This window comes from Parendozoicomonas sp. Alg238-R29, assembly GCF_947331445.1.
GTDB lineage: Bacteria > Pseudomonadota > Gammaproteobacteria > Pseudomonadales > Endozoicomonadaceae > Sansalvadorimonas.
Genome location: NZ_CAMZOG010000030.1, coordinates 1 through 48078 on the forward strand (window position 1 = coordinate 1; position 48078 = coordinate 48078).

The window sequence follows — 48078 nt, forward strand, 5'->3', positions numbered from 1 at the left end:
TCCTTGGGCGCAGTGAAAATGCTGTAAAAATACAGGTGCTCACAGCAATGATTGCCTACCTCCTGCTGCGCCTGGCTCAGATCACAACACCCTGCAAATTGTCGTTACAGCAAATAGCCCGAAGAGTCAGTCTTAATCTGACCCGCCGTTGCTCTTTGTTGGAATTATTCAGTGATCCGCCGGATAGCATGGAAGTCAATTCACTCCAGAATCAGGGGAGTCTGGAACTGGTTTATGCTTAACCGGACAGTAGTGATCTAATTTAACTTTTACAGTTTAATAAGCCAGAAGAAGAAACCTGGCCCAACCCCAATAAATTTAAAATATGACGCATTATTGATTTGCACCACAACACAACAACCGCCGGATAGGCAACATAATCGCTCTCTTATACCAGGTGACGTAACTTAATCTCATGGACATTCCCCAGATAGAAACAGATCGCTTAATCCTTAGAGGTCTTCGTGAAGAGGACTTCCCGGCTTACGCCCAATGGTGCACCAACCCGAAATTCATGAAACATATTGGCCCTCAAAAACCAATCAGCAGAGAAGATGCCTGGCGCAGTATGGCGATGGTTGTTGGCCATTGGCCGTTAAGAGGTTTTGGTTTTTGGGCTCTCGAAGAAAAAGCTACCGGAGAACTGGTTGGCCGAGCAGGGCTTTTTGAGCCTGAAGGCTGGCCTGGCACAGAAGTGGGCTGGGGACTCGACCCAAACCACTGGGGCAAGGGTTACGCGACAGAAGCCGCAAAAGCAGCCGTAAAATGGGGTTTCGAGAATACTGATAACGATGAACTTATCAGCCTTATTTCCCCGGACAATCACCCTTCAATAAAAGTGTCGGAAAGGATTGGGCAAACATTTTCCAGAAACTTTAACTTTCACGGTAATGAAATAAGTATCTACAGCCTTTCCCGTTCTGCTTTAAAATAAGCACCCATCGTCTAATAAGCCGATATACACCAATAAGAAGAGGCTTGCTTTATCATGGTAGAACAACAGGTAATCACGTGCTCAGATAACTACCCACTGTCAATTAATTTTTATCCGTCACCAAACCCCAAAGGTACTGTGATCATCGCCAGTGCCATTGGGGTATCTCAAACTTACTACCAGCGTTTTGCTGACTTTTTGGTAGAAAGTGGTTTGCACGCAATCACATTTGATTACCGCTATACCGGGCAAAACAGCACCTCAGCAAAATCTACATCACTGAGTCTTTCTGATTGGGGTTCGCAGGATATCGAAACCGTTATCCAGTTTGCACTCACTAAAAATCTTCCCGCTTACTTTATTGGACACAGTATTGGCGGACAGCTGCTTGGTCTGGCTCCCTCTGCAAAAGAGCTGAAGAAAATGGTGTTCGTTGCCTCATCGGCTCCCTACTGGAAACGGTGGCCTGCGCCGGAGAACCTGAAAATCCTGTTGGCCGCCAAAGTTCTGTTTCCACTTATTGCCGGTTTCACCAAACAGTTTCCAACCAAGTCTCTGGGGTTGGGAAACCAGCCTATTCCTTCGCCTTACATCAGTCAGTGGTCTCGGTGGATGACTGAACAGGATTACCTGTTTCAGGATACCTTTCATCTCGATACCAGCCATTATCCAAATATTAAGGGCAATATCCTTTCCCTCGGTTTTACCGATGACAATCTTGCTCCCGAAATCAATATTGAATACCTGTTGCGCTTCTTCCCCGGTGCACCTTCCTCCTTAAAAATACTCAATCCAAAAAATCTTGGGGTGAAGGCTATAGCCCATACTGGGTTCTTCAGGGACACCCTGAAAGAAAACTTATGGAAAAGTGTACTGACCTGGATTGAAAGCGGGGAGTTTCAGGAATAATGTGCACAGGGATACAGAACAATGAGATCCCGATGAACTCTGCTAAACGCCCGGTGAATTGCCATAAGGCTTATCACGCTCATGTTTACTTTGATAGGCAGACTTTGGAGTTTGCAGAAAAGCTTTGCCTTGAAGCAGGCGACCTTTTCGGTTTAAAAGTCGGGCGTGTTCACCAAAAACTGGTCGGCCCCCATCCCCGCTGGAGTTGCCAGATCATATTCTCACATAAGAGCTTTGATGAACTGGTTCCCTGGCTGGATAAGAACCGGGGAAATCTCAGCATTCTGATTCATGCCCTGACCGGTGATGACCTGAAGGATCATACTGAGTTTGCCTATTGGCTGGGAGACTGTGTTGCTCTTGATTTCAGCATGTTCGCCCCACAGACATAACGTTTATGACTATTACTGAATCCGAAAGAGATGCTCTCTATAAAACTATTTTTTCACGACGAGACGTTCGGGGAGAGTTTCTCAACAAACCTGTTCCGGAAGATATTTTAAAACGCATTCTCAAGGCCGCACACCACGCTCCCAGCGTGGGCTTCATGCAGCCATGGGACTTTATTGTTGTTCAGTGTCCGTCAACCAAGCAGGCGATCAAGGAGGGCTTCCAGAAGGCCCACGCGGAATCAGCTGAAATGTTTGATAGTGAACGCAAGCAACAATACAGCGCCCTCAAACTGGAAGGTATTCTCGAGGCACCACTGGGTATTTGTGTAACCTGTGACCGTTCCAGAAATGGTCCCGTTGTATTAGGTCGTACGATCAAGCCAGAGATGGATTTATACAGTTCTGTTTGCGCCATACAAAACCTGTGGCTTGCTGCCCGGGCAGAAAACCTTGGCGTTGGCTGGGTCAGTATTATTCATGACCATGTACTTCGTACAGCTCTGAATATTCCCGACAGCATCGATATTATCGCTTACCTGTGCGTAGGTTATGTTAGCCAGTTCCATGAAAAGCCAGAGCTGGAAAAACGGGGCTGGTTGTCACGCCGAAGCCTCGAAGCAGCTATTCACTATGAGTCCTGGCCTGAAGACTAGGGGGCGTTCTCAATTAAGCATACGACTCAGTGGCGCCTACCCATAGAGGCTCTCGGCAATGCTGGGTTCGCTGCCCTGTTTCTTAAAGAGCAGCTTACGACCCGAAAAATAGTTTCTATTACATTGGAGTTTATCGGTGTGCTGATTATCGTCAAACCCGGCATTGAGGCCAACACTGATCATGCTGGCTTCAGCGTTGTTTTACGCAATGGTTCATTCATCCACAAAGGCTCTTGCCTCAACAGAAAGCATTTCCAGAGTAGTATTATTTATGTGCGTTGTTCAGCCTCCTATAGGGTTGATCTTTTCTCTTTCCGGTTGGACATGGCCAGCTTTGGCCCAACTTTCATGGATCTCATGGATCGTTATTATAGGCATTTCCGCACTTTCAGCTCATTACTGTATGACCAAAGCTATGCAATGTGCAGAAGTAACAACCGTTTTGACTCTGGATTTTCTGCACCTGCCAACTATGTCTGTAGTGGGAGCGTGGCTGTATAGCGAAGATATGAATATTTCTTTATTAATTGGAGGGGGTGTCATGTTGCTGGGCAATTCGCTGAATAGCTATCTCCCAACAACATGAAAGGAGAAGCAAGAGTTCAAAAGCTAGGGATATACATGCATAGCTTGCCCCTCTGTATTCTACCAAAACGCTATCTCCCGAACATATGCTGAGTTGATAGTATCTTTTCTGTTTGGAATCACCATTCCGTTCACGGAGTAATATTCGCAGGCTTCTTTCTGGTAATCCGATGCCAGCGAGATCAGTTCGGTGAATTTGGCACGGGCGGAATAAATGGGGTACTGGATCATGGCGACAATGGCTAGAATACCGATTATCGTCGCTGCTACCCTTAAATCGATTAGGGTGAACCCTTTCTATTTTTCTCCCAGCCCTGAGAGTTACCCATCCAATTTATGGCAGTACAACCTCAGGTCTCACACTTACTCTTTGAATATCATAAAGTTATCACTCTCTACGTTTCTCTACATAAGCCCTCTTAATTATCATCGGCCTTCGCTATAATCCTTTCTTGTTTTATTGCCTGTACACCAACGAGTTCCTTATGTCTCAACCCACCGAAACCGGTATCAGCCAATCCACCCGCGAAGCTGTAGTGAATAAAATCACCGATAGTCTGAAGGTACTCTACCCTCTCGCTCAAAGCGCAGACGAACAGCTGGAGATGCTGAAAAAACAGAATAAGGGCAAGTTCTCAGCCATTTTCCAGAAGGGCTCCCCTTTTACAGCGAACTCTGACCGTTTTCTGCCCTACATGGTTGAAACCGCTAATGAGCTGACCGAACTACTAAAGGTGGATGACACCGCATACGTGATGTCTTTAAAACAGCTGATGCATAAGGTTCAGCTGCTTCATGAAGTGCTTACTCGCTTCCATGCTATTAAAGACGAAAAGAGTGAACAGACTGAACAAAAAGAACAAAAAGAACAAAAAGAACAGTCCGTTCATTAATGAGTATTGAATATGGAGAGTTTAATTCTCTCCATTCAAGCAAGCTTTCCACTCTTCCGGAGTATTGGTATTGGAAAAGCAGTCCTGGTGGTTATCAGGCTTAGGCAGAGAAACCCCTCCCAACTTCTCGAACAGCCGCCATAGAGCATAATCACGGCGATTGTCACTGGTAATAGCCACCTCAACAGCTTGCAGGACTTCCTTATTAACCGGCAATAACAGTGGCAACGAATAGTTCTGGTATTGCACTGGTCGGCACCCATCAAACTCACAGACCAGCTTGGTCAAATGCTCTGGCCGAAGTAAAGGCATATCCACAGGGATGATAATAAGTGCTGGAGTTTGACACACTTTTAACACCGCATGAATGCCGGAAAGCGGCCCGCGGCCAGGGTATATATCAACAATCGAGTTGCTCGACAAACCTGGACGATTCACAAGAACATTATCAGCCCCAGCAGCCTTCAAGGTCTCCCCCATATGTTGATAGAGCGGTTTTTCTCCCCACAGCAACATGGCTTTATCTTCCCCCATGCGGGAAGACTGACCGCTGGCAAGAACAACGCCCGTCCAGGCCCATGAAGAAGTACTTTGTGATGTCAACACGGTCATAGAGTCACAAATTAATTAGAAACCTGTGAGATGTTAAGGCTCCCGTCTACGGATGCAAATTTATTGAGAAATAAGGCCATTGTTCACGATTGACCATCGGTTCATAGAGCACTGCTTCTACCTTCAGAGAATGGAAGAAGTTTTCCACACAGGCGTTCCAACAATCGCCCGCTTTACGGCCTCAGCCTTAAGCTCAGGAGAATTCAGCCTTGAGCTCAGGAGAATGGAGTTTACGCTTTTTCTTGGTTGTCATTGGTCACCTCGCAGAGTGATTTTACCCTCTTAGGGAGGTGTCCATAACTACTGCTTCAGATCAGGGGAAGCCTGTGATGGTATCACGTTCCTTCATCAGCGGTTTTAACAGGAGGTGTTGCCCTCTCACGGTAGACTTCAAAACCCTGTTCAAGTGATGAGAGCAATTCATCCAACGACTTTTTATGTTGTGAGATGCCTTCGAGTGCATCCTTGTAGGAATAAGGCTGTTTACTCCCTGATGGGTTTGATGTTTGAAGTCCTTGTAGGCACTTTTTTCTGAGTTTACATATCTTTGGTAATTCAGAGGCTGTTTGGTTCACCTCCCGAATATAACGACAGCACTCTTCTCTTATCCACTGAAAGCCTTGCTGTAACTCTTCGTTATTGAAACATTTGGAGTCGTTCAAAAGTATCACTTTATCCAGATCCCTTCGGAAGCCTTCCATCAATCCAACATGGGTTGAGAATTCCTGAAAGTGTGCTCTGAACTCTTCAACCATGGGCTGGAACTTCTGCCCATCTTGCGGAGGTGGCACCTGAAAGCCCCTCAAATATTCAGAATACCTTTTGATAAAGGACATGGATTTTTGGCAGGACTCATAAACCTCTTTAGCTTGTAAGTGGGCCCATTCAACAAGACCGTAGTACGCCAGTACCTTCTGCTCAGGTGTAGAGTTTTTCGCACTGCTGTTGGTAACCTGTCGATAAGCCCTGAAGCGCTCAGTGACATTGTCGGTTTTAATATTATCTGTAGCTTCTTTCAGTGTTTCCCAGTTGCTTTTTATAGCTATCTCCGAAAGAGACGGGCTAGCTATAGTAGCTTTCTGATTTTCAAGTGGAGAAGCTTCAAGTAGAGGAGCTTCACCCTCACAAAGTTTGTCTACAAGGGTACCTGCTGAATAGGCTTTCGGTGTTTTAGGAGTAGGCTTCGCCTTTTCCATTGCATCCAGTACTTTAATAGCTCTTTCAATGGTCTTGTTTGATTCGTTTTGTATTTGGGTGAGAAGCGCATCCAAGTTGTTATAGCGCTTTTTAGGTGGTGACTTTTCTTTAGGGTGAGGATAAAAGCTTGACCAGCAGGTTTTCAGGTCAGTCAGCAACTTTATAGCCCTCCATCTCATTCTCTGAATTTCCATAACACTATCTCCCTGTTCAGAGAGCTGAGCCGCTATTAGAAGGCTCACGTCCAGGACTGCCGCAGGAAAGTTTAGCGATTTATCCTCATACTCTGATAATCCCTCTTCGAGCATTTTATTGTCGGTACAAAATCGAGCCATATCCTGCATAGATGTTTCTGTTATCTCTAAATATCCCGATACTGCTCCCATTAAAATGCGAGAGCAGAAGAGATCTATAGCGACCTTTGGTTCGCGCTTATCATTTAGAGATACTGCAAAATGTTTATCCGCCTCCAACAGAACTTTCTGTACCGCGAGAGCTTTCTGTGTCGCGAGAGCTTTCTGTGTCGTGGGAGCTTTCTGTGCCGTGGGAGCGTTAAATCCTTCAAATATGATCTGGAGTAACTTGAGTGTTTCGGCGCAAGCATCTCCTGGAAAAGTTTTTTTGAGTGAGACTTCGTCTTTTTTAACTTGGGCAATCGAGCCATAACAGGCTATATAGATAAGCGCTATCTTTCTGTAAAACAAGGGCATAAGGTTGGCTATATTGATCTTGAGCCTATTAATCTCGCTCCTATCAAAATCGGTGTCTTTTGACTGTAATTCCAGACACTGTGTGAAGTGAGAAAGTCCTGTGATGAATTGTGTTGCCACCTGATTAAATAGTGCACCCAGTTGCTGCCGGTCGTTACCAGTACCTAAAAATTTACGGCTAATAGAAGAGCAGGCTGTTATTAGCAAGGTGCTAGCCATGCTCTCTGCTCCTACACAGTCATGACTGCCGAGAAAGGCTAACACTCTTGCTCTGGCTTTATCGTAGGCATTCCTAAGAGAGGGGTTGCATCGAACGTTTGCAATGCCTTGGGCTAAAGGCGCATTTGGGTTTTCGCAGTTATAGAGAGCAAGACATTTTCTCCAAGTGGGCTCTAACTGGCTTGCAAGCCCTTCTGGTGCCCAGAATTGTATTTCTTTGCCTGGGGAGTTTTGGCATGACTGTTGAAACTCTAATAATTTATGAGTTGCACCACTAGCCTCTTGCCCTAGTGCATTTGCATCGCGGACTTTCCTGATCCTGAGTTTTACTTCGGTTGCGACTCTTCCTGCTTTTGTTTGTAACGCATCAAATGGCATTTTCTCCAACATGGCCACACTGGCTTCTTGAGAAGGAGGAATGCTGGTGACTTTATGTCCTGTTGCTATAGCTGCATGTGGCTTCGACACAGGTTCAGGCGTTGGCGTTCTGGATTGCGCAGGAGATTGGGGTACCGAATGTTGAGATTCAGCGGGGGTCATCATGGCACCTATTTTAGTTGCTAGAGTAGCGACTTGATTCCTGTTTGATTCTTTTTTCCTTGAAAGTTCCTGATAGTGATGGGGTGAATAACTATTTTGTTAGAAAGTACAGCTTTGTTAGAAAGTACAGCAGCAAATTTAATGTTGTTAGGGCAGCTTGCCGAAGTGTTAAATGCTGCTGGATCACCGGGCTAAGAAGCACTTGAGTCGCTAAATGAGCTCATACTTGCAATCAACAGTGAACATTGGCCCTGGCGCAATACTGATGCCATTGATCAACGCCTGTCGGGATAACTCTTTAGCATCCACGCCTTCAGGTAACTCTATCCATAACAGAATGCCTCCTTTCGGGCAGGTCGCTCGAGTTCCTTCAGGAATTTCCAATGCTTTTAGATGCAAAGCTTCAAGAGCCTGAATGATGGCGTAATAGGTTGGAGAATTTATCGCAACAATATCCCCCGGTTTGGTAACTGCCTGCAAAGCGCAGGTAATAGCTTCTGGCAACCTGTGGTAATCAGCACATTCTGGGGTTTTATTCGGCAACCAGCTCCTACCATTCAGCGGGCAACCTGCACTCGAAGTTCATCAACACCTTGCAATGCGCCATATCCTAAACCGACAGAGTTGGCAGCACGGGTCATATCCGCCAGATAACGCTTCACAGGGGTGATAGAAGTTAAAGTCAGGTCTGGTGACGCGCGTCCAAACTGAAGAGGAATATCACCAGGATTATGACTGGTAGAGTTCAGTGCCAGACGCCACTGGGAAACATTACAGGGCACCAGCCTTGAGCGGGTTAACCGCGGAGGTTCGTCCTGATCGGGTAAAAGATCACAGACATAATACCCCGAGCGAGGGCGGGCTTCTACCCAGCCCCTGCGCTCCAGCAGTTTGTCTGCCGCAGCTTCATAGAGTTTGGATCGCCCCATAAACATGACAGATTTGACCGTCAGAAAGCATGACAGATCAAACCCAACCCCTTCTGTACTGTTTATTTTTCTAGTTATCTGAATCTGTCTCGAACGGTGTGCCAGCTTTAATCTTGACTCTCCACTGACAAGAGAGAAAAACAATGAACGGGAGTGAAGAGAATCAGGTTAAAAACAGTGTTGCCCGCCGGATTGTACGGCGTTACAACATCTGGAGAAGCCGTTCTGGCGCCCTTGAGTATTAGTGCCAGCTATTATGGCGATAATAAAAACGTGGTAGCTCCCACTCTCTTACTATCGCTGCATAGCGGAAGGAAAAACCTAAAACAATTGTGATCACAACACTGATCCAGCTGGGCAGATCAGTTTGCAACAAACCGATGTACAGCCAGGCTGCCGCAAAAGCGATACTGGCATACAGTTCTGCCCGAAACACCAGCGGCACCCGGTTACACATAACATCGCGGATAATCCCGCCAAACACCCCGGTAAAAACTCCCATTAACGCGGCAATAAACCAGCTGTGGCCAAGAGCCAGCGTTTTTTGTACACCAATAACCGTAAAGGTCATCAAACCTATGCCATCCAGAATAAGAAATGCTCTTCTGAGGTAACGCATCCAGCGGCTGATATAAATGGTGAGCATGGCAGCTGTGATAATTATGATCAGGAACAGCGGGTTCGCGACCCAAACCAGAGGGTAGTTGCCTATCAACACATCACGGACAGAACCGCCTCCAATAGCGGTACAGCAGGCAATAAAAATCACACCAACAGGATCCATATTCCTTCGACCAGCCGCCAGCGCACCAGACATACCTTCAACGGTTATCGCCAGAATATAGAGAGCACCAAGCATGCCTGTCCCCGAGCACAATGTTGTAATGATTGTATTTAGTCTAGGGTATGTTCACGATTAAACATCGAACTCAGCATTACCACAATTTTCCAGGGTTGGGCGCCGCTCCACCGGAATACTGGTTGCCTTTCAAAGAGTGGCAACGCAGCCATAGAGACTTTTGGGAATGCTCTTCGGGTGGCCACTGAGTCGTATGTTTAATCGTGAACATACCCTAAAAAGGACGGGCTAAACGTTGGCCGAGACCACGAAAAAATTCTGAGAGTTGAAGTTTATCTTTAGAAAAAGGTTTCCAGTGCCCATCTCCCAGCGTAAATAACTCCCCGGTTGGCAGGTTGTTCTTATCCAGCGCCATCAAAACAACATAAGAGTTTTCATCAAGAATACTGAGCAGCTCACCGACGACCCCATCGAAACTGTCTTCCACATGAAGCAAAGTTACTTTTTGCGGCAAAACAACTTCAACAGGGAATACCAGCTGAAAACTGGCAGTGGAGGAATGAATATAACCAGTAACCGGCCAGGACAAAGACTTCCCCTTAAAGCTGAAGTTTTCACCCGAATCCTCAAAAAGAAAGCTCGATTGCGTCACCGGAAGAAAAGACTGGCGGTTTAACTCATAAGGGTCAGCCAAAGGCTGGCCTTCGGAGGAATATCCATAACATTGACCATCGGAAAACGGCAGAACTTCTTCCATAAGTTCTGCCCATGCGGTTATTAATGGATTATCCAGATGCTCTGCTGGCACATAACCAGACACCAGTTTCAAAAACCCATTCTGCTCCACCAGCACTAATGCCCGGCGAGAGCCATGACGAACGGTTAACTGCAGCGATACACCGAGATTGGCAAATATACGTTTGCCACCTTGTTCCTGAATAACTCCCACCTTACGCAGGGCTTGAACTTCTGCAAAGGTGAGTAAACCACCGTAAGGGCAGATATCACTATCTACGCCCAGACTTACCCGGCAAGTACGGAAATGATCTGCAGGCTCCCTGCGCAGACATTGAGACATAGTTACCTTGAATCTTTAAAACGCCGCTTTCACAGCTTCTACATTCTGTCGCATATGTTTCAGGTTAATTGTCCCCAAAACCGCACTGGTCACACCAGGATGTGAATAGACAAAATCCATACTGGCTTTCACCGGGTCTTCACCGTCACTGCAAAGGTGTCCGCTGGCCAAAGCCTTCTTTACCAGAATGGATTTATTGTGCTGATGTGCAAAGTCGAGTACAGCCTTTTCGCCCTGTTCGTTCAGGTTCCAGGTGACCATAACGCAGTCAGACTTCTCCAGAGCCAGGATACCGCCTTCTACTGTTTTGGTAGACATACCGCTGGCACGAATCAGCCCTTCTTTCTTCAGGTCTTCCAACACATCCAGACAGCCATAACGACGAATGACATCAACATCATTGCCATCGGAGTGCACCAATACCATATCCACACAATCGGTGTTCAAACGCTGAAGGCTGCGTTCAACGCTGAAGCGGACATGTTCGGGGGTGAAATTGAAATGGGATTGCCCGTTTTCAAACTCTTCACCTACTTTACTGCAGATTATCCACTGGTCACGCTGCCCCTGAAGGAGCTTGCCCAAACGTTCTTCGCTGGTGCCATAGGCCGGTGCGGTATCCAGTAAATTAATACCCAGATCCCGCGCCTGCGCCAAAAGATTCAACGCCTCGGCATCACCAGGAATTTTAAATGAGCCAGGATACTTCACCTGCTCATTACGACCGAGCTTTACGGTACCAAATCCAACAGCAGATACCTTGAGCCCAGTGTCTGCCACGGAGCGCAGCCAGTGGTTTTCCATAAGTGGATTCCTTAACAGTCCTGCAAACGACCTTCCCAGAAAGGCTTAGTCACTTCCGGGCGAGGTTGATTGGGAGCAATAAAGCCTTCATTGCCCTGAGGCTTGATACCTTTTGCCTCAAGGTTACGAATCACTTCGTCAGCAAGGTTTGGGGCCAGTGCCAATTTCGTTGGCCAGGTGACCATACCATTCTGCACCTGTTTGCAATAAGCAGCATCAGGGCGAAGCAGCTTGCTCTGCTTAGGTTCAGCACGGTTAACACGCAGAGCTCCCCAGCGTGCTTTGCCGAGATCAACCCAAGGCATCAGCTTCTTAAGTTCTTTCTTGCCCAGTGCAATCTGGGCATCAGTATCACGCTTCACACCAGACTCAGCCAGTTCCCCCCCCATATACCAAACCCAGCGACCATTCTCGGAAGGATGGCTGGTCATGGTCAGGCGAGGAACAATATCTGTGCTTACGCAGTGTGCATAAACAGGATGTGGGAAGTCGTGCTCTACCATCACCATGTGCAGTGGGCGCAGTTGCATGGTAGGAGATTCCAGCTGCCAGCGTTCCAGCAGGTCACCTGTACCTTCACCGGCAGTAAACACATACTGCTTGGCATCAATGGTGTAGTGATCATCGCCGCGCACCATTTCAATACCGGCAATAGATTTGTCTTCGTTAAGTTTGAGAGTTGTGTTGTTCTCCCAGTCTACGTGAATGATACGATCTTCCAGACCATCAATCAGGGCACGCACAACAGATTCAATGTCCAGAACACTTTCGTTCAGTTTATAAAGCTTGCCTTTAAAAGCTGGTGTGTTGAATGCCTCTGGTAGTTCATCACGGGTTACCCTATCTACCCGGCCGCGTAATGCCTTGCTGCCAAAGAATGCTGCCATGCGAGAGCCAAAGCCACCTGGTGTCCACATAAACTGGTGATCAGAAAGAATGCGAACAGAGGTCAGGTCCAGTTCACCTTCCCCTTGGATGGCCGACAACCAGCGTGCTGGCATACCGGCTATACATTCTGATGCTTTGGTCAGATTTCCAGACAGCGCATACTTGATACCGCCATGAATAATCCCCTGGGATTTGATGGTTTGCCCACCACCCAGTGTTTCATTTTCAAGAAGAAGGGCTTTGTAGCCCATATTGTTCAGGCGCCGGAATAACCACAGGCCTGCAATACCACCGCCGACAACTGTTACGTCAGCTTCAATGACATGGTTCATTAGCTGTTAGCTACCTGTCAGATAAAGAGATTTCGGTGGCTATATATAAGGGCGGAAGAGTACAGATACAAGGGAAACTAGAGACCAGCCCTGAAATCAGGGCTGGTTACCATAACTTCCATAGTTTTTTCAAAACCAGTCATTTCAACTCCTTAATCCATATACACCGCCTCACGACCATTTCGGCCTGAGGTCACACCTTCAAAAGCAAGGACACTACCCAACGATTCTGTACGCTGAAAACCTGGTTGATTTGTGACAACTTGTGGTGACTGCATCATGGAAAACTCTTCCAAATATCTTGGTTAAAAACCGAGTTAATACGTCACAATGTATTTCCAGCCTGCGATCAAAGAGATTGGGAAATAGTCTGAACCACTGAATTTCTTATGGTATTTATGATCCAAACCTCTGGTACTCCAGCTTTACCTTTCAGATAATAACCGCCCCTTACACCAAAGCGGTTTCCAATGTCGCGTTTTGTCTACACCCTAATCTTCTACCTTGGTCTGCCTCTTGTAGTCCTGCGCCTTCTCTATCGAGCCAGAAGTGCTCCGGCCTATGCGCGCCGTTGGCATGAACGTTTTGGGTTGATCACACCACCGGCAGATGGCAAAAAGAGCATTTGGATACACACAGTTTCCGTAGGAGAATCCATTGCGGCCGCTCCGCTGGTTAAGAAACTGCAGAGCGCCTATCCAGATCACCGGATTGTCGTGACCACGATGACTCCAACTGGCTCAGAACAGGTCAAAATACTTTACGGTGATACTGTTTTCCATGTTTATGCGCCTTATGATCTTCCCTGCTCAGTCAGTCGTTTTCTGAAACGTATTCAACCGGAGTTGGCTGTGGTGATGGAGACTGAACTATGGCCAAACACCATTGCTGCCTGCCATAAACGTAACATCCCTGTTCTGCTCACCAATGCCCGACTGTCTGAACGCTCTGCCAAAGGCTACGGCAGATTGGGCCCTTTAACCCGCAAGATGCTTCAACAGCTTTCCTTTATTGCTGCTCAGACTGAAGACGATGCCCGGCGTTTTATAGAGCTTGGCTTCCCAAAGGCCCGCATGCAGGTCACCGGGACACTGAAATATGATTTAGATATTCCCGAAGCGTTAAAAAGTGAAGGTAAAGATTTACGGGAAAGCTGGCTGAGAGGTCGCCCCGGGCACGCGCGAATTCTAATTGCTGCCAGCACTCATAAAGGTGAAGACGAGCAGATTGTTGAAGCCTTCCGAAATCTAAGCCGTACATTGTCCGATGTTCTTCTTATCGTGGTGCCAAGACACCCGGAACGTTTTGACGCTGTTTATGAACTGCTGAAAAACGAGGAATGGAACATCAGCCGTCGCAGTACGAATGCTCCAGTCACCCCTGAAACAGATGTTCTTCTGGGGGACACAATGGGCGAATTGTTGCGCATGTATGCAACCGCTGACCTGGCCTTTGTGGGGGGAAGCCTGGTGGAACATGGCGGACATAATCCACTGGAACCCGCGGCTTTGGGCCTGCCAATTGTTTCTGGCCCCCATGTATTCAACTTCCAGGAAGTCACCGCCACGCTGGAAGAAGCTGGCGCTTTAACAACTGTGCACACCAGCGCCGGATTAACCCGACATGCCGAGTATATTCTAACGGATCAAGATGCCGCCCAAAATGCGGGTAATGCCGCTCTTGAAGTCATGAATAAAAACAGAGGTGCTCTCAGTCGTCAACTTATGCTGGCACAGGCATTGATAGAAAAATAAAAGTGTGGGATTCAAACCAAAAGAAGCCGGGTGAAATCCGGCTTCTTTTTATGTGCAAATTTTATCCAGGAGCGTTTAAGCGCTCTTACATACGGGTGTTAACTCATCATCCTTGCTGGCACGAATCCAGGCATTCAGGTCTTTCAGGTCCTGAGGGCTCAGAGTACCGGCAGTCTGTTTTAGTCTGAGTGTGTTAATGATGAAATCATAGCGAGCATTCAGGTAATCACGCTGAGCGCTATAGAGGCTCTGTTGGGCATCCAGAACATCAACAATGTTGCGGGTTCCTACCTCATAACCACTTTCTGTTGCTTTTAATGCGCTGCTTGCAGACACAATGCCCTGACAACGTGCATCAACACGTTCTACATCAGCATTGACTGTATTGAACAGGTTACGGGTATTTGCACTGGTCTGGCGCAAAGTGTTGTCAAAGTCCATCTGGCTCTGTTCCAGTCTGTAGCCGGATTCCCGAACCCTGGAACTGGTCAGGCCACCACGGAAGATAGGCACACTCAGCTGCAGGCTGTAAGTGGTGCTATTGGTTTTACCATTGGAGGTATAACCATTGTTATAAGTACGCCCGGTGGTTGGATCAACATTATGACCATAGGTCGCAACAGCATTCAGGGTAGGTGCATGACCAGAACGGCTTACTTTTACTTGAGTTTCAGCAGCCTTCACACCTTTACGGGCAGCCTGCAGGGTCAGGTTCTGGGATACCGCGGTATTTACCCACTGTTCAATAACCAGAGGTGCCGGAGTGGCAACCGGCATGGTTTTATCAAGCTTAACCAGGTCAGCGATGTAAATGTTGGTCAAAGTGCGCAGGTTTTCAAGCGCTACTGAAACATCATTGTTTGCCTGTATACGAGCAACACGAGAAGAGTCGTAGGCAGCACGAGCTTCAAGAACATCAGTTTCCGCAATCAAACCAACCTCAAAACGCTGCTGGGTCTGTTCCAGCTGACGCTTTACAGCGCGCTCTTCAGCAAGGGCTGTAGACAAGGCATCTTCTGCACGCAGCACATTAAAGTAAGCTTCAGAAGTACGCATAATCAGGTTCTGTGTTTCAACAGCCAGACTCAGGCGAGCCTGTTCGGTCAGAGTACCCGTACGCTCAAAGTTGAACCAGGACTCAAGATTGAACAGGGGCTGAGTCAGAGTTGCGCTCCAGCTATGGCTGTTCCAATCGTTGGTACGATTACCGGCACCGGCTGGCAGAGTGTTGGCATCTAGCATTGAAGAGCGGTTAGAGTTCGTCTGCGCATTTAAGCCGATGTTAGGTAGCAGTGCCGCACGGCTTTGGGGTACAGCTTCTTCAGAAGCTTTCAGAGACGCCTGTGCCGCGGCCAGCTGGGTATCATTTTTCAGCGCCAGCTCATATACCTTCAGGAGATCTGCAGACTCCTGAGCTTGAAGAGTCCCACTCAGTGCCATAACCGCGGCACTGATTCCGACCAGCAATCGCTTGGATGCCATCATTCACAGTCCTGTATCTGGTAAAATCGCTTGCCGGGAAACTGCTTATATTCCCCACATTTCAGCGAGAAGGGTGCAGGAATTTTCCTGCAAATGGGCAAAAATAACATTAAGCCCTGAAAAACCAAACTGATATTTCTTACCAAATTGTACATATGGCTATTTTAAAAACATGAGAGCAATATAAGCTTCCAGTTATATTACAAACAGGGCTTGGGGAATTAACGACTCTATGCATTTGTACACAACCCGCAATAAAGATCTGTCGCGTTCACGCTACAGTGTGGATCTGGTTGGGTTGCAGACGGTTTGTGAAAGAAACTACCTGGGACTCAGCCAGATCACACCAAGTGGCGGTGCGGGTACAACTCTGACAGTCATGATCGAGGTGGGCGGCCATACCGCAGAAGCCAGCCTGAAGATTGTTGAACAAACTCGCTACACCACCCTTCTGGCTTTATCTGTGGTACAACCTCTACATTCCTGGCTGCCACTGCCCAGCCTCACTGTTCGCATGTACCACGATGTACGTATGGCAGAAGTTATGGCCGCAGGTTGTCATCGCGGATTGGATGCACGCTACAGCTACCCAAACCCCCACATGTATCAACCCGATGAAAAGCACCAGTTGAACAAACTTCTCTCTGAGTGGCTGCAACACTGTTTGTCTGCGGGTTACTCCAACGATCCCCTGCCAATTCTTCCCTGAGCAGCGATTAGCACTGCCAACATCTTAACAGAACAGACAAGAGCTCTGGAGTATGCCCTTACTGACAGTTATTATCTGTGCTCGGGATTTGCTCTTACTGATAAATATCAATAACACAGGCCGAATACCTTGTTGCAGCGTCCGGTAAACCTGATTCAGTTAAGTGACTGTCACTTGTTTGCAGACGAGTCCAGAGATCTTATTGGCATTCGAACCTGTCACTCGTTTGCCAATGTGGTTTCCATGATTAAAGATAGGGAGCCATCAATAGACCAGATCCTGGTCACTGGCGATATCTCACAGGATGACAGCCTCGAGTCTTACCAGTTCTGCCGGAAAGTCACTTCCACCCTGAAAGCTCCTTGCGCCTGGTTACGGGGCAATCATGACGAAATGGCTGTCATCAAAGAATCCGATAACAACTTTGCCAGCTTCTTTCCTGACCATATTCGCATTGGAAACTGGGTTGTGCTTATGCTGAATACCCAGACAGACGGCGCCGTTTACGGAACCCTTTCTTCGGCAGAGCTCGACAAATTTGAAAGTCAGCTGGTTGCGTTTCAGGGGCATCCCATTCTTGTAGCCATGCATCACCACCCAGTACCGGTTGGAAGCCGCTGGATTGATGAAATTGCCCTTCGCAACAGTGAGGCGGTGCTGACCTTACTGAAAGGTTACCCTCAGGTTCAGACCATTATTCACGGCCATACCCACCAGGAACGGGACATTGATCATCAGGGAGTACGCATACTGGGAATCCCTTCAACCTGTGTCCAGTTCAAGCCTGAAGCCGAAGGCTTTGCCACCGATGATCTGCAGCCAGGTTACCGGAAGCTGAGACTCTATCCCGATGGCCAGATTGAGACAGAAGTTTACAGATTACCGGCAGGAACCTGGATACCGGATAAATCCCAGCCAGGATATTGACGTTTTCCTGCGTTTAAAAACCGAGAGAAAACAGCACCTTAACTCTTATTCTGATTAGGTATACCTAAGCTGCCCTCGTCCGTACCACTGTTTTCTAAAGTTGAAGTTGAGACAGTAGTACAAAGGACCTGGACCATGCCTCGCGCAACCACAGACTCTGAGAGTCTCTCACCCGATGACGGCCTGCCCGAAAGATTGGAGTTACGCCGTAAAAAATCCAATCAACAAAGGTGCAAGCGAAAAAGAGCACGCAGTATTCGCAAGGGTATCGAAACCTACTTTGAGCGTAAAAACCTTAAGGACGCGATTGGTGACGATTATGATGAAGAAGACTTTGATGATTTCGAAGAAGATGACGACTGGTATCACTGATGCCAGTCATCTGCAAGCTTAGGTTCTGTTGACCTTAGGTTCTGTTGACATAGCTTTATCGAACCCAGCATTCGCAATGCGCTTTTACAGGTAGGCACAACACCGCCAGAATACCGGTTGCCTTTCAAGGGATGTAAAAGTGCTTGTGAATACCCTTCGGGTGACATCTAATCAATAGAGCTCAGAAAACGTTCAACGATACCGTTAAACAGGTCTGGTTTTTCTGCATGCAACCAATGCCCTGTACCGGTCATCACTTTGAGGCTTGCCTTAGGGTAGTGCTGATCAATAACAGGCTTGTGCTCTGCCAGTAAGTAATCTGATTCACTTCCTTTCACAAACAACACCGGATTAGCAAATGGGCTGCTGCCAAACGCCGGAGTCGCACGAATTGCCTCATAGTTCTCCAGCAATGCAGCAGCATTGATGCGCCAGACAAACCGCCCCTCTTTATCCCGCATAAGATTTTTAATCAGCAGCTGACGAACGCCTGATTCCTGAATATATGCAGCAAACTGTTTATCGGCATCAATCCTGGAGCAAGCTTTCTCTGGGTTGTAGTTCCGCAGAGCATTCAACACGTTGTCATGCCCAGGCAGATAGTCCACCGGAGCAATATCACCCACCACCAGTGCCGCAACCTTCTCCGGAGCAATGGCAGCCATTTGCATCGCCACCTTTCCTCCCATGGAGTGACCTAACACAACAGCTTTTTCGATACTCAGATGCTCCATCAGCCTGAACACATCTTCTGCCATTACGGGATAAGTCATAGACATATCATGAAAGGAACGACCATGATTTCTTAAATCAGCAGTAATCACCCAGCGGGTTTCAGCTACCCTGCGGGCTGTTGGCGAAAGGTTATCCATACTGCCAAACAGCCCATGAAGAATAATCACAGGGAACTTTGCCCCTTTACTGCCGTACTCGCGAAAGTTCAGCACACTCTGACCCGACATTTTCAAACCACTGTTATTTCTGTTCTGGCAACAATATCTGCTCTGCAACTATCCTGAAACCAGTTTTTCTGGCAACACCCTCTATTCTTACAACTCATGTCTTTAATACGAAAAATACCAATTAATAATTCGGGAGACTTTTCATGACCATCGGACCTGCTAACAGCACGCCCTCTGGCTCGGACAACGCATCTCCTTCCCTCTGGCAACGCTGGAACAACCTTCCTGTCTGGTCACAAATCATCGTGGGTATGACCCTTGGCCTGATTGTTGGTGCATGTCTTGGCCCTCAAGCCCAGCAGCTCAAACCTATAGGCACACTGTTTGTTAACGCTATAAAAATGCTGATTGTGCCGTTGGTGTTCTGCTCTCTGGTTGTAGGAGTTACATCAATGGAGAACACCACCAAGATGGGGCGCATAGGTTTGAAAACCATGGCCTTTTACATCCTGACAACAGCAATAGCGATAACCCTTGGTTTACTGTTCGGCTATATCATTGAACCTGGTGCCAACCTTAATCTAGTCGCGCAGCAACCAGCCGCCGCTCAGGAAACACCATCTCTGGTTAACACCATTATTGACCTTATTCCCCAGAATCCCGTTCAGTCCATGGCCAAGGGCGATATTCTGCAGATTATTATCTTTGCCCTTGCTTTGGGAATAGCTCTCACAGCAACAGGAGAAAAGGGCAAACCGGCCATCGCAGTATTCGCAGGTCTTGCAGAAGCCATGTATAAACTCACCGGAATAGTGATGAAGTTTGCCCCCTACGGAGTATTCGGGCTTATGGCCTGGCTGGCAGGAGCTTATGGGCTGGATGTTCTGTTACCGCTGCTTAAAGTGATTGTGGCGGTCTACATCGCCTGCCTGCTGCACCTGTACGGGTTCTACGCGATCTGTTTGAAATCTTTGGGGAAACTCAGTCCGGTTCGTTTTTTTAAAGTGGTTTTCGACGCTCAAATTATTGCCTTCACTACATCCAGCAGCGCAGGAACACTACCTGTGAGCTTACGGTGTTCGCAAAGGCTGGGAGCCCCTATGTCCACATCCAGCTTCATTCTTCCCCTTGGAGCCACCATTAATATGGATGGCACTGCTCTATATCAGGGCGTTACCGCGTTGTTCGTTGCTCAAGCTTATGGCGTGGACCTGGAGACAGCAGATTATCTCACCATTATTGCTACAGCCACTCTTGCCTCTATCGGCACAGCAGGTATCCCTGGCGGTGGACTGATCATGCTGACTCTGGTTCTTACAACAGTTGGCCTGCCTGTTGAAGGTGTTGCCCTGATTGCCGGTATAGACAGAATACTCGACATGGCTCGTACAACTGTAAATATCACTGGCGATATTATGGTGAATATTCTTGTGTCAAAAAGTGAGGGGGAGCTGGATCTTGACGTGTTTGAAGGTTCGAAGAAGGCTGACATAGCAGCCTAATTATTTTCCTCAACAAACTTAACTACGGCTCCTGTATTTTGGAGCCAATATCTTTTTCTAACTCCCAAAATTCTACGACTTTCTAACACCTAGCGGCTTTCAGCGCCACTGAGTCGTATGCTTAATTGAGAACGCCCCTAATTATCTTTATCCCCACCGAAAGGACGAATATCAAGGAGGTTCACAGTGCATACCAAATAAATATCTCTTTGATGACCGTGGTTCACCGCCTATCTACCTGAGAAAACAATATCGCTCAGTAACTTCAGACTTGTTTCTGATGGCCGATACCCACTTTTTGCAGGGTATTGATTCCATCAGGTTTTCTCTTCATGTTTCGCCGAATTTTATTTTCAGTAATCACACTGCTGCTTATTTTCAGTTTTCTGTTTCACCCGGATATCCTGACCATTATTGCGGGCATATCCATGTTCCTGTTCGGTATGCTCTGTCTGGAACAAGGCTTTCGCCAGGCCAGTGGTGGCCTGTTGTCATCAATTTTATCCAGAACTACTAAAAACCGCTGGAGCAGCTACCTTACGGGTACACTTTCTACCAGTATCCTGCAATCCAGTTCTCTGAGTTCAGTTATCACTGTTTCTTTTGTCAGCACAGGTTTGGTCAGTCTCAGCGCAGGTATTGCCCTTGTAGCTGGAGCCGGGCTGGGCTCAACCGTGGGAACCTGGTTGATGGCTGCATTTGGTATGAAAGTGGCAATCAGTCACTACGCCATGCCACTTTTGGTGATGGGAACCCTGCTGCAGCTACAAAACAACCATCGTTCAAAAGGTACTGGCTACGTTCTGTTGGGTATCGGCTTCCTCTTTCTTGGAATTCATTACATACGTGAAGGTATGGCGGATACCGGAGATCTCTCACTACTGACCACAAATTATGGTCTTCTGGGTGGAGTGATGATGGGCATGCTGCTTACTGTACTTATGCAGTCCAGCCATGCTCTGTTGGTTCTGGTTATTGCTGCCATGGCCAACGGTCTGATTAATTTCGAACAATCCCTGGCTCTCTGTATTGGCACAAATATTGGCACCACTGCGACCGCCGCTTTGGCCGCCATCAGTGCCAGCAGTAACGGTCGTCGACTTGCCTTGGGTAATGTTATTTTCAAACTGGCAGCCATGCTGGCGATTCTGCCTACATTGCCAATATGGCAAAGTATTTTGCTTCAGATTTCTAACATTATCGGAATCAGCGACTCACCTATGCTGCAGTTAGCGTTGTTCCACAGTCTGTTCAACATTGTTGGAGCAATGCTGGTTCTTCCTTTTCTCAGCCCGTTGGCACAGGTTCTTAGCCAACTTTTCAGAGATAACTCTGAAAATACTGATCTCGATATTCCCCTCCCCGGCAAAGAACCCGCCAAAGCAAAGTTACTGATTCCTGCCGCACTGGAACATCCTGACGCAGCTCTGATCGCACTTCAAAATGAAACCAGCCGACTTTATCGCCGTACGGTGGCACTCATTGGTTTCGGGCTTTATATCGGTGATGATCTTCTGCACCCGGATGATGAGGCCCCATTACCAGAATCTGTACCTCCCTGGCCCAACTGGCGGGTTGGAAAGCTCTACAAGCTTCAGGTGCGTGGCATTCATGATGATATCTGCCATTTTTGCGACCAGCTGGAACCTAAAGTTGGCCCTGACCAGAAAGCCAGCATTCTTGCAATAAGAACCGCCTGTGATAATTTTACTTCAGCTATCAAACACCTTCGTCTTTTACAGAAAAGCCTTCGCAAGCATATTCGAACCGATACACCGCCCGTGCGAAAACATTACTGGTTGCTGCGAAGCAGAATAGTCACAACTCTTCGCCGCATACGCTCACTGTCGTTGGAAAACAAAGAAGATATCGCTAAAGCTATCAGCGCCTTAAAGAAAGATATCTACCGACAGGATTTGTTAACTGGAGATTCTCTGGGAACGCTTCTCAAAGATGGGCAAACCAGTGCTTCACACACAACATCCATGATTAACGACAATGGAACAGCACATGACATCTGCAACAGCTTGATAGACGGCGCTGTCATTTTGATGCTGCAAGGTCAGGGGACAATTCTGCAACAAAACCAGGATTCAAAAGCAAACAAAACCATTACACCTATCTGGAGTACACGGCTCTAGATATTTACAGACAAACGCTGTAAAACCGCTTACATCAACAACAAACAGAGTGTCAGATATGTCTCGACTTCAAAAAGTAATCCAGTCTATTGATGCTCTCCACGCCCAAGACCCAAAGCAAGTCGACGGCAAGGCCGAAGAACTGATTTATGCAGAAAATTGCAGTCGCTGGCAGGAAACTTTATATCCCGAAGCTTCTGAGGAGCTGGTCATCGCAGTTCGCAGCCAGCATCTTTGCCGATGGGAAATTCCTCGCTCAGACTTTCCTATGGACAGAACCGGATACCTGAAATGGCGCACAGCCTTAGGCAAACTCCATGCGGATAAGGCTGTGCAGGTTATGACTGAACAGGGCTATAACTCTGATAGCTGTGATCGCACAGCAGCCATCATCCGCAAGCAAGGAATCAAAAGAAATGAAGAGGCGCAGGCACTGGAAGATTGCGCCTGTCTAGTGTTTATTGAAACAGGTTTCTTATCGTTTGCTGCCAAGCATTCCGAAGAAAAGATCATCAGTATTGTGCAGAAAACCTGGGCAAAGATGTCTGAAAGAGCCCAGCAGGCCGCTTTAAAGCTGACACTGCCAGAACAAGCACTGACTATGTTGCAAAAGGCATTGGCCTGACTGAGGAGCTGTTAATGCTGGCCAGCTGTGTAACACACTCAGTAATTGTTAGCCGTGCAACGTAGTTTATAGCCATAACCTTGCGGGCCAGTTGCAGCAGTGCCCGCAGTTCTTCTTTCCCCTCAGGACTATCTTCAACCCGGCAATATGCCACCGTTTGATCTGCAAAAGGCAAGCTTTGCTCTCGTTTGGTTCGCTGAGTCAATCTACCAGTAATTTCTTCAACTTCACTGGTCTGATTGGGAACAGGAGCTGACATGAAACGGCGAATATGAGTTCTGGTCTCCTTCTCATCTGTCCGATCAAAATAATCGACCATAAAACGAATCATAAATCCAATCGACCAAAGGTCATGGCTGGTCATGCAGATGTCTCTCTTTACATAATCGACTCCTGCAAAGGTTTCACAAAGCAGGTTTCGCTGACTCCACCAGAACGTCGAAATCTCTGGTGCACAATTACTGGATGCAGGTCTAGTATCCAAAGTCTGTCCTGCTTTTCTTGTCTGGCCCATATCGGTAATAGCCAGTTTCAAGCCATGTTTTTGGCTTTGAAACAGAATATTTTCTACCTTTATGTCACCGTGTACCCAACCATGCTCATGCATCCATGACAATCCGGCACAAACAGACTTCGACCACTGACATATCTCTTTAGCACTGTACGGATTGGCCTCCATATAGTCAGCCATATCTCCGTCGTACAGCGGCATCACTTCAACCAGTCCGTACTTTTCCGTACTGACCATACAGAACATGGATACAATATTTTCGTGAGCTACCATATTCGCATAGAGTTGACTGTCCCGCTCTAGCTCTTTGGCTACCCACTTACTATCTATAGAACCTATCATAGAACGGGGAATTCTTACGGCAAGAGCGGGTTCACAACAGTTCAGTTTGCAAACTCGAAAATTCAACCCCACTCCCTTATCCCCTTCCTGCTCAGGGGCAAGCTTGTCAATTTCAGTGCGCAGAAAAGTATGGTCACTTGTTCTCACCCAGGGAAAGCGACCAAAAGCTATTTGGCGTGGTGCAGTTTCGGATAGCGACGTCTGAACCTGATCGCTTTGTATCCCAGAGTCATCTATAGCACTGCCAAGAGCTGAGCTACTGCCAAGAGCTGTATTCATGATGTGTGATATTTTCCTTCTGAAAAAAGCTTAGACAGCAAAAGGCTTCAGAATTTGGTCACGATAGCTGACAAAACCGCAAGTCAATCCAACATAACGCTTGCCCCCAAAAGCAATAGATTCACCCAGAAAGAGTAAGGCACAATATTCGCGTTTGATTCCTGACTTTCAGCTCCTCATTTCATTTGAAACAACTCTTTCTTGTCTATACTCCCCCCGACTTTTGCGACGAGCATCAGGCAAAGAGAATGGAAAGAAGTACTAAAAGGATATTATCTCCAGCCATAGTAAGCGTGACCATCATCCTGCTTACCATGATGACTCTTATACTGGAGTCAGCCAATGTTTATGCTGGCAGAGGCGCGGATCTCCTGCCCTATGGCTCAGTCTGGGTAACAGAGAAAAATCTGAGAGAAAACGGCTTAATCTGTGGAAATCAGAAATGTGGTGCTGTCGCAAAAAAACTGAGAGACCTGTTCCAATGCCGTGGCTGTTTTGGCTATATCTGTAGAAAATGCTTGCAATTGGAGGAAAGAGAAAAAATAAACGAGGAGGCAACCTACACTGCCAAATGTTGCAATGGTAGGAGTCTCATCAGAAAAGCATCAATTGAAAACCTGATAGAAAGTACCAAAAATAAATCCGCAAACGACGAGCCAAGATTTTATGCTTATTGCAAGAATGGCACATGTACATGGCATTACAATCTTTTAGACGATGACTGGCAGCAAGTATGGGAAAATCATCAACAAACATGCCAACAAGCTCCAATAAGTGATTGTCATTTTTGTGGACAGCGTTACTATCAGCGCGATAAAGAAAACCATTTCGCAAATAAGTGTCCAAAGCGAAACGTAACGTGTCATATTTGTCAAGAAGTCTTACCTGTTGATGAATTCAATGAGAATCACACCATAAAGTGCAAAATAAATACTGCACGGCTCAAAGCCAGTTCTGTTTTCAGTTTCGACGAACACAGCGAGTTCTACCCCTTAGCATCAAGTATTATTCGTTCAGTAGAGACGACCGGAGAAGAGTTAATAAAAATAAAACAAGCCGTGCAACAATCCTGGGATACTCAGTATAGCCGCATACTTCAGACGTTTTCTGATCCCGACCTTATCAGCAGCCAAACCTTAGAGATTGGTGCGAGCGATATCGAGAATGACATTAAGCTTCATCAATCTTTTCTAGGAGTATCAGACACATTCACGCTTGACAGTTCTTCTGCAGAGGCCCAACAGCGGCTATTGGTCTCAGTCTATCCCGCTGATTTGACCCGTGCAGCTAATGCGACAACTTATAAAAATTTATATACCGCAGACGTATGGTTGCTGGACACATCAGGAAACTCTGATCAGTGGAGTGGCAAAATATCAGATGATATCACTGTTACTTTCATTCTTCCGTCCCGTGCAAACAACACGACTCATAAAAAGATACGAGTCACCCCAAGCCAATTCACCAAAAGTGTTCCTACAGCGAATACGCAAAAAATTCGCTCTGTGAATCCTTCATCGCACCCAACTTTCAAATTGGGAAACCTTCAGACTTCAGGAAGGTTAGAAGACATAACATATTGGCTGCATCATAGGACCCAAGGTAATGATCATTTTAAGGTTGCTATTTCGCCTCGCCATCCCATTCAAAAACGAAGAAGCATACGGCAGGATCTATCTCTTACAAAAATATTAGAAAAGATTGATAATAATTGCTTACACCTCAACGTACCAACACGGGTTTTTCAGCAACCGTCCTTGTCAGCTTCTGACAATTTGCTTTATGGATGCGAGTCTAAATCCGGTCTTTGGTTTAATGTAGAGGATGAACGCTGGTCTATTTTTGTAGGGTTCTTGAATGGACAGGCTACTCTAGCTTTAAAATTGGAATCGGACAGTTATAAGAAAAAATTGAAATCTATAGAGTTCTCTTTCATCCACCCAATAACCCATCAGTCATTGGTGTGGCCTGAATCTATGAGTATTATCGATTTACGAAGCAGGGAAAACTTCTCCACGGTGGTTAAAGATATGGGATATGCTCTACCATTTCCCGACGATTTATTTTTTCGAGCTGTTCAGGAAGGTTACGTACAAAATGATCGTATTCTGGTGGAAATGTCAGTGTCTCTTAAATCAAATACTATGGCCCTATCAATCGAAGAGGATACCGAGTCTACCGCCGCACAAAGTCACCACACTACCCATGAGAGACTAAAATTAGCCGAAACCCAAATTGCCACGATGACTGATCAATTAAAGAGTCTACAACTTGGCGAACGCTACTCCAAAGGTCTAACTGAAGGTCATATTACTGATCACAACTCTTATCTGGAATGGAAGGTGCCCTACCTACAAGGTTACAGCCCTCGATATCACTTTTTCAGTCCGACTTTCAAACATAATAATATTACTTATCAAATAGAAGTCACTCCCAATCCCCGTAGCCATAACAACTCAAAAGGTATCTTACGAGCCCATCCATCAGAAGATGGCTCTAATGTCCCATATTTCAGGCCTCTGAGCGCCCACAAGTTCCAGATTTTTAATCATGAAAATAACGGTTGGAGTACATGGGAATATAATTATGACCAGAATGCTGGCGGTCCTCTTACTCGCAACAAGAGGTGGGCGGAAATCAGATCAACAGGACTACATAATATTTTTACTGTCTCTCAGAAACACTTCCCACAACAGAAAGGGCTGCACGTGCACATTACTTTGTCTGGCAGAGCTGAGTCAAGATCATCTACTCAAAGACCCGCGGATGAACATACCCGCTTATTGAACAACTAATGAAATCAATAACCCCAAACAGCTCTATAGGAAAAGTGACTCGTTTTCACTGTTGTATATCTTTAGTCATCCTTAACTGTGTACAGATGTTAATACCAGAGGAGGGTAGCTCAACAAGGTCAACTGTCGAACCAAACGACCGACAGCATCACCTGTTCACAACAATAGATCAGATATCAACCCGCAAATCAGAACGCGGGCGTGAACAGCAGGACAGCACATATCCCTGCTCAATTTCCTGAGGAGTCAAAGTCATCTGGCTACCGCTTTCCACTTCACCATCAATGATCTTCACTTTGCAGGCACCGCATACACCAGCACGACAGGCGGCAACAACGGGTGCTTTCTGAGCCATCAGCGTATCAACCAGCAATTCATTTGGGTCAACCGTCACCACTACACCTGATTTATCAAGTGCAACTTCAAAACCCTCTCCAGAAACTTCTGGTACTTCACTACGATCTGCAATCTCCTTGATCATGGCATCGTTAAAGATTTCATGATGGAAGTTATCCATATTGAAACCAGCACTCTTAGCCATCTCACGCACGGCTTCAATGTAAACAGGAGACCCACAGATATAAAGCGTACGAGAGTGCAGATCGGGTACCAGCTGCTGTAGCTTTTCAAGATTCAACCAGCCATCACGGTCATCAAGAACGGTGCTGTGATTAAAGAAAGCATGCTGCTCATCCAGCATTTCCAACTCACGACGGTAAACAATATCTGCTTCACTGCGTGCGCTGTGGATAAAACGGATATCCGCGTCAGTACAGGTATCCAGCAACCAACGACTCATAGACATCACCGGAGTAATGCCACAGCTAGCGCTCATAAACAGCACGTTGGTCGCTGGCTTATCAATAATATTGAACACACCATCAGGGCCAGTAGCCTTGATCGTTGCTCCTGGTTTCAGGTGGTCAAACAACCAGCCAGACATACGGCCACCTTCCACACGTTGAATCGTCAGGTTCAGAGTGTAAGGGCGGGAAGGAGAAGAGCTGATGGTGTAAGAACGGTACACCATCTCACCATCCAACTCCTGCATCAGGGTAATAAACTGCCCAGGCTTGAAGTTAAAACGGGCTTTCTCCTTCATTTGAAAAACAAAGGTAGAGATATCCGCTGTTTCCCGAATCACCTGTTGGCAAATCAGTTCAACGGTTCCTTTTTCCCAGAGAGGAGCCTGCGCCCAGTCCAGAGATTCGTTATTAGTAGGTTCGGAAATCAGCATGGAATCATCTCAAAGGAGAAGAGAGCCCAATAACTTGGGCTCTCAAATCAATATCAGGCAGCGTTCAGGATTGCGTTTAAATCCTGCTCGACATTAGAAGTCAGCTTCAGGTCAAACTTATCCACCAGCACACCCAGCAGGTTATCTGTCAGGAACGCAGGGGCCGTTGGGCCAACGTGGATATTCTTGATGCCGAGGGACAACAGAGTCAGCAGGATAACAATCGCTTTCTGTTCAAACCAGGACAGAATCAGAGACAGTGGCAAATCATTTACGCCACACTCAAAAGTTTCAGCCAGAGCGAGAGCCAATTGAATAGCGGAGTAGGCATCGTTGCACTGACCAACGTCAAGCAGACGTGGAATGCCGTTAATATCGCCAAACTCAAGCTTGTTAAATTTGAACTTACCGCAAGCCAGAGTCAGGATCAGGCTGTCCTGAGGTACAGATTCTGCGAACTCTTTGTAGTAAGAACGCTCGGCCTTGTCACCGTCACAACCGCCGATCAGGAAGAAGTGCTTAATATCGCCAGCCTTTACACCCTCAACAACAGCAGGTGCAGCATTCATCAGAGCATTGCGGGCAAAGCCGGTCAGAATGTTGTGAGGAATTTCATCGTATTCAAAGCCTGGCATTTCCAGAGCTTTTTCGATAACGGCAGAGAAGTCTTCACCTTCAATGTGGTTCACACCAGGCCAGCCAACAATGTTACGGGTGTAAATACGATCTGCGTAATTACCAACATTCGGGTCGATGATGCAGTTGGAGGTCATCACGATTGGACCTGGGAACTCAGCAAATTCGTGTTGCTGGTTCTGCCATGCACTGCCGTAGTTACCAACCAGGTGCTTGTATTTCTTCAGCTCTGGGTAACCGTGAGCAGGCAGCATTTCACCGTTAGTGTAAACGTTGATGCCTTTACCTTCGGTTTGCTTCAGGATCTCTTCCAGATCGATCAGATCGTGGCCGGAAACAACAATGCACTTACCCTTCACAGGCTTCACATTCACCTGAGTAGGCTCTGGGTGACCAAAGGCATCGGTCTCGCCCTTGTCCAGCATTTCCATAACGCCGTAGTTCATTTGGCCAATCGCCATCGCGCACTCCAGCAGAGCACCGATATCCGCTGAATCTGTGGCCAGCCAGGACATATGCTTGTGGAACTGTGCGTAAATTTCTTCGCTTTGCTGGTTCAGAACACGGGCGTGCTCCATATAAGCAGCTGCACCTTTCAGGCCGTACAAACACAACAGACGCAAGCCAACAATATCTTCACCCACTTCTGCCAGACCACGGTTAGGTACCATTTCAGGAGCCTGTAGCAGCATACCGGCCATATCTTCAGCCAGTTCAAATTTTGCTGCGCCTGTTGCATCAGAGAGGTCAGCACCTTTTTCTGCACAAGCATTTTTCAGCAGGTCGCGGGCGGCGTTAGCTTCGCGAATAAAAGTAATGATGCGATCGTTATCGAAGTTAACGTTGGTCAGGGTTGCGAAAAAGGCACGCGGAACAAAAGCGTCCACGTCAGCATTTACAACACCGAATTCACGCGCTCGCTGTGCATACCAGGATACACCTTGCAGCATGTAGATCAGCACGTCCTGCAGATCAGATGTTTCAGATGTTTTGCCACACATGCCCTGGGCATAGGAACAGCCGTTGCCGGCAGGAGTTCGAATTGTCTGTTCACACTGTACGCAGAACATGTAGAGACCTCATCAGAATGCAGATAACTTATTTGAAAATCTAAAGATTCATTTTTTTTGCATCTTTAGGATTACACCAAAACGACAACTGACGAATACGTAAAAACCACCACTGGTCGAAAAATCCTCAACTCTTTAAGATTCACTTGATTTGAATCAATAGGTGCACGACACCATGCAACTAACCCGCTATACCGATTACGCATTGCGTACCCTGATTCAGGCAGCCCTTCTGCCAGAAGGTGAGCGCTTATCTGTTGCAGAAGTAACCGCCACCTACGACATATCCCGCAGCCACGTAATGAAGATTGTTCAGCGACTCGGACAACTGGGTTACCTGAGAAACATTCGAGGAAAAGGCGGTGGTATTGAGCTGGGCATGAATCCGGATGAGATCAATATCGGCAAGGTTGTTATGGATATGGAACCCAACCTGCAGGTCATCGACTGCAACAGCCCCTATTGCCGATTGCAGCCAGCCTGTCGATTAAAAGGTGTGCTGATAGAAGCGATGAATGCTTTTGTGGCTGTACTTGAGAGCTACACACTGGCAGATCTTCTGGAAAACAAAGATGAACTGGTTCAACTGCTAACGTTTCGGGAAGCATCCTGACCCGCCAGCAGCACGGGTCTTCAATGATCAGGTAACATCTGAGTCATCAATATCGAACACCGCCTTGCCAGAAGGTTTCTCCTTCTCTGGCTCTTCCTCAAGGCTGAAACTGAATCCACCAGAATCTGAAGTTCCGATATCGTCCTGAGTCAACTTCATACGCAGACGCAGGTTATTTGGGGCATCAGCATTCTTGATCGCCTCATCAAAATCGATTCGCCCTTCCCTATAAAGGTGGTACAAAGCACTGTCGAAAGTGCGCATACCCACTCCTTCCGACTTTTCCATAATGCCTTTGATTTCCTCAAACTCTTCCTTAAGGATTTTTTCCTTAATGGTCTCTGTACCCAGAAGAATTTCAACGGCAGCTGCACGCTTACCGTCAGTGGTTTTAACCAAACGCTGAGAAACAAAAGCCCGCAGATTCATCGCCAGATCCATAACCAACTGTGGCCGACGTTCTTCCGGAAAAAAGTTGAGAATACGATCAATCGCCTGGTTAGCATTGTTGGCATGCAATGTAGAGATCGCCAAATGACCGGTTTCGGCAAAGGCCAGAGCATGTTCCATAGTTTCCCGGTCACGGATTTCACCGATCAAAATAACATCTGGCGCCTGCCGAAGAGTTTGTTTCAAAGCAGCACTATAACTACGAGTATCCACTCCGACTTCACGCTGGTTTACAATGGATTTCTTGTGTTTGTGCACATACTCGATAGGATCTTCGATAGTGATGATATGACCACCGGATGTAGCATTTCGATGATCTATTAGTGCCGCCAGTGAGGTGGATTTACCTGAACCCGTTCCCCCTACGAACAGAATCAATCCCCGCTTGGTGTTAATAATGTCTTTCAGCTGGGGGGGAAGTTTCAGATCATCAAAATTTGGAATTTCCGCTTTGATGTTTCGAGCAACGATAGACAGCTCATTACGCTGGGAGAAAATATTAATCCGAAAACGGCCGACCTTTGGAATAGACATAGCCAGATTCATTTCCAGCTCTTCTTCAAACTCTGCCCTCTGTTCCTTATCCATAACCCCATAGGCCATATCCCGTACGGCACCAGGTGCCAAAGGTTCTTTGGATAAAGGTTTTAAAACGCCCTGAAACTTGGCACAGGGAGGAGCTCCAGTGCTCAGATAAAGGTCAGAACCATCATATTTCGCGAGGGCAATCAGGTAAGACTTTATTTTCTCAAGACTCATTATTATTGGTTTTCTTTAACAGCAGAAAAAGAAAGGATGTTATCGCTGAAGCCAGAAGGAAAACACAGCCAGAAGTGTGACAGAACTCACATTTCCATGAGAGCTATAGCAACAGGCTACAGCTCTCTTTTCATAACGAGTTTTTTCTTATGCCTTTTCCGGCATTCTTCCCAAATAACCTTGTATCATGCCATTAAGCCTGTCTTTCTCTGCACCGGAGATAAAGCTAGCTTCAATAGCATTCAGGGTAAATTGAGCAACTTCCTGTTCACTCATGGGGTGCGCTTCAGCCACTGCATTAAAGTTATCGTTCATATAGCCGCCGAAATATGGGTCATCAGAATTAATGGTGACACATAAACCTTTACGCAAACCTTCACGCAGCAGGCCAACAATATTGTACTGATCCATTGTTTCAAACACTTTCAAACTGCTTCACTCTTAGCAACCAGAATTTTGCGGACTCTGCTAGAGATCCTCAGACCTTATCACTGAGGTTATACGACGAGAACTTCATTATATTCCCGCCTGTTTATAAGCCTCAGTCTTGCTTACGCTGATCAACCTTGTGATGGTAGTCCCAATCCAGATTGCCAAGGTGTTCCCCTTTACCACAAGCTTTCAGAAAAAGGGCAAAGTTCTGCAAGCCGTGATGAGCAAAACTGTCGAGATCATTGTATCCAGATCTTGTTTGAGCAAACCTGCACGCCTCTTCTCTGGCTTCTTTGTAAGTAGCACCTTCACTCATTTTAATAGCAGCAGAAAGCATCCCTGTTCTGTCTATGCCATGAGCGCAGTGCAGCAAACTCACTCTTAGTTTACCGTCTGACCTTGGCCTTGATTGCTTCTGGAGAAGTTTATCAACCAATCCTGAAAAATGAGTCCAGGTCAGGTAGTACGGAACATTCTTTTGATACCAATCCTGCACAGCTTTGGGAAGACAACATATCGGCCCCATCACAGTCCCGCTAATAGGCGAAGGGTTAAAGCTTATGGATACGTTTTTCTTTTGAAGAGCCGCTACTTCACTTTCTAATCGTTCCCACTCTTCGTGCTCACACACTCGATTCTGTAGGGTATACAGATCCAGATGAATACTATCGATAGTCAGCTTATCTGCTCCGGTGCGTCCAAGCTTTGTATTCAGTTCTTCCAGAATATTGTCAATTGCTAAAGAACCACTTTCATCAAACGGCAGACTGCTTCTGACAATGACATTTCCCGTTTCTTTATTTGTACTGACTATATCGAAACGCTGAGGAATGAATCCATGAGGCTCCAGCCTCCAAAGAGCAGTTGTTATCTGACGCCATAAACTGACAGGTTTACCAAACAGTAATGGGCGTTTATTGCAGCAGTCGACAAAAGGCGTTGCCAAGCGGCAAGGGAGCCAGAGAGAGTAGGTCAGACAGGTAGAAATAGCGCGCTTTGCAAAACCCACAGACACATCGGACAACACTCCAAGTAATAAAGACATTTCACCGGGAACAGCTGTAACGGAAGTGCGCCCCCAAGAGCCTGGTACTTTTAGGCCTTCAGAATCAGATTTTTCTAAAGGATCAGATTTCCAAGACGTTTTTGTTAAGGGTCGTATTTCCATAGTCTGAACTCAGTAGATCTGTAAAAAGTCTCTACTTAAGACAGCGCTCTAAAACAAAGTTCACCAACAGGAAGGTTAGGACATTGGCCACCGGTGAACCAGGGGGCGTTCTCAATCAGCTAACAGGCTGGGGAAAGCAGGGGAGAAGGATATAACTATGATCAGGATTCTACCGACCTGTGCGTTTATCGCTCCCTGTATTTTTCCACTGCTTAAAGAGTGCTGCGGGCACCCTCTTTAATTAGAAAAGCACCCGCACAATAACTAAATCCGTTAAACCGCAACCGGCGCTTTGATATGGGCGTGAGCCTGGTAACCCACCAGCTCAAAGTCATCAAAAGTGAAATCAAACAGATCTTTAATAGCCGGGTTCAGTTTCATCTCAGGTAAAGGCAAAGGTTTGCGGGAAAGCTGCTCTTCCACCTGTTCCATATGATTGGAGTAAAGGTGCGCATCACCAAAGGTGTGCACAAAATCTCCCAGTTCCAGATCACAGACCTGAGCAATCATCATGGTGAGCAATGCGTAGCTGGCAATATTAAACGGAACACCCAGGAAAATATCCGCACTGCGCTGATACAGCTGGCAGGAAAGCTTCCCATCCAATACATAGAACTGGAACAGACAGTGGCAAGGTGGTAGAGCTTGTCGGTTCTGTGCTGCGTTCTCTCTCGGACTAATGGAAACATCCGGCAATACGGTTGGGTTCCAGGCAGACACAACCAGACGGCGTGAGTTAGGATTGGTTTGAATCTCGTTAATCAGGTCAGTAATCTGGTCTACAACTTCGCCATTCGGCCCTTCCCAGCTGCGCCACTGTTTGCCATACACCGGACCAAGCTCACCTTCTTCAGTCGCCCATTCATCCCAGATAGAAACGCCATTTTCCTTCAAGTAGCCAATATTGGTTTCACCTTTCAAAAACCACAGTAATTCATGAAGGATAGAGCGCAGGTGACATTTCTTAGTCGTCACCAATGGGAAACCTTTCGCCAAATCAAAGCGCATCTGGTAACCAAACACACTGTAGGTGCCGGTTCCGGTACGATCACCTTTGAAAACGCCAGTCTCTTTCACGTGGCGCATCAGATCCAGATACTGTTTCATGCTCTTATCCTTTTTTGCGAGCTTGCTTAGCTATCTTTTCAGTCTGCTTTTTTTGAGAGGCAGCCGCCTGCAGCCAGGCACGATCATCACTGTTCATACCGTCCACCAGAGGTTTTTTCTGGTAGGCGTAAACCATAAATCCGATACCAATAATCACCATTGGCAAACTTAAAATCTGCCCCATGGTGAGCCAGTCCCAGGCCAGATAGCCGAGCTGGGGATCAGGCTGGCGGAAGAACTCGGCAATGATTCGGCCACTGCCATAAAGAATCAGAAACAGGCCGGACACCGCCATTCTTGGGCGAGTTTTCGAGGAGAACCACCAGAGAATGGAGAAGATCACCACACCTTCAATAAAGAACTGATACAACTGAGAAGGGTGGCGGGTAATCTGTGTCGGGTCGGTTGGAAAGATCATTGCCCAGGGCACATCGCTGGCGCGGCCCCAAAGTTCGCCACCAACAAAGTTACCTATGCGCCCAGCCCCCAGACCAAAGGGAACAAGAGGAGCAATAAAATCGGTGGTCTGGAAAAAGGATTTCCCAATCTTCCGACAATAAAGATACATCGCCACAAATACGCCCAACATTCCGCCATGGAAGGACATTCCTCCCTGATCGATACGGAACAGCCAGAGCGGGTTTTGCAGGAAATAATCGAAGTTGTAAAACAGCACATAGCCAAAGCGACCACCAAGAACTACGCCTATGGCGCCATAAAAAATCAGGTCAGAAAGCTGATCCTGGTTCCATAATCCGCCGGACTTTTTGCAACGTTGGCTTCCTAGAAACCATGCACCTGAAAATGCCAGAAGATACATCAGGCCATACCAGTGAACCTTCAACGGCCCCAATTCCAGAGCAATTGGATTGATATCGGGATACGAAATCACACCCTGTCCTCAACTTCCTAAAATAAATTTCAGCCCGACAACAAACAACAAACAGGCAAACAAACGGCGTAAAACTTTTGCCGGCAATTGATGCGCCAGCTTGGCGCCCAAACGGGCAAAGGGAACACTCATCAGTACTATACCGGCAAACGCTGGCCAGTACACAAGTCCAGTACTCAGCTCGGGCAGGCCTTCAATATTGTCTCCCAATACAATATTGGCCACTGCTCCCATAACAGCAATTGGAACACCACAAGCGGCCGACGTGCCCACGGCCCATTTCATCCCCATGCCAAACCGGGTGAGAAAAGGAACAGTTAATGAACCACCACCGATACCAAAAATGGCAGAGATCAGTCCAATCATTGTACCGCCGGTAAGCATCAGCGGTGGTGCAGGCAAAGCTCCCTGCCCGCCTTTATCTTCTTTCTTGCTGAGCAACAAACGGAAACCAATAAGAATTGCGCCTATACCGATTATCAACTGCAATGACGCGCTGCTTAACTGAACAGCAATGGCAACGCCTAACCAGGCACCCAGCATAATTCCCGGAGCCAGCAGCTTTACCCCAGGCCAGAACACATTGCCACTTTTGTTATGACTGAACGTAGAGCTGAGTGAAGTAGGAATAATGGTTGCCAAGGAGGTTCCTACTGCAAGGTGAGTTATATACTCTGGAGAAAGACCAAGCAGAGTAAACGCAAAAACAAGTGCCGGAACTATAATCAGTCCACCACCAACACCAAACAACCCTGCCAATGTGCCTGCCGCAGCCCCGGTAACCAGATACCCTAAAAATTCCACGTTAAATAATCCGTCGCTCTTTTATGAAATCGCTCTATGAAGCCTTGAAGATGCCCCATGAAGTCATCGCACCTGAATCCCTTGTCGTGTAGTGTACGTAGATGAAAGTACACCGATAAGAAGCAGATAAGCCATGTGCCTGATAGCCCTTAACTGGGATCCAGACAGTGATCATCCTCTGATCATGTTGTCCAACCGCGATGAATTCTACCAGCGACCTACCCGGAAGGCTCACTTCTGGGACAAACATCCCGATATTTTTGGTGGTCTTGATCTCAGGGCCGGAGGAACATGGTTGGCTGTTAGCACCAAAGGTCGTTTGGCTGCCATAACCAACTTCAGGGAGCTGGACACCAGTGGTGAACGTTCTCGGGGAGAACTGACCAGCGGTTTTTTAAACACAGACGTGACAGCGGAAGTGTTTTTAAAACAGGTACATACTCGGAATAAGCAGTATGCCGGGTTCAATTTGCTGCTAGGGGACAACACCGGTTTGTGGTACTACTCCAACCGGGAAAATATTATTCGCCAACTTAAACCTGGGTTATATGGATTGAGTAATGGTTTGCTGAATACGCCCTGGCCGAAAGTGCGCCGCCTGAAAAAACACTTAAAGCAGGCGATCTCCAACCACGAAATCAACCCAAAGCATTTGATCAAATTATTGCACGATGAACATCGTCCTCCTGATGACCAGATTCCAGATACCGGAGTCGACCCAATCTGGGAACGCATGTTATCGCCATGTTTTATTCATTCTCCCGCTTATGGAACCCGCAACAGTGTTGCCCTGATTCTTAAGCGGGATGGCAGCATAAACTGGCACGAGCAACAATACGATGTGGAAGGTGAACTGGAACAGGCTTTTCATGAAAGGTTATCTATGCCTGAACGCTGGCTAACCAATACTAAAACTGTTTTATCCTGACAGGTTTTCATGTTTTATAAGTGTTGGGTTATGCCACTTTGCGGCTAACCCAATTTACAGTTCAAGCTCGCCCTGCCTGACTTTCTTGGCAACAACCTGCTTCTGTTCAACTCTTTCCTCTTGTGCTTCTTCTGACTCCTGAGTATCGCTAAGGATCATATCCGAGGCCTTCTCACCAATGGCGATTGCCGGAGCATTGGTATTACCACTGATCAGGTCCGGCAAAATAGAGATATCCACAACCCGCAGATTTTCCATGCCATGGACCCTTAATCGGTAATCAACCACAGCCTCTTCATCTTCACCCATTTTGCAGGTACAGGCAGGGTGATACACATGGCCACCCCTTTCACGAATAAATTCAGCCAGTTCTTCATCACTTTGAGCCTGACTTCCGGGAAAGACTTCTTCCCCCTTGAACTCTTCAAAAGCTGGAGCAGCAAAAACTTCCCGCATCATCCGAAGACCTTTGATCATCAACGCCACATCATCAGGATGAGACATCATATTGAACTGAAGCTTTGGCTTATCTTTCGGGTCAGAACTATTGAGGGTTAATGTGCCACGGCTCTTTGGCCTAAGCAGATTAATATGAACCGAATAGCCCCACCCCATCATTAACCGAAAGTTACGGCCATGATCATCAAATAGCGCTGGAATACACTGCACCTGCAGATCAGGGCGATCTAATGACGGGTCGGACTTCATAAACCCACCAGCTTCTACTGGCGGCATACTCAGTAACCCCTTGCGATTGCGCCAGTATTTCCAGAACTCTCCTCCCTGAGTCATCAATTGCAGAGGATTTAACGAAACACTGTCATGCTTTTTTCTGCGCTGAACCAGAACAGCATCAGCATGTTCCTGCAGATTCTTGCCAACACCTGTTAATGGATGAACAACAGAAATACCGTGCTTACCAAGTTCGTCAGGATCACCAACACCGGAAAGCATCAACAGTTGTGGACTTTGCACCGCACCTGCACACAACAGAACCTCCCGCCGGGCTTCTACTGCCTGGATTTTTCCCTGATGCTCATACTCGGCACCTACAGCGCGCTTACCTTCAAACAGAATCCGGGTGACATAAGCCTGTGAAATAATGGTGAGATTGTCTCGACCTTCAATCGGGAACAGATAAGCCTTAGCAGCGCTGCAGCGTTCACCATTTTTCATAGTGAGCTGATACCAGCCCATACCGTTTTGGTCAGAGCCATTAAAATCCGGGTTATAGGTATGGCCGACCTCCACGGTCGCCATAACAAAACGTTCTGCCACGGGGTGGCGATAAGGAGCATCACAAACGTTCAAAGGCCCACCAACTCCATGGCGTTCGCTCTCTCCACGTTCCTGATGCATGCTGCGTTTGAAATAAGGTAACAGATCGTCGAACGTCCATTCCGGGTTGCCAGAGGGCGTCCAATTTTCATAATCGTCTTTATGGCCGCGAATATACAGCATGGCATTAATGGCGCTGCTACCGCCCAAGGCCTTGCCCCTGGGGCAATAGTGAGTGCGATTATTCTGGAAAGGCTCCGGCCCTCCCTGAAACTGCCAGTTATAGCGACTGGTATTCATCAGACCCAAAATACCCATGGGGGTATCGACGAGTGCGGACTTGCCATCGCGACCGGCTTCCAGAAGGCAAACACTGTATTGACCATTGGCAGAGAGCCTGTTGGCCAGAACACAACCAGCGGAGCCGCCACCAATAATCACGAAATCGTATGAGGACATAGTTTTATTCTTGCTGTTATTTCATCCCGTGACCATCGATCATAGCCCAGAGAACACTGCAGCGTAAGAACTAAGCAGGGGAACATAAGCTTAAATAAAAGCCAAATTCACCGCTTCCCCACCGCTTTTATGGGCCATTCTGGCAATATCTCTCCATAAACTGGCATTAACCTTAAAACGAATACAGTTTCCAAACAGTTCAGGGACTGTATTCAACCTGCCGATAAGGGCTTCCTGATTTTCCCATATGTCTCAAATGTTGATAATGTCCGCGCAATGCATGCCATAACGTGGGGTAAACCCGGTGCTGATAGTTATTCTGTTGGCATACCTGACGCACAATACGGTAAAGCTCAGGATAATGAGCATGGCTAATTCGGGGAAATAGATGATGCTCTGTCTGAAAATTCAAACCGCCCAAACACCAAGTCAGGAACCAGCTGCCGGGAGCAAAATCTACAGTTGTTTTTAACTGGTGCAGCGCCCACTCTTCTTTCAGCTGGCCATCTTTACCAAGCTCGGGAAACTCTGCCTTATCCACAACATGCGCAAGCTGAAATACGACGGTAAACACCGTACTCATCACAGCATGCATGATCAGAAAACCAATCAGGGCTGATTCCCAACCAAGCAACCAAACTGGAATTACAACATACATAGCGATATAGCCAACCTTACTGCACCAGAATAGTAAGGACTCATTTTTCCCGTATGGCTGGGAATAATCACGTTCAGCTATTTTCTCACTGAAGTATGCCTTGTAATCCAGAAAGAAAAACCAGATCAGGCTGACTGTCGGATACATCAACCAGACATAGATATGTTGAAACCGATGGAACCAGCTGCGCTTCTGATGAGGGCTCATACGCAGCATGCCAAAGGATTCAATATCTTCATCAATTCCTTTGATATTGGTGAAAGAGTGATGGCTTAGATTGTGTTTCTGGCGCCAATAATATGCGTGTGAACCAATAAGATTAAATGTTCTGGCGGCAAGAAGGTTGAGGTTTTTATTGGGCGTTAAGCTGTCGTGCCCACCGTCATGCATGATATTGAAGCCCACCAAACAAGTGGTTAATCCATGAAAGAACCACACAGCCCATCCCCATGGAGAAGGAAGACTTAAAAACAAAACATAACTGCTCACATGCAAAGCGAGAATGGTAAAAACTTTTTGGTAAAGATCTGATGTGCCAGTTTTGGCTAAGCCATTGTCCGTGAAATAGCTATTCACAGCCTTGGAAAGCGTATTGTAGGCAGGGCGTGTAGAAGACATAAAACGGCTTTTCTTTTTTACACCCGATAGTAATGTGCTTAACCCCAAAAAGCATTGCTCTTTTGACTATAAATTGCTCTTTTGACTATAAATTGCGGAAACTTGGTCAGTCTTGATCGGTCAATGCTGAGTTCGATGCCTAATTGAGCCCCAGGGACGGAGTGAGAGTATTTTCTGAAGATGCCATCACTGACTTGTCCTTGATAAAGGTTTCCAGAGAAACTCGCCCTTCACTTTTCTTATTTTCCAAAACATGCACAGACAATAATTCTTTCGCTGGTTTTAGTACTTCGGGTGAAACACTGGCTGGTGAATGAATGACCCCACGGGAGCGTTCCACCGTTTTACCGAAGCACTCCACTCTTGACCCCGCTATGTCTTTTTTCTGGAGTGAGAGGTGCCGGGCTATCTCTTCTGTTCTGGAATTTTTCGGAACTGCAAATACCATCTCTTTCACCTGCTCTGGATAGAAGCGAGGTGCATCTTGACAAGAAGATTTTGAGTTTGCTTATATCTGATTGGTGGTAGTACTGTGCATATCAATGATGAAATTGCCATCAGTGCTGAGTTCAGGCTTCGGATTAGCGATGATTGTTTTTACCGACATAAACATTCTTCCAGACTTGTATCAAAGAAGCCACAGAATCAATTTAGATAATTGAGTAAGAAACGTCAGTTCAGATCAGCACGATTCCCAAGAACCTTATCGAGCCCGCGATGGCGCAGAGCCAGTTCCACAGCACTGCGAATAACCCGTGGGTTATCCATATTCATCACTTCTGCGAGTAACTCTTTGGCTTGCTCAAGAGGCATATTACGTAACGCCCACTTAACCCGAGGTAAGTTGGTGGCATTCATGGAAAGCACATCAAAGCCCATAGCCATTAACAAAACAGCAGCCGCTGGGTCGCCAGCCATTTCACCACAAATAGAAACGGGCTTTCCTTCCTCATGGGCATCCTTAACCACTTTCTGCAAAGCATGCAAAACTGCCGGATGGAAGCTGTGGTATAAGTCAGCAACCCTTGGATTATTACGATCAACAGCAAGAATATACTGGGTCAGATCATTACTACCGATAGATAAGAAGTCTACTCTGCGAGCAAAGTCGGCCACCTGATAAACAGCTGCTGGTACTTCAATCATTACGCCAACAGGTGGCAGCTGAATCTCCAGACCTTCAGCGAGAACTTCATGGTAAGCCCGGTGAATAAGGTATAAAGATTCTTCCACTTCCGGTACGCCAGAAATCATCGGTAGCATTATGCGAAGATTATCCAGCCCAACGCTCGCTTTGAGCATTGCGCGAACCTGTACCAGAAAAATTTCAGGGTGATCTAACGTTACCCGAATCCCCCGCCAACCAAGAAACGGATTCTCTTCTTTGATAGGAAAATAACTCAGGGATTTATCACCACCGATATCCAGCGTACGGATAGTCACTGGTCGAGGATGGAAAATTCTTAACTGTTCCCGATAAATCTCTTCCTGCTCTTTTTCACTGGGGAACCGTTCCCGAATCATAAAGGGAACTTCTGTCCGGTATAAGCCAACCCCCTCAGCTCCCTGACCCAAGGAACGTACCGTATCGGTCATCAACCCAGTATTCACCCACAACGGTAAACGGTAGTTGTCAGGGGTTATACAAGGTACATCTTTCAGGGATTCCAAGCCTTCAACAAAGGCCTTTTCCTCATGCACCAGATTACGATACTGAGTCAGCAACTCCGGTGAAGGTGATACATAAACACGCCCCAGGTTGCCATCAACGATCAACTCTCGACTGTTCATTCGTTCCCAAGGCAAATCGACCGCACCCATAATGGTCGGAACCCCCATAGCCCGAGCCAAAATCGCAACATGGGAATTTCCAGAGCCTTGCACAGAAACCAAGCCAGCCAGTTTATCCCGGGGAATCTCCCCAAGCATTCCTGGTGTCAATTCTTCACTGATAACAATGGCCTGCTCCGGCCAGACAACTTCATCCTGCTGATGTTGTTGCAGAACAGAAAGAACCCGGCGACCAAGGTCACGGATATCCACAGCCCGCTCGCGCAGATAAGGGTCTTCCATCAATTCAAAGTGGCGTACATGTTCTTCTATAACCTGCTTGAGCGCTCCCTGTGCCCACTGCCCTTTATTAATGACGGCGGCTATCTCAGCCCCCAGGGCATTGTCATCAAGCATGCGGAGATACACATCAAACAATGCCTGCTCTTCAGCAGGCACTTGGTCGGCCAGTTTGTCAGCCGTTGATTTCATCTGTTCCCGAACACTAATCAGAGCGTCAAAGAAGGCCTGATTCTCACCTTCAATATCATCGGTGTCTTTATCTGGAACAGCACTAAGGTCGGCTGGTGGGGCAAGTACCACTGCAGAGCCAATGGCTATTCCCGGAGACCCGGCAACCCCGACAAAACGAGACTGCCGGGGACGTTCATGAACAGATTCGGGAAAGTGCAGAGAGCCTGTGGCCTCTGCATGGGCGATCACACCGGCCAGCTGGGCTGACATTGTGACCAGAAAAGATTCTTCGCTTTCATCAAAGCGACGTTTCGCATTCTGCTGAACAACCAGAACCCCGAGCAGATTGCGTTGATGAATTATGGGAACACCGAGGAAGGAGCGAAAACGCTCCTCCCCGGTTTCTTTGAGATAACGGAACTTGGGATGCGAAGCAGCATCTTCCAGGTTGATGGGCTCCTCTCGAAGGCCAACCTGCCCCACAAGACCTTCGGAGCGGGATAAAGTCACCCGACCAACAGCCTTGCGATTCAAGCCTTCAGAAGCCATCAGGGTATAGCGACTGGTGTCTTCATCGTAGAGATAAACGGAGCACACTTCTGTGCACATAGTCATGCGAACACTGCGAACAATCACGTCCAGCGCTGCCTGAAGATCTCTGGCAGCACCTACTTCCTGGACGATTCTTCGCAGTGTGCTCAACATGCTCAGCTCTATCCCCTTTGTATTCTTCCCACATGCAAAGCAGTACTTTCGCACTGTTTACTGCTTGTTATGATGAACCCAAAACCTGCAACAGCCTTGGCGCCAGCTCTTTCATGGCTCTGCGGTAAACATCCCGTTTGAACGTTACCACCTGACCAACCGGATACCAGTAGCTGACCCATCGCCAACCATCAAACTCCGGCGAATCCGAAAGGTTCACCTGTACCCGCTCATCGGCACTGGTCAGTTGCAGCAAAAACCACTTCTGCTTCTGCCCAACACACAATGGCCGACTGTCTCTTCTCACCAGTCGGCGCGGAAGCCTGTAGCGCAACCAACCCCGGGTGCAGGCAAGTATCCTGACGTCATCCGGTTCCAGTCCCACTTCTTCATAAAGCTCCCGGTACATGGCTTCTTCCGGTGTTTCATCACCGTTTATACCACCCTGGGGAAACTGCCACGCATCCTGTCCGATTCGCTTGGCCCAAAGCACCTGTCCGCACGCATTCGTGAGGATGATGCCGACATTAGGCCGGAACCCATCAGAATCAATCACGAGGCTATCCTGGCAAAGTCTATTACCCGCATTGTTCCATAAGGGTGATGGTTCGGCAAACCACTAATACTTATTCGGCATTAAATTTGCAAAAGCATTAAATTTGCAAAAGCACAAAATCTGCAAAAACACGTATGACATTCCTGCCTTTAAAACCTGAGAAGGACAAATATAGTCATAAACGGAATATGGCTCATGGCCTTTGAGGTGGTTATGATTGCCGTTCACAGACTATTGCGTTGAGGTTATCCGGTGACCGTAGCTATCTTTGATCTTGACCACACCCTTATTGATACTGACAGTGATCATGCCTGGGGCGAGTTTCTGGTACAAAAGAAAGTGGTTGATCCAATCTCCTTCAAAGAGGCCAACGATTATTTTTATGAACAGTACTGCCGAGGTGAACTCAACCTCGAAGAGTATCTTGCCTTCAGCCTCAAACCACTAGCCGATAACGACGCAGAAACCATGCACAAACTACGGGAAGAGTTTGTCGAGACCCGTATCCGCTCCCTGATCAAACCCAAGGTTCCTGAACTGCTGGAAAAGCACCGCAATCAGGGGCATACCTTGCTGGTGATCACCGCCACCAATGAGTTTGTGGTAAACCCAATCATTGATGCCATCGGCATAAACGAACGGCTGGCTATCAATGTAGAAATGATTGATGGGCGCTACACCGGTAACTACACAGGCATTCCAACTTTCCGGGAAGGCAAAATCACCCGCTTCCTTGAGTGGATGGAAGAGAACCCCGGCCACTCGCTGGAAGACAGCTGGTTCTACAGTGACTCCATGAATGACCTTCCACTTCTGGAAAAAGTCGGTAACCCGGTTGCTGTGGATGCTGACGACAAGTTAAAAGCCATTGCCCAGGAACGAGGCTGGCTTTCTGTCTCACTGAAATAATCATCTGCAACCGCAGGTGGAGACTGTTTGGGGGAGTGATTCTAATGATGATTGCTTAGCCCCAAAAAGTCTTTATTGGCAACCCACTGTCTGACTTAGAGTTGATCAATCAGCTAGTGGGACAACTATCCTGACACAGTGGGAACTATCCTGACACAGTGGGTGGGCAAGGCACAAAAAATCATGCTGATAGCCTCTCTAATTGTCAGCATTGTTCACATGCTGGTTATTAGAAGCCATTTACGGCCGTAAACGGAAACTATTTTCTGGGGAGTGATTCTAATAATGAACCCTTACCCCAGAGAGACTTTGTAAAAGAATGCAGTCTACAGGCAGACATAGTGAGCACTGGATGCTTAAAGGCTCAAGCCAGACTGTATCTCAAGGTTCCGTAAGCCAGACAGGCACGGTTATTGCGCTTGATCCACAGCAGACGCATATCCCCGAGAAAGAAGGAACAGCGTCTCCGATATCGCTGGAAGAGCGATCCCCTTCTCCACTGCGAATGCTGGCACAAAACCTGTATATTTCATCTGACACAAGCACGGAACCAAGCTCAGACTCAGATTCTTCAACGGGTTCAGATTCTTCAACGGATTCAGATTCTTCAACGGGTTCAGATTCTTCAACGGGTTCAGATGCCTCTTCTGCATCCGATACCGAACCCGAACCGGATTCCTTAACCATCCGGATATCACTGCAACAGTTATATGAAGCAAACACAGGAACCATTACCAGACTGTCAGACAAACTAAAACACCTCAAAGCCCGGTTAAGGAAAAGACGCTCAGAAGCAGAACTGTTACAAAGTGAATTAAATGATAGATGCGGCCAATCAGAACGGGAGCGCCAACAGATTTTCTGTTTAAAAGATCAAGTCAAAGACCTTCAAAGCCGCAAGCAGGCCCTGGAGAAAAAACTGGAAAATATACCATCTGACCAGATAGCCCAACTTAAGGCATTGCTCTCAACGGCTGAACAAGAACGAAGAAGCTACGTGTGCCGGCTAAACGAAAAACAAAGCGAATATACAGCTGCACTTTCAAAAATGGATAACAAGTGCGCCCAGATACTTGAAGAGGCTCAAAAGCAAGAAAAAAAATTGATGAGCTTGAAAAACATTTACGAGGGAAAAAAACGAATGTGAAGAACTTCATCGACAGCACTCTCTTCTTCGTGATAATAACCAAACAGTTTTGATGACCATATCAAAAATAGAACAAGAGAATGGGGAACTAAAACAAAGGTTGGATACATCAGAAGCTGACCTCAAGACAAAGGAGAACCAATTAAAATCATCTGAGCAACTCCTCAATGCATCTAAAGAGAAGGAACAGGATGTCATTAGAAAAAACAGACAATATGAGCAGATCAACAGCCAACTAAAAAAGGAGCGTGACGAGGTTAAACAAAAAAACAAACAAATTGGCTTAAAACTTGATAAAAAACGTGAAAAGATAAAAGAAATTGAAGACAATCTAGAATATAAAAGAAACGAATCCGAGAGAATGATTCGATTATCAGAATACTTAAGCAACCAGAAATCCCTTATAAAAGAAGAAAATAAAACCCTCACACAAGAAAAACTTACAATAGAGGAAAAATTAAAAAGTGAAAAAGAAAGATTTCAAATTGCCATTGAACAGAAAACACAGGAACACCAGAAACAAATAAACGATATAGAACAAAACTTCAATCAAAAACTTAATGAAGAAAAAGAGTGCTACGAAAGGCGACTGAACGATGAAAAGTTTCAAATAACCGAAGGGTTTAAAGAGGAGGCAAAGAAACTGGAAAGGCGATTCGAAGAAAAACAATCGCAATTCCAAGCAAGTTGTGATCTAGAAACCTCTCAACTGAGAGATAAACTTACAGAAAAGCAGCAGGAAATAAGTACCCTTGAACAGCAAAGCACACTGATCAGGAACGTTATAGAAACCCAAAACTCACTTAACAGAGTACTAGCTCATGAAAAAGAGCAATTAGCATGTGAACTATCCCAAATTCAGAGCAAGCTACATACCAAGAATACAGATTATGAAGACTTACAAGCACAAAATGTGAATCTCGAGGGTAAGGTATCCCAACTCCAGAATAGCTTGGCAGCCAGCTACCAAGACCCGCTCAAGACTCTGGCTTCTGCATCAGAGCTTCAAAGTAATTTGGAGAATGCAGATGATAAAAATGAAGAGCTACTCTCCCAAATAGAACAGCTGAAAGCTGAAGTATCCAGTCTGCTCGCCCTTCAGGGAGAAACAGAGGAATTAAAAGATACCCTGCTCTCCGAAGACAAGATACTTCGAAAAGAAGTCGCCCAGTTAAAGGCTAAGAATGCTGCTGAAATTGCACGAAACCATGGGTTCAGGGAGAAAATAAGTAAGAAAGATCAAAAACTAACTTCTCTTCAAAAGCAAATAGGCAGGGAAACGAAAAAATACAATGATACTGATAATCAGCTAAAGAACATCAAGGCTGATATGCGAGAGCTACAAAACAATCTCGATAGTGAAACATCGAAAAACAGGGAGGCCCTCACACAGATAGCGCAACTGACAGGCGAGGCAAAAAACCTTAAAGAAAACCTAGATAGTGAGACCTCAGAAAAGCAGAAAGCCATTGAGAAAATAGAACAACTGACAGGAGGGCTCAACTCCTTAAACCAGGAGCTGAATAATAAAAACTCAGAAAACCAACAAGCTCGAGAAAGAATAAAACAGCTGGAAAGTAATTTAGCTAACACGCAAGAAGTGCTGAAACATGCAAAGTTGGAGAAACAGGAAGCACTTGAGCAAGCCCATAAACTTACAACCGATGTTGGTAATTTTAAAACATCTCTGGACCGTGTAAATACCGAAAACAAGCAGACTCTGGCGCGTATTGAACACTTCGAAAGTCAGGTCAAAAATCTTCAAAGCGACCTGGAGAGCGCACATACCGCAAACAAGGAAACTCTTGCGGGTGCAAAGCAGCTTGAAAGCCAGATAGCCACTCTCCAGCAAAGTCGAGACCAGGAGTGTCACGACAAGCAGGAAATGCTTGAACTGGCAGAGAGACTTACACACGAGATCGAGCAACTTGGGAAGAAAGTCAAAAGCCTGCAAAGACGCCTAAAAAGGATGCATGAGAAAAGAGACAGATCTCATAAAAAGGCATTACAACTCACTACTGTCCGGTTAAGCATAAACCAGTTCCAGACTCCCCTGATTCTGGAGTGAATTGACTTCCATGCTATCCGGCGGATCACTGAATAATTCCAACAAAGAGCAACGGCGGGTCAGATTAAGACTGACTCTTCGGGCTATTTGCTGTAACGACAATTTGCAGGGTGTTGTGATCTGAGCCAGGCGCAGCAGGAGGTAGGCAATCATTGCTGTGAGCACCTGTATTTTTACAGCATTTTCACTGCGCCCAAGGAACCGCTTCACCTTCAGATTCTGCTTAATCCACTTGAAGAACAGTTCGATTTGCCAGCGGGATTTATACAAGGCGGCAATCTCTGCAGCACTTCTCTTTAGATCGTTACTGATAAAAACCAGTACTTTGCCGTCTTCTTCCCGGCAAATCTTGACCCGTCTGAGATCCGTTGGACAGTCCTTTCTACCTTTGTCAGAAGAGAGCCTGATGATTTGGTCTTCCAGGATAGAGTCGTCTGTCGTTTCACGGCATTCAACGACTTCGTAAACTGCTGAGGTTTTCATCCTGCCCACAAACTGCGTGCCCTGACAGGTCATTTCGTAATA

At 46.7% G+C, this 48078-nt stretch carries 44 protein-coding genes, 1 pseudogene and 1 riboswitch; of the genes and pseudogenes, 19 read left to right on the plus strand and 26 right to left on the minus strand.

From position 1 onward, the window contains the following. The 6 genes and pseudogenes from QMA35_RS09425 to QMA35_RS09450 form a co-directional block, all read left to right on the plus strand. Nucleotides 1–242 (plus strand): annotated as a pseudogene (locus QMA35_RS09425) (hypothetical protein); the annotation flags it as partial. 173 nt (nt 243–415) lie between these two features. Then, on the plus strand, nt 416–934 hold the full coding sequence (locus QMA35_RS09430; RefSeq protein ID WP_281646896.1) for a GNAT family N-acetyltransferase: 519 nt from the start codon (nt 416–418) through the stop codon (nt 932–934). A gap of 54 nt (nt 935–988) precedes the next feature. Continuing rightward, nucleotides 989–1843 carry an alpha/beta fold hydrolase gene (locus QMA35_RS09435; RefSeq protein WP_281646897.1) on the plus strand — a complete coding sequence of 285 codons (855 nt, stop codon included), beginning with the start codon at nt 989–991 and terminating at the stop codon, nt 1841–1843. A 32-nt stretch (nt 1844–1875) separates the two neighbouring features. Beyond that, nucleotides 1876–2235 carry a DOPA 4,5-dioxygenase family protein gene (locus QMA35_RS09440; RefSeq protein ID WP_281646898.1) on the plus strand — a complete coding sequence of 120 codons (360 nt, stop codon included), beginning with the start codon at nt 1876–1878 and terminating at the stop codon, nt 2233–2235. Between the two features lie 5 nt (nt 2236–2240). After that, nucleotides 2241–2888, plus strand: a complete 648-nt coding sequence (gene bluB, locus QMA35_RS09445) for a 5,6-dimethylbenzimidazole synthase (RefSeq protein ID WP_281646899.1) — start codon at nt 2241–2243, stop codon at nt 2886–2888. A 1070-nt stretch (nt 2889–3958) separates the two neighbouring features. After that, nucleotides 3959–4366 (plus strand): hypothetical protein, encoded by a 408-nt coding sequence (locus tag QMA35_RS09450; protein WP_281646900.1) that lies wholly within the window; start codon nt 3959–3961, stop codon nt 4364–4366. A 21-nt stretch (nt 4367–4387) separates the two neighbouring features. Here the strand turns inward: QMA35_RS09450 and QMA35_RS09455 are convergent, their stop codons facing one another. The 9 genes from QMA35_RS09455 to QMA35_RS09495 form a co-directional block, all read right to left on the minus strand. Beyond that, the gene (locus tag QMA35_RS09455) at nt 4388–4978 is read right to left on the minus strand and encodes a molybdenum cofactor guanylyltransferase (protein WP_281646901.1); all 591 of its coding nucleotides are present in this window, start codon (nt 4976–4978) and stop codon (nt 4388–4390) included. 335 nt (nt 4979–5313) lie between these two features. Continuing rightward, nucleotides 5314–7494, minus strand: a complete 2181-nt coding sequence (locus QMA35_RS09460) for a hypothetical protein (RefSeq protein ID WP_281646902.1) — start codon at nt 7492–7494, stop codon at nt 5314–5316. Between the two features lie 360 nt (nt 7495–7854). Continuing rightward, entirely contained in the window at nt 7855–8187 is a 333-nt protein-coding gene (locus tag QMA35_RS09465; protein WP_281646903.1) for a hypothetical protein, read from the minus strand. A 14-nt stretch (nt 8188–8201) separates the two neighbouring features. Next, complete coding sequence (locus tag QMA35_RS09470; RefSeq protein ID WP_281646904.1) at nt 8202–8573, minus strand: hypothetical protein; 372 nt, start codon at nt 8571–8573, stop codon at nt 8202–8204. 241 nt (nt 8574–8814) lie between these two features. Next, nucleotides 8815–9432 (minus strand): trimeric intracellular cation channel family protein, encoded by a 618-nt coding sequence (locus tag QMA35_RS09475; protein WP_281646905.1) that lies wholly within the window; start codon nt 9430–9432, stop codon nt 8815–8817. Between the two features lie 214 nt (nt 9433–9646). Beyond that, nucleotides 9647–10450 (minus strand): hypothetical protein, encoded by an 804-nt coding sequence (locus tag QMA35_RS09480; protein ID WP_281646906.1) that lies wholly within the window; start codon nt 10448–10450, stop codon nt 9647–9649. A gap of 15 nt (nt 10451–10465) precedes the next feature. Further along, on the minus strand, nt 10466–11254 hold the full coding sequence (locus QMA35_RS09485) for an aldo/keto reductase (RefSeq protein WP_281646907.1): 789 nt from the start codon (nt 11252–11254) through the stop codon (nt 10466–10468). Between the two features lie 11 nt (nt 11255–11265). Next, entirely contained in the window at nt 11266–12474 is a 1209-nt protein-coding gene (locus tag QMA35_RS09490) for an FAD-dependent oxidoreductase (protein ID WP_281646908.1), read from the minus strand. A 152-nt stretch (nt 12475–12626) separates the two neighbouring features. Beyond that, nucleotides 12627–12755, minus strand: coding sequence for a hypothetical protein (locus QMA35_RS09495; protein WP_281646909.1), 129 nt, complete (start codon nt 12753–12755; stop codon nt 12627–12629). Between the two features lie 189 nt (nt 12756–12944). Between QMA35_RS09495 and waaA the strand changes: the two genes are divergently transcribed. After that, nucleotides 12945–14228 carry a lipid IV(A) 3-deoxy-D-manno-octulosonic acid transferase gene (gene waaA, locus QMA35_RS09500; protein ID WP_281646910.1) on the plus strand — a complete coding sequence of 428 codons (1284 nt, stop codon included), beginning with the start codon at nt 12945–12947 and terminating at the stop codon, nt 14226–14228. 75 nt (nt 14229–14303) lie between these two features. On the opposite strand, the gene QMA35_RS09505 is transcribed toward waaA, so the two are convergent. After that, nucleotides 14304–15713 carry a TolC family outer membrane protein gene (locus QMA35_RS09505; RefSeq protein WP_281646911.1) on the minus strand — a complete coding sequence of 470 codons (1410 nt, stop codon included), beginning with the start codon at nt 15711–15713 and terminating at the stop codon, nt 14304–14306. A gap of 229 nt (nt 15714–15942) precedes the next feature. Here QMA35_RS09505 and QMA35_RS09510 point away from each other — a divergent pair, with 229 nt between their 5' ends. From QMA35_RS09510 to QMA35_RS09520, 3 genes are all read left to right on the plus strand, one after another. Further along, nucleotides 15943–16419, plus strand: a complete 477-nt coding sequence (locus QMA35_RS09510; RefSeq protein WP_281646912.1) for a DUF1249 domain-containing protein — start codon at nt 15943–15945, stop codon at nt 16417–16419. A 132-nt stretch (nt 16420–16551) separates the two neighbouring features. Further along, entirely contained in the window at nt 16552–17346 is a 795-nt protein-coding gene (gene cpdA / locus QMA35_RS09515) for a 3',5'-cyclic-AMP phosphodiesterase (protein WP_281646913.1), read from the plus strand. 135 nt (nt 17347–17481) lie between these two features. Continuing rightward, nucleotides 17482–17718, plus strand: a complete 237-nt coding sequence (locus tag QMA35_RS09520; RefSeq protein ID WP_281646914.1) for a hypothetical protein — start codon at nt 17482–17484, stop codon at nt 17716–17718. Nucleotides 17719–17885: 167 nt separating this feature from the next. On the opposite strand, the gene QMA35_RS09525 is transcribed toward QMA35_RS09520, so the two are convergent. Further along, nucleotides 17886–18680 carry an alpha/beta fold hydrolase gene (locus QMA35_RS09525; RefSeq protein WP_281646915.1) on the minus strand — a complete coding sequence of 265 codons (795 nt, stop codon included), beginning with the start codon at nt 18678–18680 and terminating at the stop codon, nt 17886–17888. Between the two features lie 143 nt (nt 18681–18823). On the opposite strand from QMA35_RS09525, the gene QMA35_RS09530 reads away from it, so the two are divergent. From QMA35_RS09530 to QMA35_RS09540, 3 genes are all read left to right on the plus strand, one after another. Continuing rightward, a complete protein-coding gene (locus QMA35_RS09530; RefSeq protein ID WP_281646916.1) occupies nt 18824–20122 on the plus strand; it encodes a dicarboxylate/amino acid:cation symporter in 1299 nt (432 codons plus the stop codon). 332 nt (nt 20123–20454) lie between these two features. Then, nucleotides 20455–22263, plus strand: coding sequence for a Na/Pi symporter (locus QMA35_RS09535; RefSeq protein WP_281646917.1), 1809 nt, complete (start codon nt 20455–20457; stop codon nt 22261–22263). Between the two features lie 58 nt (nt 22264–22321). Next, complete coding sequence (locus QMA35_RS09540) at nt 22322–22888, plus strand: DUF4202 domain-containing protein (protein WP_281646918.1); 567 nt, start codon at nt 22322–22324, stop codon at nt 22886–22888. Here QMA35_RS09540 and QMA35_RS09545 read toward each other — a convergent pair. After that, nucleotides 22863–24020 (minus strand): protein kinase, encoded by a 1158-nt coding sequence (locus QMA35_RS09545; RefSeq protein WP_281646919.1) that lies wholly within the window; start codon nt 24018–24020, stop codon nt 22863–22865. The two genes, QMA35_RS09540 and QMA35_RS09545, sit on opposite strands and share 26 nt — an antisense overlap. Before the next feature lie 248 nt (nt 24021–24268). Here QMA35_RS09545 and QMA35_RS09550 point away from each other — a divergent pair, with 248 nt between their 5' ends. Continuing rightward, nucleotides 24269–26815, plus strand: a complete 2547-nt coding sequence (locus QMA35_RS09550) for a hypothetical protein (RefSeq protein ID WP_281646920.1) — start codon at nt 24269–24271, stop codon at nt 26813–26815. 169 nt (nt 26816–26984) lie between these two features. Here the strand turns inward: QMA35_RS09550 and QMA35_RS09555 are convergent, their stop codons facing one another. Both QMA35_RS09555 and hcp read right to left on the minus strand, forming a co-directional pair. Then, complete coding sequence (locus tag QMA35_RS09555) at nt 26985–28052, minus strand: hybrid-cluster NAD(P)-dependent oxidoreductase (RefSeq protein WP_281646921.1); 1068 nt, start codon at nt 28050–28052, stop codon at nt 26985–26987. A gap of 53 nt (nt 28053–28105) precedes the next feature. After that, on the minus strand, nt 28106–29758 hold the full coding sequence (hcp, locus tag QMA35_RS09560; RefSeq protein WP_281646922.1) for a hydroxylamine reductase: 1653 nt from the start codon (nt 29756–29758) through the stop codon (nt 28106–28108). A gap of 175 nt (nt 29759–29933) precedes the next feature. On the opposite strand from hcp, the gene QMA35_RS09565 reads away from it, so the two are divergent. Next, the gene (locus tag QMA35_RS09565) at nt 29934–30371 is read left to right on the plus strand and encodes an Rrf2 family transcriptional regulator (protein WP_281646923.1); all 438 of its coding nucleotides are present in this window, start codon (nt 29934–29936) and stop codon (nt 30369–30371) included. 27 nt (nt 30372–30398) lie between these two features. On the opposite strand, the gene QMA35_RS09570 is transcribed toward QMA35_RS09565, so the two are convergent. From QMA35_RS09570 to QMA35_RS09595, 6 genes are all read right to left on the minus strand, one after another. Next, nucleotides 30399–31580, minus strand: a complete 1182-nt coding sequence (locus QMA35_RS09570) for a PilT/PilU family type 4a pilus ATPase (RefSeq protein WP_281646924.1) — start codon at nt 31578–31580, stop codon at nt 30399–30401. 147 nt (nt 31581–31727) lie between these two features. Then, complete coding sequence (locus QMA35_RS09575) at nt 31728–32003, minus strand: hypothetical protein (protein WP_281646925.1); 276 nt, start codon at nt 32001–32003, stop codon at nt 31728–31730. 2 nt (nt 32004–32005) lie between these two features. After that, nucleotides 32006–32105: riboswitch (purine riboswitch) on the minus strand. A gap of 16 nt (nt 32106–32121) precedes the next feature. Beyond that, a complete protein-coding gene (locus QMA35_RS09580; protein ID WP_281646926.1) occupies nt 32122–33180 on the minus strand; it encodes a hypothetical protein in 1059 nt (352 codons plus the stop codon). Between the two features lie 273 nt (nt 33181–33453). Next, the gene (locus QMA35_RS09585) at nt 33454–34287 is read right to left on the minus strand and encodes a thymidylate synthase (protein WP_281646927.1); all 834 of its coding nucleotides are present in this window, start codon (nt 34285–34287) and stop codon (nt 33454–33456) included. Between the two features lie 4 nt (nt 34288–34291). Then, the gene (gene lgt / locus QMA35_RS09590) at nt 34292–35179 is read right to left on the minus strand and encodes a prolipoprotein diacylglyceryl transferase (RefSeq protein WP_281646928.1); all 888 of its coding nucleotides are present in this window, start codon (nt 35177–35179) and stop codon (nt 34292–34294) included. Nucleotides 35180–35188: 9 nt separating this feature from the next. Next, the gene (locus QMA35_RS09595; RefSeq protein WP_281646929.1) at nt 35189–35983 is read right to left on the minus strand and encodes a sulfite exporter TauE/SafE family protein; all 795 of its coding nucleotides are present in this window, start codon (nt 35981–35983) and stop codon (nt 35189–35191) included. 133 nt (nt 35984–36116) lie between these two features. Here QMA35_RS09595 and QMA35_RS09600 point away from each other — a divergent pair, with 133 nt between their 5' ends. Then, nucleotides 36117–36911 (plus strand): NRDE family protein, encoded by a 795-nt coding sequence (locus tag QMA35_RS09600; RefSeq protein ID WP_281646930.1) that lies wholly within the window; start codon nt 36117–36119, stop codon nt 36909–36911. Between the two features lie 54 nt (nt 36912–36965). Here the strand turns inward: QMA35_RS09600 and QMA35_RS09605 are convergent, their stop codons facing one another. The 5 genes from QMA35_RS09605 to rppH all read right to left on the minus strand — a co-directional run bounded on the left by QMA35_RS09605 (nt 36966) and on the right by rppH (nt 43429). Continuing rightward, a complete protein-coding gene (locus QMA35_RS09605) occupies nt 36966–38648 on the minus strand; it encodes a choline dehydrogenase (RefSeq protein ID WP_281646931.1) in 1683 nt (560 codons plus the stop codon). Between the two features lie 199 nt (nt 38649–38847). Beyond that, nucleotides 38848–39924, minus strand: coding sequence for an acyl-CoA desaturase (locus tag QMA35_RS09610; protein WP_281646932.1), 1077 nt, complete (start codon nt 39922–39924; stop codon nt 38848–38850). Nucleotides 39925–40063: 139 nt separating this feature from the next. Continuing rightward, entirely contained in the window at nt 40064–40372 is a 309-nt protein-coding gene (locus QMA35_RS09615; RefSeq protein WP_281646933.1) for a hypothetical protein, read from the minus strand. A 224-nt stretch (nt 40373–40596) separates the two neighbouring features. After that, nucleotides 40597–42873 carry a phosphoenolpyruvate--protein phosphotransferase gene (ptsP, locus tag QMA35_RS09620; protein WP_281646934.1) on the minus strand — a complete coding sequence of 759 codons (2277 nt, stop codon included), beginning with the start codon at nt 42871–42873 and terminating at the stop codon, nt 40597–40599. 67 nt (nt 42874–42940) lie between these two features. Next, on the minus strand, nt 42941–43429 hold the full coding sequence (gene rppH / locus QMA35_RS09625) for an RNA pyrophosphohydrolase (protein ID WP_281646935.1): 489 nt from the start codon (nt 43427–43429) through the stop codon (nt 42941–42943). Between the two features lie 252 nt (nt 43430–43681). Between rppH and QMA35_RS09630 the strand changes: the two genes are divergently transcribed. From QMA35_RS09630 to QMA35_RS09640, 3 genes are all read left to right on the plus strand, one after another. Beyond that, entirely contained in the window at nt 43682–44338 is a 657-nt protein-coding gene (locus QMA35_RS09630) for an HAD family hydrolase (protein WP_281646936.1), read from the plus strand. A gap of 505 nt (nt 44339–44843) precedes the next feature. Then, the gene (locus QMA35_RS09635) at nt 44844–45485 is read left to right on the plus strand and encodes a hypothetical protein (RefSeq protein ID WP_281646937.1); all 642 of its coding nucleotides are present in this window, start codon (nt 44844–44846) and stop codon (nt 45483–45485) included. Between the two features lie 52 nt (nt 45486–45537). Beyond that, nucleotides 45538–47553, plus strand: a complete 2016-nt coding sequence (locus QMA35_RS09640) for a hypothetical protein (protein ID WP_281646938.1) — start codon at nt 45538–45540, stop codon at nt 47551–47553. Here QMA35_RS09640 and QMA35_RS09645 read toward each other — a convergent pair. Further along, nucleotides 47512–48069, minus strand: coding sequence for an IS4 family transposase (locus tag QMA35_RS09645; protein ID WP_281646939.1), 558 nt, complete (start codon nt 48067–48069; stop codon nt 47512–47514). The genes QMA35_RS09640 and QMA35_RS09645 overlap by 42 nt on opposite strands. Nucleotides 48070–48078: the final 9 nt, after the last annotated feature.

Excerpts from the sequence above, each read along its gene's own strand:
- QMA35_RS09640 (WP_281646938.1), top strand. The coding sequence starts at position 45,538 with ATGACCATATCAAAAATAGAACAAGAGAATGGGGAACTAAAACAAAGG.
- QMA35_RS09540 (WP_281646918.1), top strand. The coding sequence starts at position 22,322 with ATGTCTCGACTTCAAAAAGTAATCCAGTCTATTGATGCTCTCCACGCC.
- QMA35_RS09455 (WP_281646901.1), bottom strand. The coding sequence starts at position 4,978 with ATGACCGTGTTGACATCACAAAGTACTTCTTCATGGGCCTGGACGGGC.
- QMA35_RS09460 (WP_281646902.1), bottom strand. The coding sequence starts at position 7,494 with ATGTTGGAGAAAATGCCATTTGATGCGTTACAAACAAAAGCAGGAAGA.
- QMA35_RS09565 (WP_281646923.1), top strand. The coding sequence starts at position 29,934 with ATGCAACTAACCCGCTATACCGATTACGCATTGCGTACCCTGATTCAG.
- QMA35_RS09605 (WP_281646931.1), bottom strand. The coding sequence starts at position 38,648 with ATGTCCTCATACGATTTCGTGATTATTGGTGGCGGCTCCGCTGGTTGT.
- bluB (WP_281646899.1), top strand. The coding sequence starts at position 2,241 with ATGACTATTACTGAATCCGAAAGAGATGCTCTCTATAAAACTATTTTT.
- QMA35_RS09510 (WP_281646912.1), top strand. The coding sequence starts at position 15,943 with ATGCATTTGTACACAACCCGCAATAAAGATCTGTCGCGTTCACGCTAC.
- QMA35_RS09535 (WP_281646917.1), top strand. The coding sequence starts at position 20,455 with ATGTTTCGCCGAATTTTATTTTCAGTAATCACACTGCTGCTTATTTTC.
- QMA35_RS09570 (WP_281646924.1), bottom strand. The coding sequence starts at position 31,580 with ATGAGTCTTGAGAAAATAAAGTCTTACCTGATTGCCCTCGCGAAATAT.
- QMA35_RS09430 (WP_281646896.1), top strand. The coding sequence starts at position 416 with ATGGACATTCCCCAGATAGAAACAGATCGCTTAATCCTTAGAGGTCTT.
- QMA35_RS09600 (WP_281646930.1), top strand. The coding sequence starts at position 36,117 with ATGTGCCTGATAGCCCTTAACTGGGATCCAGACAGTGATCATCCTCTG.
- hcp (WP_281646922.1), bottom strand. The coding sequence starts at position 29,758 with ATGTTCTGCGTACAGTGTGAACAGACAATTCGAACTCCTGCCGGCAAC.
- QMA35_RS09495 (WP_281646909.1), bottom strand. The coding sequence starts at position 12,755 with ATGATGCAGTCACCACAAGTTGTCACAAATCAACCAGGTTTTCAGCGT.
- QMA35_RS09440 (WP_281646898.1), top strand. The coding sequence starts at position 1,876 with ATGAACTCTGCTAAACGCCCGGTGAATTGCCATAAGGCTTATCACGCT.
- QMA35_RS09485 (WP_281646907.1), bottom strand. The coding sequence starts at position 11,254 with ATGGAAAACCACTGGCTGCGCTCCGTGGCAGACACTGGGCTCAAGGTA.
- QMA35_RS09450 (WP_281646900.1), top strand. The coding sequence starts at position 3,959 with ATGTCTCAACCCACCGAAACCGGTATCAGCCAATCCACCCGCGAAGCT.
- QMA35_RS09645 (WP_281646939.1), bottom strand. The coding sequence starts at position 48,069 with ATGACCTGTCAGGGCACGCAGTTTGTGGGCAGGATGAAAACCTCAGCA.
- QMA35_RS09520 (WP_281646914.1), top strand. The coding sequence starts at position 17,482 with ATGCCTCGCGCAACCACAGACTCTGAGAGTCTCTCACCCGATGACGGC.
- QMA35_RS09505 (WP_281646911.1), bottom strand. The coding sequence starts at position 15,713 with ATGATGGCATCCAAGCGATTGCTGGTCGGAATCAGTGCCGCGGTTATG.
- QMA35_RS09585 (WP_281646927.1), bottom strand. The coding sequence starts at position 34,287 with ATGAAACAGTATCTGGATCTGATGCGCCACGTGAAAGAGACTGGCGTT.
- QMA35_RS09545 (WP_281646919.1), bottom strand. The coding sequence starts at position 24,020 with ATGAATACAGCTCTTGGCAGTAGCTCAGCTCTTGGCAGTGCTATAGAT.
- QMA35_RS09490 (WP_281646908.1), bottom strand. The coding sequence starts at position 12,474 with ATGAACCATGTCATTGAAGCTGACGTAACAGTTGTCGGCGGTGGTATT.
- QMA35_RS09550 (WP_281646920.1), top strand. The coding sequence starts at position 24,269 with ATGGAAAGAAGTACTAAAAGGATATTATCTCCAGCCATAGTAAGCGTG.
- QMA35_RS09610 (WP_281646932.1), bottom strand. The coding sequence starts at position 39,924 with ATGTCTTCTACACGCCCTGCCTACAATACGCTTTCCAAGGCTGTGAAT.
- QMA35_RS09635 (WP_281646937.1), top strand. The coding sequence starts at position 44,844 with ATGCTGGCACAAAACCTGTATATTTCATCTGACACAAGCACGGAACCA.
- QMA35_RS09555 (WP_281646921.1), bottom strand. The coding sequence starts at position 28,052 with ATGCTGATTTCCGAACCTACTAATAACGAATCTCTGGACTGGGCGCAG.
- QMA35_RS09615 (WP_281646933.1), bottom strand. The coding sequence starts at position 40,372 with ATGGTATTTGCAGTTCCGAAAAATTCCAGAACAGAAGAGATAGCCCGG.
- waaA (WP_281646910.1), top strand. The coding sequence starts at position 12,945 with ATGTCGCGTTTTGTCTACACCCTAATCTTCTACCTTGGTCTGCCTCTT.
- QMA35_RS09470 (WP_281646904.1), bottom strand. The coding sequence starts at position 8,573 with ATGGGGCGATCCAAACTCTATGAAGCTGCGGCAGACAAACTGCTGGAG.
- QMA35_RS09530 (WP_281646916.1), top strand. The coding sequence starts at position 18,824 with ATGACCATCGGACCTGCTAACAGCACGCCCTCTGGCTCGGACAACGCA.
- QMA35_RS09580 (WP_281646926.1), bottom strand. The coding sequence starts at position 33,180 with ATGGAAATACGACCCTTAACAAAAACGTCTTGGAAATCTGATCCTTTA.
- QMA35_RS09475 (WP_281646905.1), bottom strand. The coding sequence starts at position 9,432 with ATGCTTGGTGCTCTCTATATTCTGGCGATAACCGTTGAAGGTATGTCT.
- QMA35_RS09525 (WP_281646915.1), bottom strand. The coding sequence starts at position 18,680 with ATGTCGGGTCAGAGTGTGCTGAACTTTCGCGAGTACGGCAGTAAAGGG.
- ptsP (WP_281646934.1), bottom strand. The coding sequence starts at position 42,873 with ATGTTGAGCACACTGCGAAGAATCGTCCAGGAAGTAGGTGCTGCCAGA.
- QMA35_RS09480 (WP_281646906.1), bottom strand. The coding sequence starts at position 10,450 with ATGTCTCAATGTCTGCGCAGGGAGCCTGCAGATCATTTCCGTACTTGC.
- QMA35_RS09435 (WP_281646897.1), top strand. The coding sequence starts at position 989 with ATGGTAGAACAACAGGTAATCACGTGCTCAGATAACTACCCACTGTCA.